The following is a 57,671-nucleotide window of genomic DNA, read 5'->3' on the forward strand; positions in this document are numbered from 1 at the left end:
CATGGCAAAGCGGTTTTCGGTGTAATCTGATAACTGGTCTAGAATTAAATCAAGATGTCCCGAGCGTTCACCGGCGGCAATGGTGGCGATATATAAATCAGGTAAACGCCCTGCTTGCTGCAAGGCATTGGCCAGTGAATGCCCTTCCATGACTTTTGAGCGCACTGACATCAACAAATTTTGCACATGGGCTTTTTCACTTTGCTTGCCCACAGCACGTAGCACTTCTTCTAAAGGAATCCCTGCTGCAACCAGAACAGAAAGTTGACGGGTAAACAATGCCAAATCATAAGCGGTGATTTTTTTCTGAAACCAACGTTCTGAGTTATGCTTATCTTTTTGCTCAACAGGATCAACGGTCACAGGAATGAGCTCTTTGTCTCTGAGCTGTTGACGAATTTGACGTGCTGAATCCCCTTCTAACACGCCTTTTTGCTGCTTCCCTGAAGCATCAATGGCAGTAAATTGATATGCAGGCATTGTGATGCTCTAATTTTCTAAAATTTGCTTCAGCGCTGTTGCGTCTGACCACCAAAATCATTCATATTCTTAGATATAAATGATTTGCTCACTCTACCATAACTCGATCTTGAGCACGACGAAATTTGATCAGGACGCTTTGACCCTTATTTATGCCAAATACATCCTCGATACCCGCCAACCTTTATCGCATTCGTGTTGCTGTACCGGTCTATATTTACGACTGTTTTGATTACACCTTAACGGCTGAACAATATCAGCTGGCCGAAGTAGGTGCGCGGGTTGCCGTGTCATTTGGACGGCAGAATCTGGTCGGCATTATTGTTGAAAAACTGACAGCCGATACCCCGATTGATCCACGTTTTAAGCTCAAAGCCATTACCGACCTGCTGGATGATCAGCCGATTTTAGACAGTAAAACTTTAAGTTTATTAACCTGGTCAGCGCAATATTATCAATTTCCGATTGGCGAAGTTTTCCAAAGTGCCTTACCCACCTTCCTACGTCAGGGCAAACCCTATAATTTATTGGCGCGGATGTGGAAAGTTCTGGATTTAGCTGCTGAAGCAAAAGTAAAACGGTCTGAAAAACAGCAAGAAGCTTATAAAGTCCTGAAATTGCATCCTCAAGGAACTACAGAAAATATTTTAAATTTAGCCGGCATTGAAACAGCAACACTGAAGGCTTTAGAAAAAAAAGACATTATTGAATGTGTTTTAGAAAATCAGGATTTTAGTCCGCAGCCGGTCACGTTGGCGCAAATGCCATTAACGGCCAATGAAGATCAAAAGAAAGCCATTCAACAGGTACTTAAAGCACAAAAAAAATATCAGGCTTTTTTACTGGATGGTTTAACCGGAAGCGGTAAAACCGAAGTCTATTTGCAAATCATGCAAGAGGTACTGAAACAAGGCAAACAGGTCTTGGTTTTAGTGCCTGAAATTGGTTTAACACCACAAACGATTAGCCGTTTTCAGTCGCGCTTTCATGGCAATATTGTGCTGCTGCATTCAGGACTAAATGATTCCAAACGTCTCCAGGCTTGGCAAGCGGCGCAAACCGGTAAAGCCTCCATCATTTTAGGCACCCGTTCAGCCATTTATACCCCGCTGCCCAATCTGGGCTTAATCATTCTCGATGAAGAACACGACCTTTCATTTAAACAGCAGGAAGGTTTTCGCTACCATGCACGTGATGTCGCGATGTATCGGGCTCATTTACAAAGCTGTCCAATTATTTTGGGTTCGGCTACACCGAGCATTGAAAGTTATGCACTGGCTGACTCAGGAAAAATGACCCGTTTAGAGCTGAATCAGCGTGCGGGTATTGCGCTGATGCCAAAGATTCATCTGATTGATCTGAAAATTGCGCAAAAGCAAAATGGCATTAGCCAAAGCCTGATTGAGGAAATTCAAAAACGGCTGGATAAAAAAGAACAGGTGTTAGTGTTCTTGAACCGCCGTGGTTATGCACCGGTACTGATTTGCGAAAGCTGTGCCTGGCAGGCAAAGTGTCCGCATTGTGATGCCAACTTTACCGTGCATCGACAGCCTTATCAGCATTTACATTGTCACCATTGTGGCAGCATTCACCGCATGCCCGAGCATTGTCCGCAGTGCAAACATACGGAATTAAAATCGATTGGCATGGGTACAGCCAAAGTGGAAGAACACCTGCAACAGCTTTTCCCCAATTTCAATGTGATTCGTGTCGATCGCGATTCCACCAGTCGGGTCGGCAGCTGGCAAAAAATTTATGACAAGATTCAAAAAAGTGAACCGATTATTTTACTCGGCACGCAAATGCTGGCCAAAGGACACCATTTCCCCTATGTCACTTTAGTGGCTATTTTGGATATTGATTCTGGCTTGCTCAGTGTCGATTTCCGTGCCACCGAACGTACGGCGCAATTGATTATCCAAGTCGCGGGTCGTGCCGGACGGGGTGAACGCAAAGGTGAAGTCTATTTACAAACCCTGAGACCGGATCATCCCCTGCTCAACACCTTAATCGAAAAGGATTACCGGCATTTTGCCAAGCAAACCTTAACAGAACGTCAAGCAGCACTGTTACCGCCTTTCCGGTATGCCGCACTGATTCGTTGCGAGTCAAAAAGTCAGGAACAGAACCAGGAATTTCTACAACAGCATGCCCAGGCGCTCAGACAAGTTTCTGAAAACCTGATTGATATCTGGGGACCGATTCCAGCGCCAATGGAACGCAAAGCCGGACGCTATCAGGCACATATGGTACTGCTGTCGCAAGATCGTGCCCGATTACACTTTTATATTCGTGCCTGGTGGCAAAACATGTTGCATCAAAAGCCCTCCAGCATGAAACTGACACTCGATATAGATCCTCAAGAATTAAGCTAAGTCAAAGTTAATGTTTTGCTTAATTTTTTTGCAATTAAAATAAAGGCCAGGACGAACTGATGTCGCTACTGTTACAAATTACGATTTTCCTTGGTGCTTCCCTACTCTTGGTGCCACTGGCCAAGCGCTTTGGAATTGCCACCGTGCTCGGCTATTTGTTTACAGGAATTTTACTCGGTCCCAGCGCATTAAATCTGGCCAGTGACCCTGAATCAATTCAAGAACTGGCTGAATTTGGTGTTATTTTGTTGATGTTCATTATTGGTCTGGAGCTACGTCCACAACGCTTGTGGGAGATGCGCAAATCGATCTTTTTAATGGGCAGCTTACAGGTCGGCATTACCGGCGTTATTCTGGCCATCCTTGTCTTTTTTACCTTAAACCAAAGCCTCTCTGCAAGTTTTGTGATTGGAACTGCCTTGGCTTTATCCTCTACAGCCTTTGTCCTGCAACTGCTTTCTGAAAAACAACAACTCAACACTACCTTTGGGCAGCAATCTTTTTCGATCTTATTGTTTCAGGATATTGCCGCTATTCCGCTATTAGCGATTATTCCGCTACTCGCTGGTACTGAATCGACCCATCATGGCGTTGCCTATTTTGCAGCGATTATTGCAACCTTTAGCGGTTTGTTCCTGTTTAGCCGCTATATGATGCGTCCATTTTTCCGCTTTGTGGCAAAAAGTGGTGCACATGAACTGATTACTGCAGTCGGTTTGTTTATTGTTTTGGGCGTGGTTGCGCTCATGGATGTGCTCGGGATCAGTACGACTTTAGGGGCATTCTTAACTGGCGTTCTACTCGCCGACTCTGAATTCCGTCATGAACTTGAAGCCAGTATTGCACCCTTTAAAGGGTTGTTACTGGGTCTGTTCTTTATGACGGTTGGCATGACCACACAATTGTCTCTCTTGGTCGATATGCCTTGGCTGATTATTGGCGGTGCACTCATTTTAATGCTGGTCAAAAGCCTGACTCTCACTGCAATCGCCCGTTATTTAAAATATTCATGGCGCAACAGCTTGCTGCTTGCCACCTGCTTGGCTCAAGGCGGTGAATTCGCCTTTGTGGTGCTCAAAGTCGCTAGTAGTGAAAAAGTATTAACCCAGGCCATTCTTGAGCCTTTAACATTGATTGTTACACTTTCCATGGTGCTGACCCCGATGCTGTACTGGCTGATTAGCAGCTGGATTATTCCATTGATTGATAAAGAAAAGGCTCCTGTTTATGATGAAATCCCCAATATCCATAACCCGATGATTATTGCTGGATTTGGGCGTTTTGGACAGATCATCGCCCGTATCGCCCATTTACAGCATCAATCCTTTACCGCAATTGACAGCAATCTGGAAAAAGTCGATTTCGTACGAAAGTATGGCGGTACGGTATACTATGGTGATGCTACACAACCGGATATCTTGCGTTCTGCAGGTGTTGAACACGCCAAAGTTTTTGTTCTGGCGATTGATGACATCGAAGACTCGATGAATGTCGCACGTCATATTCGCTTAAACTATCCGAATCTGAAACTTTTGGTTCGTGCACGAGATCGCCATCATGTGCATTTACTGCGTGATTTAGGGGTAGAACATATCTGGCGTGAAACCTATTTATCATCACTGGGTATGGCCTATCGTGCCTTACGTGAATTGGATATCAGTGAAGAAGATGCTTATAAAAGCATTGAATTGTTTCGTGATTACGATGAAAAATTATTGATTCAGCAACAACGGGTCTATACCGATGAACAAAAGATTTATGAAACTCATCGTAATGCATTGGCAGAGCTGGAACACTTATTTGAAAGTGATGCTCAAATTCGTCAAGAACCGACTGGCGTCAATTTACAACGCGGCTTAGAACATCAGCGTATTGATGTCACAAGAGATGATAGTAACTAGCTTGTGTTTTACAATGTAGACACCATTAACACGGGCTATTGGAGAAATTTATGTCTGAATTACGTCAACGCTTTTATATTGAAAATTGCCCGATTCGTGGTGAAGTGGTGCATCTTGAAAGTGTTTTACAAACTATTCTTGCCCAACGTGACTATCCGCAAGCCATTCAAGTACTCTTAGGTGAAATGCTCAGTGCTACAGCCCTACTTGCAAGCACCCTTAAAATTAAAGGACGTATTAGCCTGCAAATTCAGGCAGCAGGTACCTTCAAATGGGCCATGGCGGAATGCAACCATTTAGGTGAATTACGTGCTTCAGCAGATTACGAAGAAGACCCGCGCTTCTTTCAAGCAGAAGACAGCAGCACGGTTTTCAGAGCGCTGGTCAGTCCCGTACTGTTTATTAATATTGAACCTGAATTTGGTGAACGCTATCAGGGCATCGTTCCAATTGAACATGACACCTTAGCTGGTTGTTTGATGCAGTATTATGATTTATCTGCACAAATTCCAACTAAAATCCGCTTGGCCAGTACTGCAGAACGTTCTGGCGGTTTACTGATTCAATTGTTACCGCGTATTAATGAAGAAGAGCAGCAACTTGTCGATGACGATCTCTGGCCACGCCTGACCATGTTGACTGACACCTTAAAGCCAGAAGAGTTAACTGAGCTTGAAGCCACAGAAATTCTCTATCGTTTGTACAATGAAGAAGATGTTCGCTTGCCAGAAGTCGAGCAATTAAGCTTTGGTTGTACCTGTTCTAAAGACCGTTGTGCCAATGCATTGATTCAAATTGGTGTTGAAGCGGTACGTGAAACCTTGGAGTTTCAAAATCCGATTACCATGGATTGCCAGTTCTGCAGCACCCGATACAGCTTTACAGCCGAAGAAGCCTTTGGATTATTTGGTAAACATCTGAGTTAATTCAACTCAAGTCGGTAAAAAGAGTAGCCATATGGCTGCTCTTTTTTAATGCTAAATTTAACTTTCCTCCTGTCTGTTTCCTGATTTAGATGCAAGTTTGTGACTTGTAATCTGGTTGTTTTTCAGTAAAATTCCATACCGAAATAAAGCAAATAATGTCAATAAAGCTTTTATTTCTAATACATAAAAATAAATTAATGAGTGGAATATTTACATGAACACAAAAATAATTTTGAGTGGATTAGTACTTATTGCCAGTAGCATGATTCACGCAGAAACACCTGACTTAGCCGGCACATGGAAAACCATTGACGACAAAACAGGATATGCTCGTGCAGACGTTTTAATCACCAAACAAAAAAATGGAATTTACCTTGGAAAAATTATCAAAGTTCATGCCATTCCAAACCGCACTGCTATTGATCATTGTGAAAAATGTAAAGGCGCATTAAAAAATGCACCGCTAATCGGTCTTCCTATCTTTTCAGGCTTTAAGCAGAACCCTAAAAATAAAGATGAATTTATTGACGGTCATGTTCTAGATCCGCTTTCAGGTCATGTCTACCAGGGCAAAGGACGCCTTAATGTACGCGGAAATGTGCTTACACTACGCGGATTTATTGGGACAAGCCTGTTAGGTCGAACAGTGTCATGGATTAGGACTGAATAAAAATTATCTTCAGTCATCACAGGTTTTTATATCAAAACTTGTGATTTTATCTAGCCCATTTCTTAATTCATTTTTACGAGCTTATTCACATAATAACGTTATTAATTTTTACTTATTTAACTGGTAATAACCGCTTAAATTCGTTATAAATAAAACCATAATTTTTTTATGCCTTTATTGTGTTAGGTATTTTTCTCTCATTTTACTTGGGGTTAAACGGTTTATGAACTCAAAATTACGTACTTCTCTTTTTCTGTTGTTGACTGGAACAATCAGCTTTTCTAGCTTTGCTTCTACCGATCCTTTAATTGGCAAATGGAAAACCATTGATGACAGAACGGGCTACTCATTATCGGATGTGATTATTCAAAAAGATAAGAATAATCATTATTCCGCTACAATTATCGATGTTCGCGCTGTACCCGGTGCTTATCAAAATACAGTTTGCGAAAAATGTATCGGTGCCAATAAAAATAAACCCCTGATTGGTATGACCATGCTTTCAGGTTTAACCCTGCATCCTGATAAGAATAATGAATTTATTGACGGTACTTTTTTAGATCCTGTTACAGGACAGCAATACCCTGCTCGTGCACGACTGGGCAATCATGGAAAACATTTGATTATTCGCGGATCTAAAGATGGTTCCGCTATCGGTCGAAATATTACCTGGGTCAAAAATTAATCCTCTAAAAGCCCGGTTCGGGGCTTTTTTTAATATCAATTAATCTAAAAAAATAAAGCAACAAACATAATTCATTGTTTCTGTGAGACATTTGGCTTTTATTTGTTTGATTTTTCAAGTAATTATCGCTATAAATTAGGTGTTTTACTCTAAAACTATAAACATTTCATTTTAAGGGGGAGATTAATGAAGAAGTTATATAAAGGTATTTTCGCAGGGATAATTTTGGCAACACTTTCTTCATTAAGTTTTGCTGAAAGCGGAAATGATCCTTTAGTCGGCAAATGGAAAACCATTGATGACCGTACTGGTTATTCACGTGCCGATGTTGAAATTAGCAAAAAACCCGATGGTACTTATGAAGGTATTATTGTCGCGACCCGCAACGTTCCGGGATCGGAAAAAATGGGGATCTGTTCCAGTTGCCCAGGCAACTTAAAAAACAAACCCTTCCTCGGTTTACCTTTTATCTGGGGTTTTAAACAAAATCCGGATAACCCGCGTGAATTTAATCATGGTCGAGTACTGGATCCTATTGGCGGTAAAGTCTACAAAGGTAAGGCACGTCTAAGTGCAAGTGGCAGGCATTTAAATCTTCGTGGTTATGTGGGAGTTTCAGTAATTGGACGCAGTGTAACCTGGATTAAATATTGATCTTATTCAAGATTTCTAAAGGCTCCTAAACAGGAGTCTTTTTTTTGTCATAACTTGAAACAATAAGGTACATATCTACACTATTTCAGTTTTATGAAAGGCATAATAATGATTAAAACATAACCAACTCCAGCTTAAGATTTTATGTCTAAAAGTCATTATGAAGTTCTTGGCATTAATCGTAATGCCACACCCGATCAAATAAAGAAAGCCTATCGAAAATTGGCTCGAAAATATCATCCGGACGTAAGCAAGGAAGCGGATGCAGAAGAAAAAATGCAAGCAATCAACGTTGCTTATGACACTTTAAGCAATGAAGAGAAAAAAGCCGAATATGATTTTCAGCTTGATCATCCTGAAGCTTTTTATCAATCTGGGGCACAGACAGGTACAGGCGGTTTTGATAATAGCCGCTTCTACCGCCAAGGATTTGAGCAACAGGGTCATTCAGACTTTAGTGGCTTTGAAGATCTTTTCGGACGTTTCGGTTCTGGCTTTGGTGGAGGGAATTATCAATATCAAAAGCAACAAAGACAGCAGCAGCGCAGTTATCAAGGTGAAGACCAACACGCCAGTATCGAAGTCGATGTGGCGATTGCATACCACGGATCAACCCAACAGATCACCTTGCAAATTCCGACTTTAAATGCATTTGGTGAAGCTGAAGTTCAGCGCAAAACATTACAGGTAAAAATCCCGAAAGGGATGAAAGAAGGTCAGCACATCCGCCTTGCAGGACAAGGTCAAACGGGAGTCAATGGCGGAAAAAATGGCGATCTTTATATTGAAATTCACTATAAAGACACCGACAAAATTCGAGTTGAAGGCGCAGATATTTACTACACCATCAATGTCGCACCATGGGAAGCAGCATTAGGACAAAGTATTGAAACTTCAACGCCTGAAGGGACGAAAGTTCAGGTGAATCTGCCTAAAAATGCCAAGACAGGTCAGCAACTTCGGCTAAAAGGCAAAGGGATACCCAGCAAAACACCAGGTCATTTATTCCTGGTTTTAAATATCGTGTATCCAGCTGCGCAAACTGAACATGAACAGCAGGCTTATCAAGCTTTTGCGAAAGCTTTTTCAGCATTTAAGCCTCGCAATGCCTAAGGAGAGAATCATGACCACTATTCATTATCGTGAAATTATATGTGATGGGTTTAATCATGCGGAAGTCATTGATGAGCATCATAGTTTTGATTTAAAGCATTTTGCTGATGCCTGTGGACAAAGTCCTGAATGGGTTTTACAACTTCTTGAATACGATATTTTAGACACCCGCCCAGAAGAACGTATTCACCAGTTCTTTGGTGATGATGTTTCTCGTGCACGTCGTGCTTACCGTTTACAACGCGACTTTGATGCCAGTCTTTCTGCGGTGGCGATGATGTTGGATTTAATCGACGAAGTACAACAATTACGCAAGCAAGTTAAACACATGAATGTAAAAGACTCTTGATTGAGCCTTTAAAACTGAATCGTACTGTTCTATAGGGACAAGTATGTAGGTGTTATTTTTATCTTAAAAACCCATTTTGTGAGAATAATCTAGGCCTATGAAAACCAAAGAATGTAATAAAAAAGTGAAAAAGATGTTTCCTGAACATCAGGAACTGATCCATAAACTACGTCATGATGACCCTCATTTTGCCAAGATATTTGAGAGTCATCAGGAGCTGGATAAAGAAATCGCTCAACTTGAACTCAATCCGGTCAATCTGATCAATGATGATATTGAGTCAATGAAGCGCAAAAAACTAAAAATAAAAGATGAGATTTATAAAATACTGACGCGAACTGCTCAAGTGGTTAATCTTTCTTAACTTTTAACCTTAATAAGAAAAGACAGATTATTCCACTTATCTGAGTTTAAGTTAAGCGCAACCTATATCTGGTTGCGCTTAAAAACAAGATTGCTTTTTATAAAAGCGATTTATAGAAAGCAAACCCCTATTTTAACTTGGTCAGTTTTTCGACTTCTTTCATGGTTTCTTTAACCGATTGCTTAATCGGCTCATAATCCAGGAACCAGAATAGATTCACACGCTGGTCTTTATGTTGTTGGGCGAGTAAATCAATCACGCTCTTTTCCCCTCGCCCAACCAAATGTCTGCGATAAAAATAATAGACCAGCAACACAGTGGTGATGAGCATGACAATCAACATACTCCAAAATCCGGTGGGTGATTTCAAACCTGGAATAAACTCAAAGTTCATCCCATACACGCCAGTCAATAAAGTGAGCGGTGCAAAAATGGCGGTAATAATCGCCAAGATACGCATATTTTCATTGGTTTGATTGGCGATGGCTGAAAAATGCAAGTCGATTGCAGCTTGAATTGAAGCACGAAGACGAATGGTATGTTTTTGAATTCTTTCCACATGACTGACTAAATCATTCATACGGACCAGCATGATATCCTGTCGTTCAAACTTCTTCTTGCCTTTTAAATGCGGGTAATTATCGACAATTTCGTCACGCAGTTCTTGTAAAGCATCAATTTGTTCTTCGCAAAGATTTTCCACTTGTTGAAAAGACATGCTTTCTTGCAACAACTGATTCCACTTGGTAAACCGGCGATGCCCTTGCAACAGTTCCTGCTGCCAAAACTCAACTCGTCGGGTCAGCGGCATACGCAAATCTAGATAGCCATCCACCATACTGTTTAGCAAGCGCAAAGATAAATCGAGTGGTGTAAGAGGAAGTTTTCGTGACTTATTTTGTTCTTGTGTAGAACGGATAAAATTGGTTTCAATACGGGAAATATAATTTTCTATCGCTTTATTACCTTGCTCACGCACCGTAATCAGCACTTGATGCGTCATGATAAAACTAATCGGTGTGGTGGCTAAACCAAACATGTTTTCATGTAGTTCAAGCGCCTGCTCACCCGTTTCTATTTCATCATCTGGGGTAATGAGTTTACGAAAAATAAGTAAATCATAGTCATCCATGGTATCAAATGCGCAAGGATGCTCTAAATTCAGAATATCTCTGACATGAAATTCGTTTAAGCACACAGGTGTATGCTGATATATTTCTTTTTGCCATGCCTCCGCACGAGTGACCACATCCCCCCGAGTACAATCGATCCAGATAAATTCAGGTTCGGCTTCAGCATTGAGCTCTTTTTGTATAAAAATATGATGTTCTGTCGGATGTTGGTAGAAATAATAAACCTGCATTAAAACAATTCTCTATTCACAATTTTGCTTTTTTGTTGTTACTCGACAGAAACCTGAGCAACCCAATCTATCGGTCTTAAAATTATGAGCTGCGCTAAAAACTTAAGCAATCAAATAACACCTTATTTCCAAATCTCAATCCAAGTTAAATCCCAAAAAAAAGCCCTGAGCAAGCCAAAGTGATGACTTTGACGAAGCTCAAGGCTTTTCATAGATTTTCATTCACATGAGTTAGCCCATGTGAATATTCAAGACATTAAACTTGTTCGATGTCTTTCATCGTCAATTTAATACGACCACGGTTATCAACGTCAGCAACTTGTACTTTAATTTCCTGACCTTCTGTCAATACGTCTGCAACATTGGCAATACGTTCGTTAGAAATTTGAGAAATATGAAGTAGGCCGTCAGTACCTGGCATGATGTTTACAAACGCACCGAATTCAACGATACGGATGACTTTACCCGTATAAATTGTACCTGGTTCGATTTCAGCAGTAAGCGCCTGGATTTTAGCAACCGCAGCAGCCGCAGCTGCTTTAGTTTCACCAAATACGCGAACTGTACCGTTATCTTCGATATCAATTGCCGCTTTAGTTTCTTCAGTAATTGCACGAATAGTCGCGCCGCCTTTACCGATTACATCACGGATTTTGTCCGGGTTGATGTTGATCACCTGGAATGTAGGCGCATGCATAGAAATTTCAGGACGAGCGCGTGAAATCACTTGATTCATTGCGTTCAGGATGTGCATACGACCCGCATAAGCCTGGTTCAATGCAGCTTCCATGATTTCTTCAGTGATACCTTCGATCTTGATATCCATTTGAAGCGCAGTAATACCGTTTGCAGAACCGGCTACTTTAAAGTCCATGTCACCTAAGTGATCTTCATCACCCAAGATGTCAGAAAGAACTGCAAAACGCTCGCCTTCTTTCACTAGACCCATTGCAATACCCGCAACTGGTGCTTTCAATGGAACACCTGCATCCATAAGTGATAATGAAGCACCACATACAGAAGCCATTGAAGATGAACCGTTAGATTCAGTGATGTCAGATACGATACGGATTACATACGGGAAGCGGTCAGCTGGTGGAAGCACGGCTTGAACACCACGACGCGCCAAACGGCCATGACCGATTTCACGACGTTTAGGACCAGATTCACGACCCGTTTCACCTACAGAGTATGCAGGGAAGTTGTAGTGCAACATGAAGTTGTCAGTTTTAGTACCAGACAAAGTATCAACCATCAATGCATCACGTGTGTTACCCAAAGTTGTAGTAACCAATGCTTGAGTTTCACCACGTGTGAATAATGCTGAACCGTGTGCACGGTCAAGAACGCCAACTTGTACGTCTAAGCCACGAACAGTTTTCGTGTCACGGCCATCAATACGTGGTTTACCAGACAAGATGTTGTCACGAACAGTACGGTATTTAAGATCTTCGAATAATTCGTTCACTTCGTCAGCAATACCCGTTTCGTCATTTTCTGGAACGAATTGAGCAATGGCTTCAGCATAAAGTGCATCAAGCGCCGCATAACGGTCTTGTTTAACTGCAATGGTGTATGCTTCAGAGATTTTCGCTTCGAATGCTTCTTTTAATTGAGCAAGAAGCGCTTCATTTTTAACTGGAGCAGTCCAAGTAGATTCAACCGCGCCTGCAGCAGCAGCAAATTCTTTAATCGCCTGGATCGCGATTTGCATTTCGTCATGACCGAAAAGTACAGCACCCAGCATTTGGTCTTCTGAAAGTTCTTTCGCTTCAGATTCAACCATAAGCACTGCAGATTCAGTACCCGCAACAACAAGATCAAGATCAGATTCTTTCAATTGTTCGTAGTTCGGGTTAAGAATATATTCGCCGTTGATTAAACCAACACGCGCACCCGCGATTGGACCACGGAACGGAGTACCTGCAATTGACATTGCAGCTGAAGTACCGAGCATTGCAGCAATGTCAGCATCCATGGTTTTATCAGAAGAAATAACAGTTGCTGTTACCTGGATTTCGTTGAAGTAACCTTCTGGGAACAACGGACGAATTGGACGGTCGATTAAGCGTGAAATTAAAGTTTCAGCTTCAGACGCACGGCCTTCACGTTTACCATAGCCACCTGGGATACGACCGGCAGCATATTGTTTTTCTTGATAGTTAACAGTAAGTGGGAAGAAGTCCTGACCTGCTTTTGCTTTTGGTTGAGCAACAACAGCAACAAGTACAGTTACACCGCCCATAGTGATTACAACTGTGTTTGCTTGACGTGCAACACGACCAGTTTCTAGTACAACCTGGTGTTGACCGAACTGGAATTCTTTACGAATAATATTAAACATCGACATGTATTTTTGTTTCCTGATTTTATTCTAGTGGAGACCCCTAAGGTTTGGCATTCACATTACTCAGCTGTAAGTATAAATGACAAAGCTTAGAAGCCGACCTCACCAGATTGTCAAAACACTAATTTAAGACACAAAGAAGGAGCGAAACAATCGCCCCTTCCCAATACCTGGCCGAAGCCAGGTAGACTTTCTTTTTCAGTCTGACAGCATTCAAAATGCAATAGTCCGAAAAATAAGTTTAATCGAATTAACGACGTAAACCTAAAGCAGTGATCAAAGCGCCGTAACGAGTAGTGTCTTTACCTTTAAGGTAGTCAAGAAGCTTACGACGTTGGTTAACCATACGGATAAGACCGCGACGGCTATGGTGGTCGTGTTTGTGTTCTTTAAAGTGACCTTGCAAATCATTGATTTGTGCAGTCAACAAAGCTACTTGTACTTCAGGTGAACCAGTGTCGTTTTCAGCGCGAGCATATTTAGCAACGATCTCTGCGCGATCTGCATTTGTTAAAGCCATTCGATTTCTCCGAGATGCTTAAAAAATTACATATGATAGGAATCAATTGATCACTCAATTGACTGCCGTGCATCACTACAGCAAGTGCGCTATTTTAAGGGAAAAGTCAGGTGATTGCAAAAATAGAAACATGTTTTCATCTTTTTATTTCAATTCGCTGATCAGCTACAGTTTTTATCTTTCTATCTTTAAATTTAGCTTAGCAATCCAGCAATGAAATCATGCCCTTCACATCCGTTTTTAATTCTTTCTTATATGTTGAGAAGCGCCCTCCTAAGCATTCGCATCCATTGCATACCTCATCATGCCCATACAGGATAAAAAAAAGCCCAAGCTAGGCTTGGGCTTTTTTTGCGCTGTAGTTTCTTATGTTTTAATAATTATTATTTTATTTATAGTAATAATGTTCGCTGTTTCGCGGTTATTATTATAAACAATCCCTGTGTAACTAGTACTTCCCTGTGTGATCGATTTTGCCATAAAGCTTTATGTAAAGAAGTCGCCTTTTGCGTATCTATTTGTAAGCTTTTACGTACATTAATTATTTTTTTATTACCCGATTAATGTGACCCATCTAACAATATTATTAAAATACAACAAGTAATCGTTAATTCAATATCTATCGAATACAAACCCTGACATTCGAACCCACTTTAAAAATAAACCCACTGATATTTTTAGTGTCCATGACAGATTAAGCAAATCATTTTGTGAAAAGTGATATTTTTTACATATAAAAAAGCCCTGTAGTCTCTCCCAAAACTACAAGGCTTAGCGGCTGTAAGTTTCCTCTTTTACTTACTTCACTGTAAGTTCGCTGTCTCTCGACATTATTATTATATTTTATGGCGATTTTACCCAACTTTCCGTATTGAGCTTTTTATGTGCAGCCATCATCTCAAAAACATTCATAAAGCTCTATGCGGCAATTTCTCGAATCGCTGTAAGCAATTTCGTACAAAAGCAAAGTTTATTTATTTATAGTTAATAATTTAGTCAATAGCTTAGAAATTATTAACCTTCTCTAATAACCCGCTTTTTCTCATAGTTTTGACGGTTAAAGATTGTACTAGAGCATCTTGATCTGCCAAAAGACTCACCACCTTTTTGGCACGGGTAATAGCGGTATACAGTAATTCTTTACTTAATAAATCCTTTGCTGTTTCATCTAAAACCACTGCGGTATGGGTAAATTCTGAACCTTGCGATTTATGAATCGTCAGCACAAATGCCGTTTCAATACTTTTCGGCAAGCGGGTAGCGGGTACCCATTTTTCCAAACTTGGGAAATAGACCTCAAACTGCGATTGTCCATCTCGACTGCGTTTAAAACAGATCCCGATATCACCATTCGACAAGCCCAGTTGATAATCGTTATAGGTCATCATCACTGGACGACCTACATACCAATCCCCTTGCTTGCTCATCTGTAGTGATAAAGCATCAAGTAAGCGTTGTTCGATGTGTAGATTCAGCTGGGTCAAACCCAAAGCACCATGTCGAATGGCGGCCAAAATTCGGTAATCATCAAAAACTTTGACCACTTGTGGTACCCAAAGTTCCGGCTCATCGGCAGTTAAATAGCTTTTCAAGACTTCAATATAAGGTTGATACCCCAACATCAGTTTGTCGTAATAGGGGGTTCGATCAAATTGCTTGGACATATGCTGTGGCAGATATTCCAGTTGAATTTGATCCTCCATGTCAGATTGAAGGGATACAGATTTTATTTCACTCGGATGAACCACTTGCTCGGCAAACTTTTCTAACAATGCTGTGCCATTTTGAGTGGGTTGTTGCGCTTGAATAAATTCCGCCATTTGACCAATCAATGCACCCTCTTTAAAACGGCGACTGGTGACCAAATTCACTCGATTCTCGGCTAAAGCGGGGACTAGCTGTAAATCTGCCAGCACTGAACCGACATCGACTGCTGCCAACTGATCCGCATCGCCCAACAAAATTAACCGTGCCTGATCAGGCACCGCAGACAACAACATATTGGCCAAACTGAGATCCAACATCGAGGCTTCATCGACCACAATCACGTCATAAGGCAAAGGTTGTTTGGCATGAAAACGCGGTTGATAGTTAGTTCCCAAACCCAATAATCGGTGAATGGTAATCGGATTGAGCTGTTTTAAATCATCCGTGACCAAATCCTGCAACTTTTCGTCATTCAGCGAGTTTTGCAGTGCCTCTTTCATACGCTGTGCAGCTTTACCCGTCGGTGCTGCCATGGCAATACGGATATTCGGCAGCGCTTGATTCAGCACGGCAATAATACGTGCCAGCGTGTAGGTTTTACCTGTCCCTGGTCCACCGGTAATAATATTCAGCGCTTGCTTTGCCACCATACTTAAGGCTTGAATTTGGTGTTCATCTGTTAATAAATTGGGATAAGCCGAAATATCAACAGCTTCGATATTTTGCTGCTTTAAACGTGCAACTTGCTGAGCCAAAGACTGTTCCAATGCCCAATAGCGATATAAATACAAACGATTGTCTTCATAAACAAAAGGGGCAATCTGCTGCTGAATATTGGATACCGAAACCACTAAATCATTCAGGGTATCGGCTTGCGCTTGAGTTGCAGAAATACAACTATCACCTTGTTGAATCGCTTCCAGAACTTGCTCGATAATGTCGCTGCTATTTTCCTGCTGTGATGCATGACTAAAAGGTTTCTGGCGAATAAACTGACTCCAAGTGCTGATCCATTCAGCGCTTTGACCCTCTTTATATTGTTTATTTTCCACACATTTACCCTCAAGGTTATCCACAGCTTAATTTGTTGTTTAAAATCTACTAATTTCGATAAATCAGGCAATTTTGCTGCTTTTATCTTCAGCAAAGTAGCCCAAAATAGCATCAAGACGCAGGACAAATTCAGCATCCGGTTTCCAGTGATAGAAACCGTGGTCAGCTTGTCCATTCATGCCGCGCAAATACAGATAACTTGCACCACCCAAATGCATTTCAATGTCATAGTTCTGCATTTGAACCGTTAAATAACGATGCAACGCCACCAGATACAGGCCTGCCTGCAACCAGTAACTGGCTTGCGACATACTTTGCCTGATTTCCGTTCCGGCATAATGTGATTGATCGGTGCCTAAAAAGTTACTTTTATAATCGGCAATGTGATATTGCTGACCATCAAAATAAACCAGATCGATTGAACCTGTTAAATAACGTGCAGAATTGGCTTGGTTAAAATCAAGCATGTCTATGCCATATTCTGCGTACAGTTGATGAATACGTTGAATCGCCAGGACATGATCGGACAGAGACAAATAAAAGGGAAATTCAGCCAGATGCTCATGTTCAGTCAGTTGATTCAGCTGAAAATCCTGATGCAAAGGTGTGACTAAAACCTGTTGCAACCATTCACCCATCCAGGTAATCAGCTGTTCTTCATCCTGCTGCTGAAATTCCTGTTCATATTTATTTGATAATTCTAACCATAAACCTGGATAGTCATTTTTAAAACGGCGGCGAATCTCCAAAGGCCAATCCTGTTGATCTTTGAAATCGATATGTTCAAAAATTTCATGCAGGAAAGTCCCTGCCACGGTGCCCATCGGAAAGTTACGCTTGATCCATGACAAGGGTTGGTTCGAAACGGTTTCAACCGGTTCAATCACGTGGATTTCATCTGCCGCACTGAGCATTTGTTCGGTATTGACCGCTAAGGCATCCATCGCTTGTTTACGGCTTAAATGCTGTACCAGTGCACTGAAACTGGTTTTGGAACGTGGGTAAAAACGCTGCGTGGGAAATTCCAAAGCCTGTAATGGTAAGGGTTCCTGCTGTTGTCTGAGCTGTAATTTGATCGGCTTCTCATTCAGCAAAGCTTCATCTGCACTCCCTGGATGAGCAAAAATTTCAGGTGCTTGCCCGCGCCAGAACGCCAAACCATGATTTGATTTACCATCCTGATCCTGCAACATGGCATAGACACGATGACTGGCTCGGGTCAGTGCTACATACCAGAGCCGATGTTGCTCTGCGACTGCACGTGCATTGTGCTGATCAATTGCAGCTTGTTCCAGCAAGTTCTTGTCATTTACCGCAACCACACGCAGCACTTCAACTTTACCTGTCACCGGATGTACATGATCTACGGTGGAAAAGTTCAGGGTTTTGTTCATTTCCTTGGGTGGCTTGTCTGCCCCCAATAAAAAAACAATTTTAAATTCCAGCCCTTTGGACTGGTGAATGGTCATCAGTTGCACCCCTGCCTCATTCGACAGTTTGCGTTCCAGTTCCCACTCCCTTTCCGCCGGAGATTGCAGTTGTTTCAAATACCAGTAATAAAGTTTTTGTGCACCTTGATATTGCTCACTGTGCTGACTGAGTAATTCGGTCAGATGACGTAAATTCACTACCGTGCGTTCATTATCCCGGCTTTGGCTTGCCACCAAGTTTTTCCAAACTTGAAATAAATTCAGACAATATTGCCACGCGGTTAAAAAGCCCTTTTCCAGCCACATTTCACGAATGCAGTCGAAGTCGTAAATAAACTGGCTTAAACCATCTGCCTGAGCTTCAAGTTGAATCAGCTGCTGTAAATTGAAACCCAATAATCGGCTGAGTAAGGCACGCTTGATTTTACCTTCATCATAGGGATGCATGATGGCAGCCAGCACCGCTCCGACATCTTTGGCAACCTGATGATCAAACACGCTACGTTTCGACGGGCGATTGACCCGAATACCCAAGCGCTCTAATTCATATTGGACTTTATCCAGACCATCATGGTTTTTCGATAAAATTGCGATGTCATTTTCAATCAAATATTTCGGGCCAGTTTTTTCTGCCAGATAGAGTTTTTCTTCAATGCCCTGATTGAGTAAATCCCGAATTTTCCACGCGACCTGAATCGGTTCTGCTTTTTTATCACTCAATTGTACCCAGCGTAAGGGTTGGTGATTTTCACCTTGTCTATCAATCAGCGGTGGATGGGGACGAACACCGACTTCAACTGGACTGTAAAACACCTCTTCACCAAAATCCATCTGGCGCTGGAATAAAGCATCGACAGCTTCCACCAGTGCTTTAACTGAACGATGGTTGTGTCGCAAACTGTATTCCTGACCTTGTTTGGACAGTACATCGGCACGAGCCTTGTTATAGGTCAACATGTCGCCACCACGAAAGCCGTAAATCGCCTGTTTCGGGTCACCAACCATGATCATGCAGCCTTGCATATAGCGCTTCTGATCACGCCAGATCCGCGCCAGCATATCGTCCTGATCCTGATTGGTATCCTGAAATTCATCCACCAAAATCAAAGGATAATGTGCCTGTACAAACTTGGCAAAACGCAATCCTTGCTCGCCTTGCAGTGCTTCCGACAAAGTCCGAATTTGCTGGGCAAAGGTGGTCTCACTTTTTTGTTGTAGCACTTGCGGTAAACGCTTTTTCACTTCGCGGCTTAAATAAAATTTCAAATAGGCATCTAGTAAATCCAGATCCATATTCAGTTTAGACAAAGCCTCACAGAAACTTTTCAGCGATTGAATCACCACATGCTGCTCGAACTGATTCAGCACATCTTCGGCACATTTATTCAGGACTTTTTTGGTGGCGAGATCAGTCAGGTTTTTCAGTGTTTTTTCAAAATGCGGTGCAAATAAAGCATAGCTGCGCTGTTCAGCCAAAGCCTGAATAAAAGCCGGCAAATCATCACATAGCGTACGTTGCATCAAGCCATCGCTACGCCATTTTTTACCAATCACCGAGTGATATTGTCCATCAGCCGAATAATATTCGCTCAGGGTGGGAATCAGGCTTAAATCCAGCTGAATAAAGCCATCCACCAGCTGTTCAAACTGGTTTAAATCCAGTTCTGGCGCAGTGACTTCCTGAAACTGTGCTGAAGCGAAATTCAGGGTATTTTCCACCACAGCGACATAAGCGTCCTGCGACTTCAACTTTTGATTGAGCAGTAGATAATTGACCACATTTTGCGGTTGCAACTGAATCCATTCACGTAATACATCATGAATCAGCTGATGGGTATAACTCTTGGCATCATCGGTGATATCGGCACGTTCAATTTTGCCACTTTCAAATGAAAACTCACGCAATAACTTTTGACTGAAACTGTCCAGTGTTCCCACAAACAGTTCATCCAGCTGATCAAGCACCAGTTTTAAACGTTCACGGGCAAAATCCACACGCGTTGCATAATCGGTCAGGACTTTTTGAAATAAGGGATCGGTTTCAGCGGCAATTTTGGCCTGAATTTCAGCATCGGTTAATTTTTGGCAGCTTTCAAAATAACGTAAGGTTTCAACCAGACGCAGTCGAATCCGGTTTTTCAGTTCTGCTGCAGCTTTACGGGTAAAAGTAGTGGCAATCACCTGATTCGGCAGATACTGATTCAGTAAAATCCGCACCATCAAACTGGACAGGGTAAAGGTTTTCCCTGTACCAGCCGAAGCCTCAATCCAGTGCAAACCTTTGAATTGCATATCTACAATCGGATTAAAGGAAATCTTTCTTAAACTTTGAGGATGATTCATTTATTCTTATTCCTCAATCACTTGTTGATGCCAAAACACGGGCTGATAAAGCTGATAGGAAAATTGTGCGCAGGCATCTTCTAATAAAGCGGTGGCATCCTGTTCCTGCAAAATAAACTGCCAGTCACGGTGCATTTTGGTGGCTTCATTATCCGCGACCGAAAAACCGCTGAACTTGCCATCTTCATGCCAGTCTTTATAAATCACCTCCATATCATCTATGCACATCTGGTTCTGTTCATTCGGTTGCCAGTCATGCTGTTTGTCTTTTTCAGCAATTTTAAGCAGCAAGGCCGCAGGCAAAACCAGCGGTTGGCTTTGCCCGTATTTCCAGGCCGCCAGCCAATGATCCAGCCACTCGCGCGCTTTATTCGAAGTGACGCCATGACATAAAATGGTTCGGTCGCTAAACACCACAATCCGCGCCAGTTTTTCTCCACCTTCACCCATGTTCAGATAAGCCAGCCAGAGCAGATATTCCAGCCAGACTTTAGCGCGACGTTTGGCACGTGCACTTGATGCTTCCAGACTGACCCATTTTTCAGCACTATTTTTCGGCAGATTGATGTTCATATAAACATGATCATTCACCTTCCACACTTGCTGCGTGGTCGGCGTGACTTCAGGGGCATATTTCAACAATCGTGCCTTTAAACGTTCTTGCTCCACCACACTCATCTGCCAGCTACTCTGTTGCAGTTTTCCTATCGGTAGCTGATCCATCAATAATTCAGGTTGCGCGGCACCCTCCTGCTTTTGCAAGAACTGGCGCACGGCATAACGTCCCAAACCATCCAGTAACAAAGGTTCTTGTACCACGGGCAAATCTTCAGGATGCAAATTTTCCACGCCTAAGGTTTTTAAATAAAGCCGTGCTGGGAAAGTAACATCCTGAATCCATTGATGACTGTCCAGCACCTGAACATCTTGCTGCAGATTTTGATACGGCGTATTCACCCAGGATGAGCGCTGTCCCGTGGCATGCCGTAGCTGCCCCGCCACACAGAACCATTGATCCTGATAACGCACCGGTCGAGCCGATTCAAATCCCACCGGATCAAAAGGCAATAAAGGATGTACATGATAAAGCGACTGCAGTTGTTCAGGCACCTCCACCCCATTGATCTCCACGGTTGCATCCGCTTCTGTATCGGGCTGCTTGATCTGAACAATAAAGGCCAGATGCTGAATCAGTTCCTGCAACACGGTGGATGGATCACGCACTTCACCATCATTAATATCGAAGCCATTATAAAACAGCCACAGGTTATCCTGCGCCAACAGCAGATTATCTAAAAATGCCCCCTGATCATCTTCCAGGCGGGAACGATCACCCAATTGGGGTTTCAGTAAATCCATCAAATCAAAGGGTAAATGTTGGATTCGATTCGGAAACTTGCCGCTGTCGAGTCCAAGCATCACAATCAATTTATACGGCACAGGACGGATCTGTCCGATTTGGCTAAAAGTAATCTGCCCAGTCGGTTCAGCATGTTCCAGCTGCGCTTCCAAAGTGGTGTTAATTTCCGCCAGCAAATAAGGCAACGGCAAACTTAGACTGCGCAAGGCATGATGATCATGTTCATCATAGAAACTGGCCAGTGTCAGCATTCGTTCCTGTTTTTTAATAATTTTATAAACAGCCGTTAAGGATTCAACACCTGCATCTTCAAACTCGGCAATGTCCTGCATCAGGTATTTTAGCCACTGCTCGACAGGTACTGTTTTACCCTGTTCATGTGCAATCATCCAGTCACGGCGGGCATCAAAATCCTGATAAATCTGAATCAACTTGGCAATCAGTTCAAAGTCGCTTGGCAAGACTTTGGCAAAACTCAGCGTGCCTTGAAACAAGGTATGTTCGGGAATCGCGACGCCTAAAGCCAGACGGTCTAAAGCAAATTTAAAACTAAAACGATAGTCTTCATCACCTGCAGACAAACTGCGTTGTAAATGCTCTGCATCCAGTCCACGTTTAAAGCCGGCATCAATCAGCAATTCAATGATACGTTCAATCGAATTGACTTCTAAAGCGTAGAGCTGCTGGGTGGCACCCAGACTGAGCCAATCAGCAAAATCCTCAATAGTAAAACGCCCTTGAATCAGCTCAATGCGCCCCAGCACCGCTTTCCAGGCATTCAGGGCATCCAGCTGGGTCACGCCGGCAATTTTAATCGGCAAATACACACTGTCTTTGGAGAGTTGATGACTGCTGCCCGTTTTTTGCTGAATCAGATCACGTTCACTGGGTGGTGGCGCAAATACACTACGAATTAGCGGTTCAAGCTCACTCAAACTTGGGCTTAAAACCAAGATGTCACTTGGTCGACGTGGTGCATCTTTAGTGCCTTGCGCTAACCAGTGAATCAGCTGTTCCTTTAAAACTTCAAGCTGACGCAAACTGGAATGACAGACATGAATCTGAATCGAATCATCCTGCTCATCTAAAGCATATTGATGCTGCTCCGGTTCAACCAAATATAAAATATCCGACTGGATTTTACCGAGTAAATTCTGTTTATATTCATCGACAAAGGCATCTGCCCAAACCCCATCTTCACCTGAAGACAAGTTGGACAATAAAGAGAAATGATCACGTGCCTGTTTACCAAAACGGGTCAGTAATGGATGGCGTGACTCACGCTGTTCTGCATTAAAATTTAAGGTAAATTCCTGAAAAAATTTTTCAATATCGGCATCACTGGCTTTCGGGTTTTTGGCAATAAAGCGTTCTTTGACCCGTACGTCATAACGTGCTTTCCAGTTCGGATCGACACTGTCTGCCCAATATTCTTGCGAAGGGTTGTAATGCAGAATATAGATATCGATGTACTGCCCCAAACGGCGTAAAAACTCCAGTTGCATTGGCGGTAAATCGAGTAAAGTGAAAATCACCAATTGTCGCGGCAGTTTTTTTAAGGCCACTTTACGTGTCTCTGGATCATCCAGAATTTCCCAGAACATCGCATCAATACTTTGCATTTGCTCAAAGTCCTGATGAAACACTTCCTGCCATAACCAGCGCTGCCATGCTTCCAGTTCACGTGCCTGATTTAGGGTAAATTCAGAAATTTCAGTATTGGTTTTAAAGAACATATCTTCAATGGAGAGTTCTTTGTTTTGCCCCCAAGCCTGTAACCAGTTGCTTGGACAACTGCACATATTCGGTGGACAATTTTTCTGGCAATACCCGCGATATTCCATGTAATGGCTAAACAGACGTGATACCTGTTCCGCCACCCAATACAGCATACCCTGCTTTTTCAGCTGTTTTTCTACGCCTTGCTCTAAACGGTCAGCACTGTCATAAATCCGTTGCACAATGGAATGTAAAGGATGATCTAAGGCTAAAGGATTTTGTTCGGCCTGAATAAAGGCTTTCAGTGCCTGAAACACGCGCCACTTAATAATAATTCGGGGAATATTGGCTTTACGGACTTGTTCTTTTTGATCGACCAGCACCCATTGATAGGCTGACCACTGAAAACCACGAATACGGTGATGAAACTGGGTATTAGCACTGATGCCTTTTTGTTCTGCCAATTTTTGCGTGAGCCACGTTTCCATAGCATGTGATGGCACAATAAAATGCTGGGTTTGCAGAACCTGAAAAGGCGTATTGGCAGGCTTATTCACGGTCGTCAGCATGGCATGTACCAGTACATCAATACGCTGACTTTGAATCACATGAATTGCCATTAATTACCTACTCCTGTTTTTTCAAAATGAAATATCTACAAAACCACAAAGATTATTTACTATACATCTGCATCTGTCTATGTCACTTTTAGATTTCGGTTCGATTCAAAAATGCTTTGAAATTCGTACTTTAATAATGATTGAATAGAAAAACCAACACCAAGTTCAAGGTATTTACATGATGAAAATAGATAAAATTCCAGACTCAATAGACCCAGCATTAGATTTGGAAGCCATTCGTGCGGAATGCTTAGAACTTGTCAAAAAACGTGCTTACTGTTCTGCAGGTGCTGCAGTCGTACCTGTTCCGTTTCTGGATGTTGTCATCGATGTCGGAATTTTGTCACAACTCATTCCAGAAGTGAATGCACGTTTTGGTTTGGCCCCTGAACAAATCAGCGTCTATGATCCAGAAACAAAACAAGTGCAGTGGAATGAACTGCGTAAACGTGGGGTCGAGTTTTCTGGTTTGGTGGTTGCCCGTACCGCTGTCAAAAAATCCCTCAACAATGTGGCAGCCAAGGTCATCACCAAACAAGTGACTAAATTTATCCCCTTAGGCGGACAAATTGTTGCAGCAAGTTTAGGCTATTTTGTGATGAAAAAAGTCGCTGGAGCCCATGTAGAAGAATGTTACAAAATTGCCAACGACATTCAACAAAAACAAAAAGCACAGGTGGTGAATTAAACCATCTGTGCTAAGTGCTGGATGATCAAGGCAGATTAATCTCTCCGCTGAGAGCTTAATTCGCTCTCAGCTGTTTTAGGATTGCTCTTAATACTTCTAAACGTGCCGTATTTTTATCATTGGTGGCAATAATATACCAAGGGGCATGGGCTGTACTTGTTCTTTCAAACATATCTGCTGCGGCACTTAAATATTCATCCCATTTTTCACGATTACGCCAATCATCCGCGGTAATTTTGAAGCGTTTATGCGGGGTTGCTTCACGTACTTTAAAGCGCGCCTCTTGTTCATCCTTACTAATCGCCAGCCACAATTTAATCACCACCGTTCGACTATTGACTAAATCTTTTTCAAAACGGTTAATTTCATCATAGGCACGTTGCCATTCGGCCTCGTTGACAAAACCCTCAACACGCTCAACCAATACCCGGCCATACCAGGAACGGTCAAAAATAGTAATATCTTCCTCCGTTTGTAACTTGGTCCAAAAACGCCATAAATAGGGATGACGTATTTCATATGTCTCAGGTGCGGAGATGGGGTGAATATCATATTCACGTGGATCAAGATTCTTGACAATGCGTTTAATCGCTCCACCTTTACCTGCCGCATCCATTCCTTCCAAAACAACAATGGCCTTAAGATCATCAAAACGTAGGGCTTCTGCTACTTTAAGAGACAGGTTTTTCAGCTCTTTTTTATAATCTTCTTTGGTAATCGGCTGATTTTCAGGATGCAATAACAGTTCTGGAACAGCAGCTTGTTTCCATGTGGCTGTGCTTTGACTTAAATGTTTAGGACAATGCTTCATGGCTGCCAAAATGGTCTGCGCAAATTGTTGATCTCGCGTTTTTTCATCTTCACAATCGATAATCGTCCAGTCTTGGGTAAAGCGCTGACGTAGCTTTTGCACGTTGTCATATTGTTTTTTATTGCGCCAGTCCAGACCATGCAATTTGTGCCAATGCACTTCACTCGGATCAATATTGTCGAGTCGTTTCTGCAAAGATTTCCACGACAAGTCAAACCAGACTTTAATCACGTCAACATGATTGTTTTTTAAATCCTGCTCAAAAGCACGCATATCTTCAATGTATGCATCAAACAGCGTTTCATCCAAGGGCTTGGACACATGCAAGGCGGTGACCAGCAAATCAGTGTACCAATTACCAAACATCACCATAATTTCACCTTCAGCAGGAATGGAAGGTGCATAAGGTTGCCAAAAAGTTTGCTTCTGATCCAACATGATTGGTGGATCTGCTTTGACTCGCAAATAACGGGGATCGACCCATTCACGCAGTTGCTTGACTGACTCCCCCTTGCCCGCCAATTCAATTCCATTGACTAAAACCAGAACACTTTTAGCATTCTTTTGATCGCGGGTATTTTTTAAAAGATATTGTGCTTCAATCAGATTCAAGGAGAGCTCATCTTCATCCAGCAGCTGACTTTCTATTTTTTCTGAAGGCATATAATTCTCAAATCTATCGTTCTTCATGGCAGTATAGCGAAGCTGAATACGACACAACATAGCAAGATGTGCAGTTTATGTTGCTTAGAATTGCTTATTTCCAGATCAAACTGACCTGTTTAAAATCATTTTTTCATCATTTTGTCATAGCAGCTTTGTCAATCTAGCTCTAAGATTTACCCAACTGAAAAATAATAGGGACGCATAATGTCGAAACTGGCTGCATTCGATGACTTGTTAGAGTTGTACTATCAATTGAATTATCATCAAAACCCTGACATTTTCCAACGTCTTCAAGATGTGCAAGCCTGGCAAAAAAACCGCACGCAAAACACGCATGTCAAACAGTTTGCAGAAAAACACAATATTTTAATGTCTGAATATTTTCTGAATCGCCTGTATGGCGGTCCAGATTTCGATGCTTTGGCAGAGCAAATTGCACGTTTAGCGAAATATGCACATAAAGCCGAAAAAATCATTCCTGAAAATGCCATTAAAACCGGTACCTCTGGAGTTGAACTGGCAATTTTAGCGGTACAACTGGATGAACAAGTGGCGATGCAACTACTCGAAGATTATCATCCCTATGAAACTTTAACCGATGAAATGATGCGTCTGACTTATCTTAAACTGGATCAAGGACAACAACGCCTGAAACAGCTGGATTTACTCGATCAATTGGGCTTCAGTTTGGATAAATACATGCGCTCATTTATGGTTCAGACCGCATTTAAAATGTGTAAAGGCACTGCTCATAAATATAACTTTCAAGTGATGTATGAATTTATGCAGGATGGCTTTTTAGCGATGAAACCGTTAAAGTCGGCAGAGAAGTTTGTCAAAGATTTTACTGCGGTTGAACGTCAAATCATTCATAAAGTTCATGCAGGTGATCCGAATCCATTTCAATAACGTCATGCTGTGATGAAAATAACACAATGAGCTGCGAATAAAAACACAGAGCAAATTTCTGTATATTATTCATAACAATTGCATGCGGATTGCTGCACAACGTCTTAGAATCTGTCATCATGCAAGCACTGCAATATTAACCCTATTTTTATGTTAGGAGTGACTCTATGTCTAACGAAAATCAAACGCCTACCTCTACATCTGAGTCGGCACAAAATACAGACAAAGTGAGTCCATTCTTAACTGAACCATTACCGCAAGGGACAGCACAAGGTCAGCAACAAACCTTACAACAACAGTTGACCGATACGCCTGTCACCGGTTCAGTTCCTAAATACAATCTGCCGCGTGGCGCAAACACCGGCAATGTGGGCGAAACCACACACTTTGGCTTTCAAACTGTAAACAGCCAGGACAAAGCACAAAAAGTGGCGGAAGTGTTCCACTCTGTAGCGAGTAAATACGACATCATGAATGACTTGATGTCATTTGGTATTCACCGTTTATGGAAACGCTTTGCCATTAACATGTCTGGCGTACGTCGTGGTCAGCATGTACTGGATATTGCAGGCGGTACAGGTGACTTGGCTAAAGTCTTCAGTCGTGAAGTCGGTCCTACCGGTCATGTGGTTCTTTCAGACATTAACGAATCGATGTTGAATGTCGGTCGTGACCGTTTAATCGATGCCGGCTGTACCAATGTGGACTTTGTTTTAGCCAATGCTGAAACTTTAGAGCCATTTGCAGACAACAGTTTTGACTTGCTCACCATCAGCTTCGGTTTACGTAACGTGACCGACAAAGATGCGGCACTCGCGGCAATGTACCGCGTGCTTAAGCCAGGCGGTCGTTTATTGGTGCTTGAATTCTCTAAACCGGTGTTTGAGCCATTCTCTAAACTTTATGATTTATATTCGTTCACAGCTTTACCGATCATGGGCAAAATTATTGCCAATGACTCGGAAAGTTATAAATATTTGGCCGAATCAATTCGTATGCACCCTGACCAACGTACCCTAAAAGGTATGATGGAAAATGCCGGATTCCAAAACTGTGATTACCACAACTTAACCGGTGGCATTGTCGCGGTTCACCGTGGCTTTAAACTTTAAGGTTTCGCACTATGTGGTCGATTCTGGCACTCGGTGCAGTTGAACGATTAATTCATCATATGATTGATCTGGATGCGATTACCCGCATCCAGCTGAATGAACTGCAAGGCAAAATGTTGCGGGTGGTCATTGACTCACCGCAACTGTCTGTCGATGTATTCTTTGACCAAGACAAAGTTCGCTTAGAACCGACAATCACGGGTCAAAGTGAGACACCATCCATCTTCGAACAACGTCCATTCGATAAAAATGAACAGATTTCTGAAGCGACTGCGACCTTACAGTTTAAAAATGTAGTCGAGCTTTTGAAACTGTTATTGGCGGACGATGTCGGCAATATTCCGCTGCAAGGTGACTATCACCTGTTGCAGGATATTCAACGCATTATGCAACAGGCCGAACCGGATTTAGCCTCGCATTTAAGTCCGTGGATTGGCCCCGCCCTTGCACATGAACTGGGTAAAATCCAACTTGCACCGAAACAGTTAAAACGCACGCTTGAAAGCTATGCGTTCTTTGCCGAAGATGCATTAAAAGAAGATACCGGTCTGTTTGCCTCACGCTGGCAGATGGATGATTTAAACCAAGACACCCGAATTTTCAATCAAAATTTAGATCGTGCTGAAGCTAAAATTCAACAACTTCAGGCACAGATTGATTCAACTCAAAACCAGGTATAAGCATTTATGATTCCGCACGTTTCACGTTTACTCGAACTTTGGCGCATCGCCGCGCACTATAGACTCGACACGTTGTTTCCTGCGGAAGAATTACCTGAAAAAGCCCGTCATGCTTTAAGCCTGATTCGTATGCACCCTGCGGTATGGTCAAGCCGTGAACGTAAAAATCCACTTAAGCTGAAAGAAGCTCTAGAGGAAATGGGACCGCTTGCGATCAAACTGGGGCAATTGTTATCCACCCGTCGTGATTTGATTCCACCCGAAGTTTTACAACAATTGGTGCTTTTACAAGATCGGGTCAAACCCTTTGACAACAACGTTGCCAAAATGCGCATTCAGGAATCCCTGAAAGCCGATGTAAATACCTTGTTTGCCCGTTTCGATGAACAACCGCTTGCTGCGGCTTCCATCGCTCAGGTGCATACTGCGGCTTTGCATGATGGTCGTGAAGTGGTGGTGAAAGTCACCCGCCCCAATATTCGTCAGCAAATCTTACAAGATTTTGAAATTCTCGATTGGCTCGGTGCTGCCTTAGAAAAACGTCTAGAAGCGGCACGCGCATTACACCTTTCTGAAATTATTCAGGACTATCGTCAAATCATTCTGAATGAACTGGATTTGACCTTAGAAGCCGACAACACTCGTCGTATGCGCCATTATTTTACCGGCTCAAGCATGATGTATGTGCCTGAAGTATATATGGACAGCAAAGATGTGATGGTCGCTGAGCGCATCACTGGTGTTCCCATTTCCGACATCGCCACTTTCGATCGCATGGGGATGAATCGGGCGGACTTGGCAGAGAAAGGTTTAACCATCTTCTTTACCCAAGTGTTCCGGGACAATTTTTTCCATGCCGACATGCATCCGGGGAACGTGTTTGTCGAAACCATTAACCCGAGTAATCCACGCTTTATTGCACTGGATTGCGCGATTATGGGTGAGCTGTCCAAACACGATCAAATGACCGTGGCACGCATGTTACTGGCAGTAATGAACAGTGACTTTATGCAGCTGATTCTGGTGGTGCATCAAGCCGGCTGGATTCCACCGGGTACAGACCAGGATGCTTTAGCGCGTGAAATGCGTCGTACCGTGGGGCCAATGGTTTCCAAACCGATGCATGAATTGGACTTTGCCGGCATCCTGATTCAAGTGATGGATATTGCCCGTCGTTTCCATCTGGAAATTCCGCCACAATTGATGTTATTGCTGAAAACACTGGTTCATGTCGAAGGTTTGGGCACCGACCTTTATCCTGAACTGGATATCTGGAAACTGGCGAAACCGATCTTGACCGACTGGATTAAAGCACAAATGAATCCGCAGAAGAATCTGAAAGAATTGGGACAAAAAATTCCTGATCTTCTGCTCGGTGCACAGGATTTACCTAGCTTGATGATCGACAGTTTAAACGGCTTAAAGAACCAGTCGGCTTGGCATTCCAAACAGCTCAATGAACTGCAAAGCATGCGTTTGCAAATGGAAAATCAACAAAAACGTAGCTGGATTTTCGGCAGCATGATGGCAATCTTCTTGTCCATTGCGATTATTGCGCCATGGTATGTTTCGATTCTTTTGATTGCATTTTCCAGCTTACTTGCTGTTTGGCGTGTGGTGAAATAATAAAGTCCCCTTATTGCCTAGATCTACCTTTAAACAGCCTGATTATTTAAATCATCAGGCTGTTTTTCCATACAATGACTGATCAGTCACCCACTGATGACTCTCGCCATTGTTGCTTATATCTAACAGCTTAAAATAACAACACACTTGTATATTTAATCATAGATCATGACGCAAATCCTGCATAAACGCCCTCCTTCATTAAATATCCGTGCTGGCCGATTGGCACGCCAACTGATTGAAAAAGAAGGTTTGCAGGCAAGCTTTGTCGATACTGTTCCCGGTGCAGCAGGTGGCCCGAAAGGTATTGGTATCCAAGGCTTGGATCAAGCCATTTTTGGCAATTTCCTTGCACAAGCACCACAACGTAGAACCCTGATTGGTTCATCCATTGGCAGTTGGCGTTTTGCCAGTATTCTTGCTTGGGGTGCTAAAGAAGGGACTGAACGTCTTTCAGAACTTTATACCAACCTGTATTTTCACAAAAAAATGTCACGTCAAGACGTCGGTAATATTTGTCAAGGCATGCTAATTGACCTGATTCAAGGCAAAGAACAACAACTGGTTGATCATCCTGATTATCATCTCACTGTGATTTCAATTAAAGCACAGCATATTTTCCAAAGTGATAAGTCCTTTCCTCTCCTTACGTCTATCGCGGGCATTGTTGGTAGTAATGCACTCGGTCGTAAACATAACCGTCTGTTTATGCAACGCGTGATTAGCCAACCAAAAATGGGGACACAATTTAAAGTGGATGATGACTTTGTTACCCATTATCAAACTTTAAATAGCGACAATGTCACGCCTTGGTTGATGGCTTCTGCATCTATTCCGGGAGTTATGGCGGCTATTCGCGATATTCCGGATGCGCCTAAAGGCAGTTATCGTGATGGGGGGTTAATTGACTATCACATTGACCTACCTTTTGAGAGCCAAGGCATTGTGCTGTATCCGCACTTTAGCGACCGCATTACACCAGGCTGGTTCGATAAAATGTTGAAAAAGCGTAAGGCGAATCCTGAAAATCAGGCACGAACTTTACTACTTTCCCCTTCCGCAGAATATTTGCAATCGCTACCACTCGGACGCCTGCCCGATCGTAAAGACTTCACTTTAAAAGGCTTAGATCAGAAACAGCGCATTCAAATGTGGAACCAATGTGTAGCCGAAAGTCAGCGCTTGGGTGATGAATTTTTAGAAATGGTGGAAAAGCAAAACTTGCCGCAATTTATGCAAGATTTATAAAACTACTCTGAGTCGAGCTTATCCATGGATAGGCTTAATTTTAAGTGGCATATTTCAATCAGTGGATTTTTGATCCGTTTTACCCATAAAAATAATGAAATACATTTGCACGAAAAAAACATACAACTGCGTAATGAGCAAACCAAATGATCATGCGTATATTTTTTTCTCAAACACTCGCTAATCACGTACACTATGTAGTTGCGATTTTAATTCGCTCTTTTCCATTTTGAACATATTTTTGGTGAAATTCTCATGAACAACTTGCAATGGCTCGATGAAGTAAAATTTAACGAACAAGGTCTAATCCCTGCCATTGCACAGCATCATCAAAGCGGTCGTGTGCTCATGGTTGCATGGATGAACCGTGAAGCTTTAGCCTTAACTGCAGAAAAAAACCAGGCCGTTTACTTCTCACGTTCACGTCAAAAATTGTGGCATAAAGGCGAAGAATCTGGTCATTTCCAAACCGTGCATGAAATCCGTTTAGACTGCGATGCAGACGTGATTGTGTTGCAAATTGAACAACATGGCGGCATTGCCTGTCATACCGGTCGTGAATCATGTTTCTATCGTAAACTCACACCAAATGGTTGGGAAATTGTCGATGCGCAATTGAAAGATCCAAGCCAGATTTATGCTGAAAAATCTGCCCATTCACACAATCCACATACGCTTGCCATGAATGCCTCAACGGCTCAATCTGAACAAGTGGAAGTGCTGGACTATTTAGGTCAGATGATGACCGAGCGCAAAGCGGCAGATCCTGACTCCTCTTATGTGGCGAAGTTGTATCACAAAGGCTTAAACAAAATTTTAGAAAAAGTCGGTGAAGAAAGCATTGAAACCATCATCGCAGCGAAAGACTTTAAAGCTGAAGCGCATGAAGATAATAAAAATGACCTGATTTATGAAGTGGCAGATTTATGGTTCCATACCATTGTCATGTTGGGCTATTTCGATCTTGAACCACAAGTGGTTTTAAACGAACTGGCACGTCGCCAAGGCTTATCTGGATTGGTTGAAAAAGCCAATCGTCAACACTAAGCCAATGACTGTGTCTAATTCGCAAAAACCGAGTGCAACCTATGAGCAAGCCATTGCCATAGACAATGCACGTTTGGGCAAATCCTTTAAAGTGATTGCTTATGCCGGCACAGGTAAAACCACCACTTTAGAAATGATCAGTGATGCCATGCCCGAGCGGCGTGGCATGTATCTGGCGTTTAACAAAGCCATTGCATCAGAAGCACAAAGTAAATTTCATCGTGGTGTCGACTGTCGTACTTTTCACTCACTGGCTTTTCGTAGTGTGCCGCGTGGCGTGACCGATAAACTGCGTTTACCGCGTTTAAGTCCAAGTTTTATTGCCAAGGAATATCGACTGCAACCGATTACCCTGCGTCGTATGATGGGTGGACGTTATGAAAAATATGTGATGATGCCGAGTCGTTTGGCGAGCTTGGTGGCGAATGCGGTCAGTTATTTCTGTTCGACCAGTTCACAATATCCTGCGCCACGCCATCTACAAGCACCGAGCTGGTTGCATCCGGATGATATTGATGAGTTGCAAAAGCATCTTTATCCCGCGATTGAACGGCGCTGGTTAGAATCGATTGACCCCAATCATCAAGCCGGGATTGGTCATGATATTTACCTGAAACTTTGGGCTTTGTCTGAACCGAATATCCCAACAGATTATGTGTTGTTTGATGAAGCACAAGATGCCGACCCCCTGATGCTGGGAATTTTGCTTAGACAGCGTAATACCCAGGTGATTTATGTCGGTGATGCCCATCAACAGATTTATGCCTGGCGCGGTGCGGTCAATGCCATGCAGCAATTGCCCTTGCCTGAATCCAGATTAACGACATCATTTCGTTTCGGTGAAGAAATTGCCTTAAATGCCAATGCGATTTTGGGCGCCTTAAACGAAACCGTGCCACTATTGGGCAATCCGTATCTCAATTCAAAAGTAGTCAATAAACCGCATACCAAACAACGCGATGCGATTTTATGCCGTACCAATGCGCGGGCGATGGAGTTATTGCTTGCAGGTTTAGTGCATGGAGATAAAGTTAGTTTACAAGCCGATCATGTCAAGCTGAACCGTTTTGTTGATGCCGCCAGCATGCTGAAACAAGGCAAACGAGTGACTGATGTGCCTGAACTGGCCTGGTTTAATTCATGGCATGACGTACATGAATATTGTGAAACCAATGACGGCAGTGACATTAAACCCTTGGTGAAACTGGTCGATGATCACGGTACCGATCCACTCAAAAGAGCCTTGGCGAAAATCACTCCGATTGAACATGCCGACTACATTATCTCAACTGCACACAAAGCCAAAGGCTTGGAATGGGATCGTGTGCATATCGAAGATGACTATCAGTTTAAGGTCAATGAAAAAGACCATAAAATTAGTGACGAAGAGTTAAGATTGCTTTACGTTGCCTGCACACGTGCTAAAGTGAGTTTAAATATTCACCACATTTACGATTTGGTACAGCAACTCAAAAAGCAAATGCCATTATCGTTGCGTAAAGCCGTGGGAGAATAATTCAGCTCATTTCGCAATGCAGGTGTTTTATGAAAATCGAATCTGTTCAACTCAAACACGCCCTTCATTTTGCTGATCTCAAGCTGAAATTTAGTGATAAACCGATCACCCTGATTCTGGGTGATCAAAGCTCGGGTAAAACCGGCATTTTAAAATTCACTTATCAAGCACTGACCTGGTTTGCAGCACGTTATAAAGACTTTCGTGCTGCCGGTGTAGTGATGCTTGATCAAGACATTATGTTCACGCGCTTGCAATCCAAAATTGATATTCGGGTTCGAATTCCCAATGATATTGGCACTTTAACCGAAGCCAGTGAACCGCAAGACAAAGCACTTTCTTACTGTGATTGGCAGCTGTATAAAACCTTAAATAGTCATGGTATAGGCACCAGCAAAGCCGAGACCCAACAATTGGAAAACTTGGTCGAACTTTATCAAAATGCGATCAAACATGATCAGCTGCAAGGCTTACCCTTAATTGCCTATTATCCTGCGGAACGCTTCGTCAATGAAATGAATATTCTGAGCAAGAATAATCCTATCATTTTCCAGACCTCACACGCCTATGAAATTTCAACTATTCCTTACACTACCTTTAGCCGTTTTTTTGAGTGGTTTCGTGAAATCAGTGATATTGAAAATGCCCAGATTACCCAACTGTTTCAACAATTGCTGTCCAATCCATCCATCCAGAAAAACAAAGATAATGGCTTTCTGCAACAATTGGTCAATGCTCAAAAACAAATGAACGCACCGAGCCTGGATGCGTTAAAACAAGCCTTAAGCACGGTCATTCCTGCTTTAGAAGAAATTTATATCCAATACCAGCCTAAATTACAGTTGATGGTGAGCTATCAGAATAAAACCATGCTCTATCAACAATTGTCTAATAGCATTAAAAACTGGATCGCATTAGTGGGGGATATCGTGCGCCGCTTATGCTTGCTCAATCCAAACAGTTTATATCCATGCCTTGAAGGGGATGGAATTTTATTGATTGATGCAATTGACCACCAGCTCGATCAAAATACCTCGCAAGTGATTTTGCAACGCTTACATCAGGCATTTCCACAGCTACAGATTATTGCTACCGGCAATCGTAGTGAATTACTGGAACATGCAGCAGACTATCAATGTTTGAAACTGGAAAATAAACAGATCTTTGATATGCAGCTGCAACCTTTGCAAGACAAGTTTGACACGATTTATGAGAACCTGGTTTTTAACGAAGAAGTGATTGAAACCGATCCATTGCTTGAACCCGAATTAGAAAGCATCACCCCACAAAGCATCATGCAACAAATTCAACAGCATTTAAGTGCAGAACAACAAACTGAATTGCTTCATTTATTGAATCAGCAGGATGATAGGTCTTCGCACCATCCCCTGCCATAACCCAAAAGATTGAATTTAATTACCAAACAGATTCGATATTTCAAAGCGCCATTTTCAAGAATCATTTTTAAGTTTTCATCTGTCTAAACACTCGGCGCCTAGAAAGAATGGATGAGCGTATAATAGGTTAGCTGTGCGCAAAAATAATTGATGTTGTTTTCTTCATGTAATAAGATCAAGTATATTTAAAGTTTTATAGTAAAATCCGATTTTACTATCGCTTTTTACAAGTTGCGCAACACAGCTTGTTTTTCCATATTTTTAATTTAATTTGGCTTTCAAGATTGAGAAGTTTGGATGGTTCTTTGCTGTCCTGTAGTCCTTGAAAGATAAGATTCACCCTTGGTTTTTTACCAACCTGATTCACGACAATGGATATGAGTGTGCTACCGATTATTATATTGTTACCGTTAGTACTGGGCACAACCCTTGTCTCGTGGCTGAAGAAATTTTCACGCGGGGTAACGGCTCTAGCGGCCATTGCAGTCAGTTTAAGCAGCCTGATCTTGTTACTGACTCAAGCAAAAGATGTCTTTAATGGCGGAACAATCACCCAGACTTGGGCTTGGTTACCTCAATTAGGGATCGATTTAAGCTTCCGTATGGATGCCTTAGGCCTGCTGTTTTGTTTACTGATTAGCGGTATCGGTACCCTCATTTATATTTATGCCTATTATTATTTAAGCCCTAAAAGTTCCCTAAGTAAATTGTATCTATTGCTGATGCTGTTCATGGCAGCCATGCTGGGGATATCACTTTCCAATAATTTAATTTTATTGCTTATTTTTTGGGAACTCACCAGTATTTCCTCGTTCCTTTTGGTCGGTTACTGGAGTAATTACCAAGCTGCACAACGCGGTTCACGGATGGCACTTACCATCACCGGGATGGGCGGTCTGTCGATGCTCGGTGGCTTTATTCTGCTCGGTCAAATTACAGGCACCTATCAGATAGACCAAATTTTAACAATGAAGGATCAGATTCAAAGCCATTCGCTGTTTGTTCCCACCTTGCTGCTCATTCTAATGGGTGCCTTTACCAAAAGTGCCCAGTTCCCGTTCCATTTTTGGCTACCCAATGCCATGGCAGCCCCGACACCGGTATCCGCCTATCTGCATTCAGCGACTATGGTTAAAGCGGGGATTTTCCTGCTGGCACGTTTTACCCCCATTTTTGTCGGTGCAGCGCTTTATCATAATATTGTGACGTTTGTGGGGTTATTTACCCTGTGTATGGCAGCCTTTTTTGCCATTTTTAAAGAAGATTTAAAAGGCTTACTCGCCTATTCCACCATCAGTCATTTAGGCTTGATTGTCTGCCTGTTGGGGATTGGATCACCGCTAGCGATTGCCGCAGCCATTTTCCATATCATTAATCATGCGACCTTTAAAGCAGCATTGTTCATGATTGCCGGAATCATTGACCATGAAACGGGAACCCGTGATTTACGCAAGTTAAACGGGATTTGGCAATTGCTGCCGTTTACTGCAACCCTGACCATGATCACTGCTGCCTCGATGGCGGGTGTACCCCTGACCAATGGATTCTTGTCCAAAGAGATGTTCTTTACTGAACTACTGGCCAATCTCTCTGGGCCAGTCATGATTTTCTCGGCGGTTATGGCAACACTGGCGGGAATCTTTGCGGTCGCCTATTCGGTGCGTTTGGTTCACGGGGTATTTTTCGATGGTCCGCTGGGACGACAAGTTCCCAATCAACATGCACATGAGCCGCCTTTTGGTATGCGTGCACCCGCAGTTCTGCTTGCTGTTTTATGTATTTTAGTCGGTCTGGCACCTGCCCTTTTGGTTGAAAAAATTGTCAATTCAACTGCGCGTGCCAGCACTCAACTCCCTGACTTTACCGGTGCACATTTAGCCATTTGGCATGGCTTCAATCTGCCTTTAGTGATGAGTATTATCGCGCTATGCGGTGGGGTGATTTTATATTTCGCTTTTGCCAAAAACGGTAAAATTCGCGAGATTGATTTAGATCTGAGCTTGGGACAATTCCAAGGCAGAATCTTATTTGACTTATTCCTCAAGCATCTGTTACTGAATTCACGCAAGTTCAAACGTAAAACTGAAAATGGTTCACTGCAAAGCTATTTAATGTGGATTGTGTTATTTAGTGCCGCTTTGCTAGCCATGCCACTGATCAATCAGGGACTCACCACAGGTACGCGTGAATTAACCCATGCGCCTGCGCTTGGCATTGTACTGTGGCTGTTATTATTCTCAGCCTGCTGGATGATGTTGTGGTTCCACCATGAACGGATTAAAGCAGTGCTGATTAGTGGTGCTGTTGGTTTAGTGGTGACCATGGTTTTTGTGACCCTGTCTGCACCGGATCTGGCTTTAACCCAGATTACCGTTGATGTGGTCACCACTGTACTCTTACTCATGAGCTTATCATTACTGCCACAGCTTACACCTTATGAGTCCAGTGTTTCACGTCGTTGGCGTGATGCGCTGATTGCCATTGGCGGTGGTCTCGGTATTGGCTGGATTAGCTGGTTAATCTTGACCCGTGACCACAACTCGATTTCATGGTTCTTCATGCAGCAATCCATTCCACTGGGTGGCGGCACCAATGTGGTCAATGTGATTCTAGTCGACTTCCGTGGTTTCGATACCTTTGGTGAAATTACTGTACTGGGTATTGCTGCCATTGGTGCCTTATGTTTAATGGATGGCATGCGTACCCACGGTACCACCATCACTCAAGGCTTGACCTACCGTTTTAATCCCTCTCCCTTGATGTTCAGGATTACCGCGTCTTGGGTTTTACCTTTGGCACTGGTGGTGAGCCTGTATATCTTCCTGCGCGGTCATAACTTGCCGGGTGGCGGATTTATCGCCGGCTTGATCACCGCTTTAGCTTTAATCATCCAATATATTGCCCTGGGTCAAGATCAAGCAGAACAAATGCTGAAAGCCAAATCCGGACGTTTATATGAAATCTGGATTGGTTCAGGTCTGGTCATTGCCGGACTGACTGGACTCGGTGCGTGGTTCTGGGGACGTCCATTCCTGACTAGCGCACACATTTACATCTCACCACCCATTTTAGGTGAAATCCACCTGGCGTCTGCTGCCTTATTTGATGTCGGGGTCTATGTCACCGTTGTTGGTGCAACCATGCTGATGATCTCGGTCTTAGGCGACTCACGTCACTCCAGTATGGCTGGTCCGGTGCTCAAGGGAGAAGAAAATGATTAGTATCGAATTTTTACTCGCCTCGGCTATTGGCCTACTGACTGCAACGGGAATTTATCTCATTTTACGTGCCCGTACTTTTCCGGTGGTTTTAGGTCTCGCCATGATTGGTTATGCAGTCAATTTATTTTTGTTCGCGATGGGAAGGATTCAGGTCAATGCCCCGGCGGTGCTGACTGAAACCAGCAAAGCAACCGATCCCCTACCCCAAGCCTTGGTGTTAACCGCCATTGTGATTGGTTTTGCGACCACGGCTTTTATTGTGCAACTGGCTTTGCGCAGTCGTTATGAAACAGGTACAGATCACGTTGACTCCAAAGAAGATATTGTGCCGATTGACCCGCGTGAGGATGAGCCTTAATGAATGCTTTCATCCAGTTTTGGACTGAACACACCCCTATTTTTATCATTTTAATTCCAGCTTTTACTGCTTTTTTACTGGTTCTTTTGGGGAATCCAGGCGCAGGCGCATTATCACGGGATTGGCGTCAACCTTGGCGTCGCGGGATTAGTTACATTTCTTCAATTTTAGGTTTAGTCACTGCCATTCTTTATTTGAACTTGGCCAGCAGTGGACAAATCAGCATCTATAATTTAGGTGAATGGTCTGCACCCTTCGGGATTGTCTTGGTGCTAGACCAACTTTCCGCCCTGATGCTGGTACTGACCTATGCCTTGGCAACCCCAATTTTATGGTATGCCAGTCACGAGTGGGATGCACGTGGACGTTATTTTCATGCCATGTTCCATTTCTTGCTCATGGGCTTGTGTGGTGCATTTCTGACAGGCGACTTATTTAACTTATTCGTATTCTTTGAAATCTTGTTGATGGCATCCTATGTCCTGCTGGTACACGGACAAGGCAAAGCACGCTTTCAACTCGGCATTCATTACGTCACCATTAACTTACTGGCCTCTGCCCTGTTTTTAATTGGACTCGGCATCATTTACGGCAGTGTCGGTAGTTTAAACATGGCAGATGTCGCACGTCTAATCCCCCTGTTGGAACACGATCAGCATAAACTCGCAGTCGCGGGTGGCTTACTGTTATTTGTGGTGTTTGGGATTAAAGCCGCCATGCTACCGGTTGGTTTTTGGTTACCGAAAACCTATGCCGTCGCAACCACGCCTGTCGCAGCAATTTTCACCATTATGACCAAAGTGGGCATCTACGCCATCTTACGTATTAATGGCACCATTTTTGAAGATGACTTGAGCCACAGTATTTTGGCAAACTGGTTGCTTCCGATTGGTTTAATCACCTCTATCTATGGTGTCATTGGGGCGATTGGTGCAGAACGCTTGCGTCGTTTCGTCGGTTTTATGATTTTGTCCTCGATCGGAACCCTCTTAATCGCGATTTCCCTGTTTAATACCTTGGCATGGGCTGCGGCACTTTATTATTTAGTGCATAGCACCCTGATTGCAGCGGCGTTTTATTTGCTCTCGGGCTGGATTACGTCACAACGTGGAGCATTCAAGGACCATTTCAATATTGCACCGCAAATGAAACAACAAAAAGTGGTGTCATTAGTCTTCTTTTTAATTGCCTTGATGATGGCAGGTTTACCTCCATTCAGCGGTTTTTTAGGTAAAGTCTTTATCTTGCAGGCGACGTCACATTCACCTTATCAACTGGTGATTATTGCGGTTGTGCTGATAGTCAGTTTACTCAGTATTATTGCATTTACCCGAATTGGCTTTGTGTTATTTTGGCGTGCCACGATGCCTGAAGATAATCCAGATACGGATGAATTTAAGGCATATCAAGCTTTACCTGAGCAATCGCCTGCACGAAATGACAAAACCATCTATTTACTGCTTTCAGGTTTAATCGTATATATGGTCTGTGCGAGTCCTATTCAGCAATACATGTTTAAAACGGCTGAACAAATCCAGAATAATGCCTTATATGAAGGGATTATTTTACATAAAGATAATCTTAATCAGGTGATTAGCGTTCAACCCTATGATCCTGAAAACCTGCCTGAAACCAAATATGGCGGTGAAACGGTCGATCCGAATGCACACCTGATTCCTTACATTATTTCGGAAGATACCTTGGAAGGTGAGCATATTTCGGAATATAAGCAGCGCCAAATTGAACAGCAGCACATGCAGGAACCGGTTAATGTGGATGATGCCAAACTCAAACCTCAGGAGCCTTAACCATGCAAAAAACATCGTTTTGGGAAAATTGGCTACCGCATCCCTTTGTATCTGTGATTGTGGCTTTAAGCTGGATTATGCTGACGCATAGCCTCGATTCAGCAACAGTACTTATGGCTTTGCTCCTCGGAATTCTGATTCCGCGTTTGGTACAACCCTTTATTACCCGTACTCCCGATATCAACTGGGTATTGGCTTTAAAACTCTTCTTTGTGGTGTTGTGGGATATTATTATTTGTAATATTAAAGTGGCTAAACTGGTTCTTGGACCAACACGCAACTTACATCCCAAATGGTTTCGCGTGCCTTTAGAAACGCAACATGAACAAGTCAATGTGTTGCTGGCACTGATTATTACCACCACACCGGGTACAGTCACTGCAGGGATTGACCATGATCGTGGCGATATTTTGGTGCATGCCTTAAGTACGGATAATGCTGAAATAGACATTCTAGAAATTAAAAATCGTTATGAAAAAGCGCTGATGGCTATTTTTGCTGTGGAATTAGGAGAAGATTCATGACCATTTTGCCTTATGCACTCGGCATATGTATGGTAGCCATCACCATTTCAATGTTTCTCTGTCTGGTCCGCCTAGTCATGGGTCCCTCCATTGTCGATCGTCTTTTAGCCTTGGATACATTGTTTCTGAATGCCACCTGCCTTGTGGTGATTCTTGGCATCTACTGGGCAAGTACCGCCTTATTTGAAGGGGCTTTATTGGTTGCCATGCTTGGATTTGTTTCCACCGCAGCGCTTGCTCGCTACTTTACCACTGGCCATGTCGTAGATTAGGAGAAACAGTAATGCAACTCGTGATGGAAATCCTGGTTTCAATTTTTTTATTGATTGGCTCATTCTTTATGTTGGTCGGGGGTATTGGCATGGTACGCTTACCTGACTTATTTATGCGTCTGCATGCTCCGACAAAATCCAGTACTTTGGGACTGGGTAGCTTCTTAATTGCTGCAATGATTTTTTCAGCATTTCAAGGCCGTTTTGGTTTTGCCGAACTGTTATTGACTTTATTGGCGTTCATTACCGCGCCCGTATCTGCAAATTTAATGGCACAAGCCGCTCTACACTTACGGTTACGCTCAACCGGTGGTGAAGTGCCTGAAACACTTGAGCGCCCCTTACCTTGGCAACGAAGCCGCCGTCGCCCTCCTACGAAAGACAAAAACAACTCACATGATGACCTAAGCTAAATGCAGACTAGAGTCTTTAGTATTTTTAGTCCTTTGGCCATTTCCAGTTTGAATTCAGTCTACTGCATGCGCTGATATATTAATTTTGTCTTAAACAATATTTTAACGCACAAAAAAGCCACCCGAAGGTGGCTTTTTTATTACATCAATTATTCATCATCTTGCTTTGCTTCAGCAGGCGGTAAATCCTTCACTGCTTCTGCAATCAGACCAAACATATAATTGCCGTAAGCATTGGTTTTGTCATAATGGAAACGCAAACGTGGCGTAATACGTGTCTTGATACGACGACTCAATTCGTGGCGCAAGAAACCAGATGCTTTGTTTAATACATCTAAAGTTTCTTTATTCGCGGCTTCGCTTTGATCATCACCCAGTTCACGCCCCATTACAGTCACATAAACTTCGGCATATCCTAAGTCTGCGCTAACTTTCACCGCAGAGATGGTCACCAGACCACCTAAGCGTGGATCTTTAAGCTCTTGACGAATCAGTTCAGAGAGTTCTCTCTGAACTGTATCAGCCATACGCTTAAGACGCTGACTACCCGCCATTAAAGACTCCGTTTAATCAATTGAACATCGTACACTTCGATCTTATCGAGTGCTTTGATGTCTTTATAGCCTTTCACCGCAAGACCACATTCCATACCGGCACGAACTTCTTCAACCACTTCTTTGTAGCGACGAAGAGATTCAAGCTCACCCTGGAACACAACCACGTCATCACGTAATACGCGAATCGGTTTGTTACGATGCAATACGCCTTCAAGTACCATACAGCCCGCAGCCGCACCGAATTTACTTGAGTGGAACACTTCACGTACTTGCGCAACACCAAGAATCGTTTCACGATGCTCAGGAGCAAGTTTACCGCTCATTGCTGCTTTCACGTCATCAATCAATTCATAGATGATGCTGTAATAACGAATGTCGATGCCGTCTGCATCCGCTTTTTGACGCGCAGTATTATCAGCACGTACGTTAAAGCCTAGAAGTACTGCTTCTGAAGATTCAGCAAGTGTAACGTCAGACTCAGTAATTGCACCTACGCCAGAACCAATTACACGAACACGAACTTCATCTGTTGCCAATGCTTGCAAGGCTACAGTCAATGCTTCCAATGTACCGCGTACATCAGTTTTAAGCACAACGTTCACATAAGGAACATCTTTTTTGCCCATAGACGCCATGATGTTTTCAAGACGCATCGCACTTTGACGCTCAAGACGTTTTTCACGCTCACGCGCCATACGTGCATCAGCGACTTCGCGTGCTTTTTTCTCATCATTTACAACAAGAACTTCGTCACCCGCCATTGGCGCTTCAGGAAGACCCAAGATTTCTACTGGAATCGAAGGACCTGCTGATTTAATACGTTTACCGTTTTCATCTACCATCGCACGAACACGACCGTAAGATGCACCGGCAAGCACTAAATCACCGACATTCAAGGTACCGTTTTGTACAAGAATAGAAGCAACTGCACCGCGGTCTTTGTCTACACGCGCTTCAATCACAACACCTTGCGCAGCACCTTCTTCAGATGCTTTCAATTCAAGCATTTCTGATTGAATTAAAATAAGGTCAAGCAGTTCATCGATACCTTGACCTGAATGTGCAGAAACCATTGCCACAGGTACGTCACCGCCCCATTGTTCAGGCACGATTTCTTTAGTGGTCAATTCGTTCAATACGCGATCTGGATCAGCAGATTCTTTATCCATCTTGTTGATTGCAACAATGATTGGCGTACCTGCAGCACGTGCATGATCAATTGCTTCAGCAGTTTGTGGCATTACACCATCATCAGCCGCAACAACAAGAACCACGATATCAGTCGCTTTCGCACCACGTGAACGCATTGAAGTAAACGCTGCGTGTCCCGGTGTGTCTAAGAAAGTGATAATGCCTTTATCCGTTTTAACGTGATATGCACCGATATGCTGTGTAATACCGCCCGCTTCGCCCGCAGCCACTTTGGTACGACGAATACGGTCAAGAAGCGATGTTTTACCATGGTCAACGTGACCCATGATCGTAACAACAGGAGCACGGGTCGTTTGAACACCACGCGCTTCTTCAGCTGCTTCCAGCAAGTTATCTTCAGCTTGAGTATCAGAAACTAGAACTGGGTTATGACCCATTTCTTCAACGACAAGTGCTGCAATTTCCTGCTCAATGGCTTGGTTTTGAGTCACAAGCTCACCCATTTTCATGAGTGATTTGATTACTTCGCGAACCTTGATTGCCATTTTTGCAGCTAAGTCAGCAACAACAATGGTTTCACCAATTTCAACATCATAAACTTGTTTCTTAACAGGTTTTTCAAAGCCATGCTTGTTGCCCTGGCTAGTTTTCAAACCACGTTTAGGCTGTTTACTGAAGCTTTGCTCTTCCTGACCACGACGTCCACCTTTTTTCGGTGCACGTGCAGTTGTAGTGTTACCACCACGTTTAATTTCACGGTCTTCTTTGGCAAATGAATCTTCATAAGCCTGACCAACAAGACCAGCTGCCAATGGAGAATCATCGACAACACGAATCGTTGCAGTCGTATCTTCAGAGGTGTACTTAGAAGCCATCTGACGCATTTGTTCAAGCGTACGTTGTTGCGCTTCTTCAGCCGACTTACGACGTGCTGCTTCTTCAACTGCTTTTAATTGCGCAGCTTGAGCTTCACGTGCTTTTTTCTGTTCAGCTGTTTCAACTTGTTTAACCGTTTGTTTTACAATCGGTTTGTTGTTTGACTTACGCTTCACAACAACAGCAGCTTTTGGTACTTCTTGCTTAGCTGTTTCTTGCTTAGCAGCAGCACGCATTGCTTCAAAAGCTTGTTTCGCTTTAGATACACCAGTCTGAGGTGCGTCATCCGCTTTTTGTTCAGCATTCGCAGGAGATGCAGTTGCATTCTTGTCTGCTTGTGCTTTCGCTAAAGCTTCAGCTTTAATTTGTTCAGGATCAGGCTTAACAAACGTGTGCTTTTTACGCACTTCAACGTTAATTGTCTTCGCCTTACCTGATGTACTGGCCACTTTAGCAGTACTGGTTGTTTTACGTTTCAACGTGATTTTTCCTGCATGCCCATCGTCTTGACCATGAAGTTTCTTCAAATGGTTAACGAGGGTATTTTGTTGTTCAGTGGAAATAATATCTTCAGCTTTACGTTGCGGTAAGCCTGCGTCACGAACCTGCTCTAGGAGCTTCTCAACTGGACGTTCTACGCTGAGAGCTAACTCTTTAATCGACTTGTCCGTCATATATTTCCTCCTAGTTAAACCATGATTCGCGCGCTTTCATAATAAGTTGACCTGCTTTTTCAGCACCTAAACCTTCAATATCTTCAATATCGTCAGTTGCCTGGTCAGCCAAATCATCTACTGTTACCACACCGCGAGCTGCAAGTGCATACGCGATTTCCTGTGTCATCCCAGCCATTGCAACGAGTTCTGCACTTGGTTCCTGGATGTTTTCTTGTTGTTTTAATGCATCTGCCAATGTAATTTCTTTCGCACGGCTTTGCAATAATTCAACAGTTTCAGCATCAAGTTCAATCTCATCGAATGTTTCAGCTGGAACATAAGCAATCTCTTCAAGAGAAGTAAAGCCCATTTCAACCAAAGCCATTGCCAAATCTTCTTCAATATCAAGACGTGTTACAAACATGTCGAGGTATTGTTGAGCTTCATTTTGTTGACGCGCGTAGAATTCTTCTTCGAGCATCATATCCAATTTGTAGCCAGTCAATTCAGATGCTAAACGAACATTCTGACCTTGTGAACCAATGGCACGTGCCAACTGATCCGTTGCGGCAAAAATGATATCGGCGCTATGGGCATCTTCATCAATCACAATACTTGATACATCAGCAGGCTCTAAAGCGCTTGCAATGTACTGTGCCGGATCATCAGACCATACAACAACATCAATACGCTCACCGTTCAATTCTGATTGTACTGCCTGGATACGTGTACCACGCATACCAATACAAGCACCAACAGGATCAATACGATGATCGTTCGTTTTCACAGCGATTTTAGCACGAACACCCGGTTGGCGTGCAGCTGCTTTAATTTCGATGATTTCTTCAGAAATTTCAGGAATTTCTTTCTTCATCAAAGCAATCAGCATTTCAGGACGTGCGCGTGACAACAATAATTGTGCACCACGACCTTCACGGTTCACGCTATATAAAATGGCGTTTACACGTTGTTTCGGGCGAAGAATTTCTTTAGGAATAATTTCTTCACGTGAAAGATATGCTTCAGCATTGTCACCTAAGTCAATAATAAAGCCATCTTTGGTTTGTTTTTTAACTTCACCGTAGATGAGTTCACCAACTTTAGATTCGTACGCATCAGCAACCAAAGCACGTTCAGCTTCACGAATTTTTTGCACAATCACCTGTTTGGCAATTTGTGCAGCAATTCGACCGAAATCAATCGATTCAACTTCGAGTTCACGAATGTCACCGATTGACCATTTTTCAGGATCCAAATCCGAGATCGCATCCTGACATGCAGGCATTTCATGATCTTCGTCAGCAACCACCTCCCATTGACGGAAAGTACGGTAATCACCGGTCTTACGATCGATTTCTACACGTAAACGTGCTTCTTCCGAGTTTGTGCCTTCGTAAAATTTCTTTTTAGTCGCAGCAACTAAAGCTTGTTCAAGCGCTTCAAAAATTGCATCACGACTTACACCTTTTTCGTTACTAACCGTTTCTACTACGGTAAGAATTTCACGAGCCATAAGTCACCTATTCGTTCAGATTCTTATTTATTGAATGAATTAATCTTGAAAGATCAAATTTGATTTGTCGATATTATGACTGTCGATTTCAAGTACCTGTTGATTTTCAACTTCGACTTGAATGACTTCATTTTCAAGATCAACAGCAATGAGTTTTGCTTGAAATTTACGACGGTTATCTACAGCACTAATCAGACGTAAAGCAATTTTATGTCCAATATAGGCTGGCATTTGGTCAAGCTGAAAGAATGGTCGATCCCATCCTGGAGAAGACACTTCAAGTGAGTATTCGCCAGAAATTGGATCATGCACGTCAAGCATTGCGCCAACTTGCTGTGTTACGCGGACACAATCTTGCACGCCAATACCACGACCTTCTTCAAGTTCGCCATCTTCATTCATGACAGGTTGCGTGTTGTTTTCGTTGGTTTTATCAATATAGATACGTAATAAAGAACGTTTACCCTGAGGAAGGAATTCGATTCCCCAAAGTTCTACATTACAAGCTTGCACTGCAGGAGCTATAAGGTCTTGGAGTGCTTGAGTTTTATTTGATAGCTTCATTTACTCTCGTCATTGTTGTGCGATTCAATAGTCGCTGTGACCGGTTCAGACTAACTCAACTATATTAGTAGTGAAACATGACGATTTGACCAATGGATGTCGACACTACACGATAGCCAATAAAAAAGGGCGTAATCGCCCCTGTGTACACAGAAAAACCAAAGTCCACTGTGCAAAAAGGCCCACCATTTTTGTGAGCCTTTTAGAAACTTGGTAGCGGGAGCTGGATTTGAACCAACGACCTTCGGGTTATGAGCCCGACGAGCTACCAGACTGCTCCATCCCGCAACAACGTGCAAAAATTATATACAATTCACTGAGCATTTTCAATCAAAAACTGTTCAATGGTTGCTTGATTAAGTTGCACCCTAATCAAAAAGTGGTAGCGGGAGCTGGATTTGAACCAACGACCTTCGGGTTATGAGCCCGACGAGCTACCAGACTGCTCCATCCCGCAACAAAATGCAAAAATTAATCACCATTTAAATATTATTTAAATCGCCTATTTAGTTTGCCTCTAAATAGTATTGGTAGCGGGAGCTGGATTTGAACCAACGACCTTCGGGTTATGAGCCCGACGAGCTACCAGACTGCTCCATCCCGCATCAACAGATTTGCTGCTTACACCAACTTATGTTCTGGATTACAAGTTGGTGCGGAAGGGGGGACTTGAACCCCCACGCCCGAAGGCACTACCACCTCAAGGTAGCGTGTCTACCAATTCCACCACCACCGCAGCTGTGTCGCATTCTAGTCGGATCAGGTCCAAAAAGAAAGAACTAAATCAGGTTATTCACCTGTTTTTGGTGTGACTGGCGAAGTTTCATTCGAATTCGCCGGAGCAGTCGTGGTTGTTTGCACTGATTTTAAGCTATACGCATCAGTCGTTTGTTTTTTGGCAAACACCGCTAAAGTTAAACTGGTGACAAAGAATAAAGCCGTCAAAATGCCCGTTAAGCGAGTCATGAAATTCGCTGAACCTGAAGCACCAAATACAGTTGCAGCACCGCCACCACCAAATGATGCGCCTGCATCTGCACCTTTACCATGTTGTACCAGAATCAATACAATCATTAATATGGCTAAGATAATATGTACCACCAGCACAAAAGTTTGCATGCTGAACTCCTAATTATTTTGTATTTGCAAAAGCCTGAGCAATTTTATAGAAAGACTCTGCATTTAAAGACGCACCACCAACCAGTGCACCATTAATATCTGGACAGGCAGCCAACTCTACTGCATTTTCAGCCTTAACACTACCGCCATACAGAATGGCGATATTTGGACCGAACGACGTAATTTGAGTTAAGCCTTCACGAATCTTGGCATGCATGGTTTGTGCATCTTCGGGTGAAGCTGTCTTACCGGTGCCAATTGCCCAAATCGGCTCATAGGCAATGACAATCTTTTGCCACTGTTCAGCTTGAACAACTGCGGCAATGTCACAGATTTGTTGCAATACCACCTGCTCTGCTTGACCATTTTCACGTTGTTCCAGGCTTTCACCTACACAATAAATAATGGTTAATCCTGCATTTAAAGCATTTTTAACTTTTTCATTCAGTATTTTCGCAGTTTCAGCAAAGATTTCACGACGTTCTGAATGACCAATCAGTACAAAATCAATTTGATGATCTTTCAGAAGTTCAGCACTCACCTCTCCGGTATATGCACCTGTACCTGCAATACGCGAAACATTCTGTGCAACGGTATAAACCGATCGGACTGAACTTGCCAATTCCGCCTGAACACCGGCCAAGGCAAGCATGGTAGGCGCAACACCTAAATGACAATTTTCTTCTTTAATTTCATTATTTTGCAATAATTCTTTAAAACTATTTACCAGCTCTTTGGCATCTGCCTGCATTGGGTTCATTTTCCAATTGCCAACAACCCAAGGAGTAATAGCCGAACCCGACATACAGTAACCTATTAAAAACAATTCATTTAACCGCGCACATTCTACACGGAATTCAGTATTTTTTAGAAAATTTTCACATGGCTTTTTTTAAGCCATTCTTAATTTTTGCAAGTCATCACAGCATTCTCAAGAAAAACTTCAGCATGTAATTACGACCAGTTCAAAGTTTTATCTAATATTAAGTAGATGACAACGTTTTCAGATATGGTATTTTTATATAACAAAAGTATAATTTAAAGATACCAATTATAAACAAATTGATTGAGCAGGCATATTAAAGCATGACAGCATTACAAGGTTCACCAAGATTCACTGGTTTTATTCGCCGTTTGGTTGAAGACGGCTTAGTTTCTGCTGAGAACATGCAGAATGCAGTATTAAATGCAAAAAAAGCCAATCAAGATATTGTTCCTTTCCTCATTGATCAATTGAAAGTTTCCTCATTAGATATTGCAGAGAAAATTTCTCAAGAGTTTGGGGAACCGCTTTTCGACCTTAGTGTTTATGATTCTGCACAAATTATCCGTGAAGGAATCGATGATAAACTGATTACCAAACATCGTGTGCTGCCTATTTTTAAACGTGGTAATTTACTTTATGTAGCCACCAGCAATCCTACCAATATGGATGCCATGGATGCCATCCGCTTCAGTAGCAAAATGAATATTGAAGCCGTGATTGTTGAACATCCAAAATTAATAAAACTGATTGAACAAAACTTTGCCGAAGCAGATACCTTTGAATTCTCTGATGATGATATCGACTTAAATCTTGAGCAAGAAGATCTCAGTCAAAAAGATGATGAAGATGATAATCCGCAGGCTGATGAAGCACCAATTGTTAAATACATTAATAAATTACTGATTGATGCCATTCGCATGGGCGCTTCAGACTTACATTTTGAACCTTATGAAAAAAGTTATCGTGTTCGCTATCGAATCGATGGTGTGCTACGTCAAATTGCCACACCCCCCTTACAACTTGCTACACGCTTAGCCTCGCGTTTAAAAGTGATGTCCCAAATGGATATTTCTGAAAAGCGCTTGCCTCAAGATGGACGGATTAAACTTAAACTTTCCAAAAGCAAAGCCATCGACTTCCGTGTCAACTCATTACCCACCTTATTTGGTGAAAAACTGGTACTGCGTATTTTGGATCCATCGAGTGCGATGCTAGGTATTGATGCATTGGGTTATGAACCCGAGCAAAAAGAGTTATTTATGCAAGCCCTGGATAAACCTCAAGGCATGCTCCTCATCACAGGTCCAACAGGTTCAGGTAAAACGGTTTCTTTATATACCGGTTTGAATATTCTCAATCGTGAAGACACCAATATTTCAACCGCCGAAGATCCTGTGGAAATTAACTTGGAAGGAATTAATCAGGTCAATGTTAATGCTAAAGTGGGCTTAACCTTCTCTGCGGCACTCAAGTCATTCCTGCGTCAAGACCCTGATATTGTCATGGTCGGTGAAATTCGAGATTTAGAAACGGCCGAAATTGCGATTAAAGCGGCTCAGACGGGTCATATGGTGATGTCAACGCTACACACCAACAGTGCACCTGAAACATTGACGCGCTTAAGAAATATGGGTGTACCTTCCTTTAATATTGCCACCTCTGTAAACTTGGTGATTGCGCAACGTTTAGCTCGACGTTTATGTCCACAATGTAAAATTCCTGCTGACGTTCCAGAACCAAGTCTATTGGAAATGGGATTTCAAGAAGAAGATCTAAAACATCCAGATTTTAAAGTTTACCAACCTGTCGGCTGTTCAGAATGTCGTGAAGGTTATAAGGGTCGTGTCGGTATTTATGAAGTAATGAAAGTGACACCTGAAATTTCGAAAATTATTATGGAGGATGGCAATGCACTTGAAATTGCTGCAGCATCTTCAAGGTCGGGGTTTAATAATTTACGTCGTTCAGGATTAATCAAGGTCATGCAGGGGGTGACTTCTCTTCAAGAAGTCAATCGTGTGACTAGCGAATAGATCAAGCATTTAAAAATAAGGATAAATTCATGGCTGTCAAAAAAGCACAGATGATGCCAACCTTCAGTTATGAAGGGGTTGATCGTAAAGGGGAAAAACTTAAAGGAGAATTACCTGCACGTAACATGGCACTGGCTAAAGTGACCTTACGTAAGCAAGGGATTACCATTAAGACGATTCGGGAAAAGAGAAAAAATATTCTCGAAGGCTTAATGAAAAAAAAGGTATCTACACTCGATATCACCATTTTCACGCGCCAACTCGCTACCATGATGAAAGCAGGTGTACCGCTGGTACAGAGCTTTGAAATTGTTGCTGAAGGTCTTGAAAACCCGGCGATGCGTGAAGTGGTCTTAGGCATTAAAGGTGAAGTCGAAGGGGGGAATACCTTTGCAGGTGCACTTAAAAAATACCCTCAGTATTTTGACAATCTTTTTTGCTCACTCGTTGAGTCTGGTGAACAGTCCGGTGCTTTGGAAACCATGCTAGACAGGGTCGCGATCTATAAAGAAAAAAGTGAACTTTTAAAGCAAAAAATTAAAAAGGCCATGAAATACCCTATGGCTGTTATTGTCGTTGCACTTATCGTAACCATTATTTTGATGGTAAAAGTAGTTCCCGTATTCCAGGATTTGTTTACTTCATTTGGGGCCGATTTGCCGGCATTTACAAAAATGGTCGTGAATATGTCTGAGTGGATGCAAAAATACTGGTTTATTCTGATTATTGCGATTGGTGCCATTATTGCAGGCTTCATGGAAGCCAAAAAACGTAGTAAAAAATTTCGTGATTTTCTCGATAAAGCAGCGCTCAAAGCCCCTATTTTTGGTGACTTGGTTTATAAAGCCATTATCGCACGTTACAGTCGGACTTTAGCGACTACATTTGCTGCCGGTGTCCCCCTGATTGATGCCCTAGAATCTACTGCTGGTGCAACCAACAATTGTGTCTATGAAGAAGCGGTCATGAAAATTCGCGATGATGTCGCCACAGGTCAACAGCTGCAATTTGCTATGCGTGTCACCAATAAATTCCCCTCTATGGCGGTTCAAATGGTGGCGATTGGTGAAGAGTCAGGTGCGCTCGACAGCATGCTGGATAAAGTAGCGACTCATTTTGAAAATGAAGTCGACAATGCGGTCGATGGCCTAACTTCAATGATGGAGCCGTTAATTATGGCTGTACTTGGTGTTCTCGTCGGTGGTCTGGTCATCGCCATGTACCTCCCAATTTTCCAAATGGGTTCTGTCGTTTAATGCAAGAATTTATCTCTTATTTTATCAATAACCCAACTGCACTTTATCTTGCAGTTGGGCTTTTTAGTCTATGCATTGGTAGTTTTCTCAATGTGGTGATCTACCGCACTCCCAAGATGATGGAGCAGGAATGGCGTACCGATTGCCAATTGTTTTTGCATCCCGAACAACCGATCATTGACGAATCAAAACTAACACTCAGCCAACCTGCATCGACCTGCCCTAAATGCCAGACTAAAATTCGCTGGTATCAAAACATTCCTGTCATCAGTTGGTTAATTTTAGGCGGCAAATGCGGCTCTTGCAAAAATCCAATTAGTATTCGCTATCCATTGATTGAGCTACTCACTGCAGCATGTTCATTGGTCATTGTTGCAGTCTTTGGGTCGACCTTACAAATGCTCTTTGGTTTGCTTTTGACCTGGATGCTCATCGCACTGACCTTTATTGATTTTGATACTCAGCTTCTACCGGATCGTTATACCCTGACTTTAGCCGCACTAGGTTTAGGCATTAATAGTTATGCTATTTATACCTCTCCTACCTCTGCAATCTGGGGCTATATTATTGGTTTCTTGTGTCTTTGGATTGTGTATTACCTGTTTAAAATCATTACAGGCAAGGAAGGTATGGGCTATGGAGACTTCAAACTCCTCGCCGCTTTAGGTGCCTGGATGGGTCCTTTAATGCTGCCGTTGATTGTGCTACTTTCATCCATGGTCGGAGCAATCATTGGCATTATTTTGCTTAAAATCCGCAAAGAAAATCAGCCTTTTGCTTTTGGTCCTTATATTGCCATTGCGGGTTGGATTGCCTTCATTTGGGGCGAGCAAATTATGAAAGTTTATTTAGGTCAATAATTTTTAGGTGAGTACATGACTTTTATCTTGGGTTTAACAGGTGGTATTGGCAGCGGAAAATCTGCAGCAAGTACATGGTTCGAAACCCAAGGAATCACCGTTGTTGATGCCGATATTGTGGCACGTGAGATTGTAGAAAAAGGACAACCTGCGTTGCAACAAATTCACGCTGCATTTCGGGATTGGGTTCTTTTAGACAATGGAGAACTGAATCGCCGTGCTTTACGTGAACATATTTTCAAAGATCCAGATGCGCGTAAAATGCTAGAAAGCATCACCCACCCTGCTATTCGTCAATCGATTATTCAGCAACTGCAGGCTGCAACCAGTCCTTATGTGATTCTGGTCTCTCCCCTGCTGTTTGAAACTAACCAGCATGAACTGACCGATCATACCTTGCTGATTGATGCATCGATTGACTTGCAAATCCAGCGGGCTGCCATGCGTGATCACCAATCGATTGCTCAGATTCAGAAAATTATTCAATCACAAATGCCACGTGAAAAAAAGCGTAGTCTCGCTGATGACATTGTGCTCAATGATGGACATCTCGATCATTTATACAGCCATTTAAAACCCCTGCATGAAGCTTATTTGCAACGCAGCAAGCAAAAAAAAGCAGTCAATTAAGACTGCTTTTTTTGTTGATCGAGTTGCTGCTGCAAACTATCTTTATGCATGATCCAGCGCCATGGTTGCAAAGCACCAATCGCCATTCCAATCAAGCCACAAATAATCGCCAGACTTAATGGTTCACCTAAAAGCGGCACAGCTAAAATTGCTGCCATAAACGGTGCCAAAGTCACGATACTGCCAGTCTTAAATGCACCTAAGCGCTTGATCGCTTCCACATAAGTCAATGTCGCCACAATCACCACAAAAATGCCGTGAAAAATCACCTGCATCAGTAGATGCACAGGCTCAGGTTCCGTTAAATCTTTCGGTAAAAATAACAGATAAATCGGCACATAAACAATTGCTGACCAGATCGCGACACCTGCCATGGAATGCCATGCAGAGAGTTTCCAGTGACGCAATAAAACGGTAAATACCCCCCACCAGATTGCGCTCAAGAAGAACAGCAGGTCGCCAAAACCAAAGGCGATACCTGTTTCCTGATACATTAAAAAACTCATTGCGCTAATCGCGGTCAGCATAATGCCCAGACTGATCCAGGTATGCTTATCAAAAGGCTGTTTAAACAGCAAAAATGCAGCGACTGCTGTACACAAAGGAATACAACCATTCAGAAAGATGGCTGCATGGGCTGCGGGCACATAGTGAAATGCGCTATATGATGTCAAACAGTACCCAACCCCGCCAATCATAGCCAAAAGAAAGGGTTCTTTTTTCCATAAAAAGGCGAGGTCTTTTTTATAGATCAGGATCGGCATTAAAATACAAAATGCCAAAGCAAAACGTAAAGCCGTAATATCCCACGCGCTGATTCCCCACTGTGCATTCAGGCGGGAAGTAATGGTAAATCCCCCCCAAATGCACATAGTAATGGCGATATAGAGATAACCTTGAGACCGGGGAGACATAACAAACAACTTTTAAATTGAGATAATAAAATTACACATTACGCTGACGGCAAGCTTCATATAAAGCCATACCTGTTGCCACACTCACATTCAAACTTTGCAAGTTTCCTGCCATCGGGATGTAAACCGTCTGATCGCACTGTGACTGGGTAATTGGACGCAGGCCGGTATCTTCAGCCCCCATCACTATGCACACACCGGTTCCGGTGAAATCAAACTGTTGCACGGGTAATGCTTTTTCATCCAGCATGGTACCCACAACACGCACATTAAATTCATCTTTAATGTTACCCAAGGTACGTGCAAGATTGGTCACTTGAATAAACTTCACTTTCTCTGCACCGCCTGCAGCAATTTTACGTGCTGTCGGGGTTAAGCTTGCAGAACGATCACGCGATACAATCACAGCTTCAACACCCATAGCCGCTGCTGTACGGATACAAGCACCTAAGTTATGGGGATCAGTGACTTGGTCTAAAGCCAACAACAGTGCTTGAGGATTCTGTTTCAGCAAATCATCCAGATCTTGTTCATTCAGGGTTGGATGCGGACGAACTGCGGCAACCACCCCCTGATGAAAAGGCTGACCCGCCAATTTTTCCAGTTTGTCACGACTGGCCTGTTGTACACTGATCCCAAAAGGATCAGCCAAAGCCAAAACGTTTTTCAAACGTTGATCGTCACGACCTTTTAGCGTAAATAAAGTAAGTACACGCTCTGGCTCAAGCTCAAGTAATGACTCCACTGAGTGAACGCCATAAAAATATTCGGTTTTTGCCATGAACGGCCTCTAAAAAATGTATATACAATGCAAAAAAGAAAAATCCTGCAAAGCTGACTTTACAGGATTGATGCTTAAATCTAGTTTAACTGATTCAGGCTAAAATTTCTTTGCCTTAATCCGACTTATGCTTAGCCTTCTAAATGGCAAACATAATCGAGTACTTCATCGGTCTCGATTTTAAAACGGCTATTGCCCGGGACATAAAAAGACTGTCCTGCGCGGAACAATTCACTCTCGATTTTATCCGCGATTTGTACACGGCATTCCCCTGAAATAATTTCCATACGTTCAGGGACATGCGTTTCGAAAGTGAGTGCCTGTTCAGTCGGTAAAATCACCCCTAATGTCTTTTTTGTACCATCTTCGAATTGCACGGTATGACTAATACATGAACCGCCGAAATAAACATTCGATTTTTTGATAACAGAAACATGATCAAACTGATTTGACATGCGTATTCTCCAGATAATGCGCATTTATAATTTTTGATTGATGTAGTTTAAAGGCCTGCATTCAACTAATCAATCGGTGTTTCATACGGCTAAATCAATATTTTACAAATTGTTGCAGATATTTTTCTGCATCAATCAGAAGAAGATTTACCCCGAGTTTGCGAGAGTCTAAATCAACATTAACATAAGCACAAATAAGTTTTTGTATTGTATCGACTAAAAGTTAATCTGCTTTTCCAAGTAGCAAATCTTGTACCAAAACAATGACGATTAATCTGGCAATCCTCTACAGATCCAAAGCCTAACTGTATGCCTAAATTCAGTATGTAAATCTCAACCCAAAACACTCTCTAAGAAATGCTGATCCATGATTTGCATCAACCGATATTTAGCCATTTTTGTATCATCATGATGCATGTTTTCAATCTTATGAAAAAAATCGCAACTCTAAAATATTCCTAAAATTAACGGGGCATGTAGATAAAAATCACGCAGACTATTCAAGCAGATGTTGTTTTTATAGCGTATCTTCAGTAAAAGATATTTTCATCTTGAATATCAGGTAAAATAGTGATGTTTTACGTCATCTTAAAATTAAAAGCTGGCTTGTGACCAAAACAGAATTTCACTATCTTAGATTAAAACTTTTCGCAGCTCGGATGCGTTTATGCTGACACATTTAACTCTGATCAATTTTGCTTTAGCCGATCATTTAGCCATTGATATTGAACCCGGTTTCAATGTCCTGACCGGTGAGACAGGTGCAGGTAAATCTTTATTACTGGACGCTCTTTCTGCCTGTTTGGGTGAGCGCACCGATACTAATTACGTCCGTTTTGGTTCTGATAAAGCCGATGTCACCGCTGTTTTTAGTTACAAAGACCAAAGTCCCGAAGCTGAATGGCTTAAAGCACACGAGTTGGATGATGAATCTGGCGAGATTCATTTAAGACGGGTAATTTTTGCGACTGGCCGCAGTAAAGCGTGGATTAATGGTCGCCCAAGCAGCCTGGCTGAACTGAAAGAAATTGGTCGTTTACTGGTGCAACTGTATAGTCAGCACAGTCAGCAACAATTATTGGAACATCCTTATCCCAAGCATTGGTTAGATCGTTACAACAACTTTTATCAACCTGCACAAGATGTCCGTGATGCCTATAGCACCTGGCAAAAAGATATTCGTCAGCATCAAGCGGCATTGGATGCGCAAGCGACCCGCAAACAACGGATCGAAACTTTAGAGTTACAGCTTGAAGAACTCGAA

At 42.7% G+C, this 57,671-nt stretch carries 46 protein-coding genes and 4 tRNA genes (2 of these 50 cut by a window edge); 29 read left to right on the forward strand and 21 right to left on the reverse strand.

Annotation, left to right across the window (positions count from 1 at the left end; translation table 11 throughout):
• On the reverse strand, positions 1-480 hold the start of the coding sequence (gene gspF / locus E0409_RS03695; RefSeq protein WP_131287757.1) for a type II secretion system inner membrane protein GspF. Its footprint begins 726 nt before the window's first position; only the first 480 of its 1,206 coding nucleotides appear in the window; it begins with the start codon at positions 478-480; the stop codon falls past the left edge of the window.
• A 152-nt stretch (positions 481-632) separates the two neighbouring features.
• Between gspF and E0409_RS03700 the strand changes: the two genes are divergently transcribed.
• The 9 genes from E0409_RS03700 (at position 633) to E0409_RS03740 (ending at position 9,517) form a co-directional block, all read left to right on the forward strand.
• Complete coding sequence (locus tag E0409_RS03700; RefSeq protein ID WP_131287759.1) at positions 633-2,855, forward strand: primosomal protein N'; 2,223 nt, start codon at positions 633-635, stop codon at positions 2,853-2,855.
• Positions 2,856-2,914: 59 nt separating this feature from the next.
• The gene (locus tag E0409_RS03705; protein ID WP_131287762.1) at positions 2,915-4,756 is read left to right on the forward strand and encodes a monovalent cation:proton antiporter-2 (CPA2) family protein; all 1,842 of its coding nucleotides are present in this window, start codon (positions 2,915-2,917) and stop codon (positions 4,754-4,756) included.
• Positions 4,757-4,806: 50 nt separating this feature from the next.
• Positions 4,807-5,682, forward strand: coding sequence for an Hsp33 family molecular chaperone HslO (gene hslO / locus E0409_RS03710; RefSeq protein ID WP_131287765.1), 876 nt, complete (start codon positions 4,807-4,809; stop codon positions 5,680-5,682).
• Between the two features lie 214 nt (positions 5,683-5,896).
• A complete protein-coding gene (locus E0409_RS03715; protein WP_252151767.1) occupies positions 5,897-6,352 on the forward strand; it encodes a DUF2147 domain-containing protein in 456 nt (151 codons plus the stop codon).
• Between the two features lie 223 nt (positions 6,353-6,575).
• Complete coding sequence (locus E0409_RS03720; RefSeq protein ID WP_131287768.1) at positions 6,576-7,037, forward strand: DUF2147 domain-containing protein; 462 nt, start codon at positions 6,576-6,578, stop codon at positions 7,035-7,037.
• 186 nt (positions 7,038-7,223) lie between these two features.
• Positions 7,224-7,691 carry a DUF2147 domain-containing protein gene (locus tag E0409_RS03725; RefSeq protein WP_131287771.1) on the forward strand — a complete coding sequence of 156 codons (468 nt, stop codon included), beginning with the start codon at positions 7,224-7,226 and terminating at the stop codon, positions 7,689-7,691.
• 144 nt (positions 7,692-7,835) lie between these two features.
• Positions 7,836-8,804 carry a DnaJ C-terminal domain-containing protein gene (locus E0409_RS03730; protein ID WP_131287774.1) on the forward strand — a complete coding sequence of 323 codons (969 nt, stop codon included), beginning with the start codon at positions 7,836-7,838 and terminating at the stop codon, positions 8,802-8,804.
• Positions 8,805-8,814: 10 nt separating this feature from the next.
• Positions 8,815-9,153, forward strand: a complete 339-nt coding sequence (locus tag E0409_RS03735; RefSeq protein WP_131287777.1) for a chaperone modulator CbpM — start codon at positions 8,815-8,817, stop codon at positions 9,151-9,153.
• 97 nt (positions 9,154-9,250) lie between these two features.
• Positions 9,251-9,517, forward strand: a complete 267-nt coding sequence (locus tag E0409_RS03740; protein ID WP_131287780.1) for an HP1242/YdcH family protein — start codon at positions 9,251-9,253, stop codon at positions 9,515-9,517.
• Between the two features lie 127 nt (positions 9,518-9,644).
• Here E0409_RS03740 and E0409_RS03745 read toward each other — a convergent pair whose 3' ends face one another.
• The 6 genes from E0409_RS03745 to E0409_RS03770 form a co-directional block, all read right to left on the reverse strand.
• On the reverse strand, positions 9,645-10,880 hold the full coding sequence (locus tag E0409_RS03745; protein ID WP_131287783.1) for a magnesium transporter CorA family protein: 1,236 nt from the start codon (positions 10,878-10,880) through the stop codon (positions 9,645-9,647).
• A gap of 256 nt (positions 10,881-11,136) precedes the next feature.
• Positions 11,137-13,224, reverse strand: coding sequence for a polyribonucleotide nucleotidyltransferase (pnp, locus tag E0409_RS03750; RefSeq protein ID WP_171458782.1), 2,088 nt, complete (start codon positions 13,222-13,224; stop codon positions 11,137-11,139).
• A 253-nt stretch (positions 13,225-13,477) separates the two neighbouring features.
• Positions 13,478-13,747, reverse strand: a complete 270-nt coding sequence (gene rpsO / locus E0409_RS03755; protein WP_131287789.1) for a 30S ribosomal protein S15 — start codon at positions 13,745-13,747, stop codon at positions 13,478-13,480.
• Between the two features lie 1,004 nt (positions 13,748-14,751).
• Positions 14,752-16,506, reverse strand: a complete 1,755-nt coding sequence (gene recD / locus E0409_RS03760; protein WP_131287792.1) for an exodeoxyribonuclease V subunit alpha — start codon at positions 16,504-16,506, stop codon at positions 14,752-14,754.
• A gap of 63 nt (positions 16,507-16,569) precedes the next feature.
• Positions 16,570-20,280: a UvrD-helicase domain-containing protein gene (locus tag E0409_RS03765; RefSeq protein WP_131287795.1), complete on the reverse strand. Its 3,711-nt coding sequence runs from the start codon at positions 20,278-20,280 to the stop codon at positions 16,570-16,572.
• A gap of 6 nt (positions 20,281-20,286) precedes the next feature.
• Positions 20,287-23,979, reverse strand: a complete 3,693-nt coding sequence (locus E0409_RS03770; protein WP_131287798.1) for an exodeoxyribonuclease V subunit gamma — start codon at positions 23,977-23,979, stop codon at positions 20,287-20,289.
• Between the two features lie 181 nt (positions 23,980-24,160).
• Here E0409_RS03770 and E0409_RS03775 point away from each other — a divergent pair, with 181 nt between their 5' ends.
• The gene (locus E0409_RS03775) at positions 24,161-24,667 is read left to right on the forward strand and encodes a hypothetical protein (protein WP_131287917.1); all 507 of its coding nucleotides are present in this window, start codon (positions 24,161-24,163) and stop codon (positions 24,665-24,667) included.
• 55 nt (positions 24,668-24,722) lie between these two features.
• On the opposite strand, the gene pap is transcribed toward E0409_RS03775, so the two are convergent.
• Complete coding sequence (gene pap / locus E0409_RS03780; RefSeq protein ID WP_131287801.1) at positions 24,723-26,141, reverse strand: polyphosphate:AMP phosphotransferase; 1,419 nt, start codon at positions 26,139-26,141, stop codon at positions 24,723-24,725.
• Between the two features lie 207 nt (positions 26,142-26,348).
• On the opposite strand from pap, the gene E0409_RS03785 reads away from it, so the two are divergent.
• The 14 genes from E0409_RS03785 (at position 26,349) to E0409_RS03850 (ending at position 42,275) form a co-directional block, all read left to right on the forward strand.
• Entirely contained in the window at positions 26,349-27,053 is a 705-nt protein-coding gene (locus tag E0409_RS03785) for a DUF8198 family protein (RefSeq protein ID WP_131287804.1), read from the forward strand.
• A gap of 167 nt (positions 27,054-27,220) precedes the next feature.
• Positions 27,221-28,165: a bifunctional demethylmenaquinone methyltransferase/2-methoxy-6-polyprenyl-1,4-benzoquinol methylase UbiE gene (ubiE, locus tag E0409_RS03790; protein WP_131287807.1), complete on the forward strand. Its 945-nt coding sequence runs from the start codon at positions 27,221-27,223 to the stop codon at positions 28,163-28,165.
• 11 nt (positions 28,166-28,176) lie between these two features.
• Complete coding sequence (locus tag E0409_RS03795; protein WP_131287810.1) at positions 28,177-28,845, forward strand: ubiquinone biosynthesis accessory factor UbiJ; 669 nt, start codon at positions 28,177-28,179, stop codon at positions 28,843-28,845.
• A gap of 6 nt (positions 28,846-28,851) precedes the next feature.
• Positions 28,852-30,471 (forward strand): ABC1 kinase family protein, encoded by a 1,620-nt coding sequence (locus E0409_RS03800; protein WP_131287813.1) that lies wholly within the window; start codon positions 28,852-28,854, stop codon positions 30,469-30,471.
• A 168-nt stretch (positions 30,472-30,639) separates the two neighbouring features.
• Positions 30,640-31,719, forward strand: coding sequence for a patatin-like phospholipase family protein (locus E0409_RS03805; protein WP_131287816.1), 1,080 nt, complete (start codon positions 30,640-30,642; stop codon positions 31,717-31,719).
• A gap of 255 nt (positions 31,720-31,974) precedes the next feature.
• Positions 31,975-32,766 (forward strand): bifunctional phosphoribosyl-AMP cyclohydrolase/phosphoribosyl-ATP diphosphatase HisIE, encoded by a 792-nt coding sequence (gene hisIE, locus E0409_RS03810; RefSeq protein WP_131287819.1) that lies wholly within the window; start codon positions 31,975-31,977, stop codon positions 32,764-32,766.
• A gap of 10 nt (positions 32,767-32,776) precedes the next feature.
• Positions 32,777-34,282 carry a UvrD-helicase domain-containing protein gene (locus tag E0409_RS03815; protein WP_131287822.1) on the forward strand — a complete coding sequence of 502 codons (1,506 nt, stop codon included), beginning with the start codon at positions 32,777-32,779 and terminating at the stop codon, positions 34,280-34,282.
• A 29-nt stretch (positions 34,283-34,311) separates the two neighbouring features.
• Positions 34,312-35,679, forward strand: a complete 1,368-nt coding sequence (locus tag E0409_RS03820) for an AAA family ATPase (RefSeq protein WP_131287825.1) — start codon at positions 34,312-34,314, stop codon at positions 35,677-35,679.
• A 371-nt stretch (positions 35,680-36,050) separates the two neighbouring features.
• The gene (locus E0409_RS03825) at positions 36,051-38,900 is read left to right on the forward strand and encodes a monovalent cation/H+ antiporter subunit A (protein ID WP_131287829.1); all 2,850 of its coding nucleotides are present in this window, start codon (positions 36,051-36,053) and stop codon (positions 38,898-38,900) included.
• Complete coding sequence (locus E0409_RS03830) at positions 38,893-39,258, forward strand: Na+/H+ antiporter subunit C (protein ID WP_131287831.1); 366 nt, start codon at positions 38,893-38,895, stop codon at positions 39,256-39,258. The genes E0409_RS03825 and E0409_RS03830 overlap by 8 nt, the downstream gene beginning before the upstream one ends.
• Positions 39,258-41,066: a monovalent cation/H+ antiporter subunit D gene (locus tag E0409_RS03835; protein WP_131287834.1), complete on the forward strand. Its 1,809-nt coding sequence runs from the start codon at positions 39,258-39,260 to the stop codon at positions 41,064-41,066. Before E0409_RS03830 ends, E0409_RS03835 begins: the two co-directional genes overlap by 1 nt.
• A gap of 2 nt (positions 41,067-41,068) precedes the next feature.
• Positions 41,069-41,590, forward strand: a complete 522-nt coding sequence (locus E0409_RS03840) for a Na+/H+ antiporter subunit E (protein WP_131287837.1) — start codon at positions 41,069-41,071, stop codon at positions 41,588-41,590.
• The gene (locus E0409_RS03845; RefSeq protein ID WP_067722356.1) at positions 41,587-41,862 is read left to right on the forward strand and encodes a monovalent cation/H+ antiporter subunit F; all 276 of its coding nucleotides are present in this window, start codon (positions 41,587-41,589) and stop codon (positions 41,860-41,862) included. Before E0409_RS03840 ends, E0409_RS03845 begins: the two co-directional genes overlap by 4 nt.
• A gap of 11 nt (positions 41,863-41,873) precedes the next feature.
• On the forward strand, positions 41,874-42,275 hold the full coding sequence (locus E0409_RS03850; RefSeq protein WP_131287840.1) for a Na+/H+ antiporter subunit G: 402 nt from the start codon (positions 41,874-41,876) through the stop codon (positions 42,273-42,275).
• 149 nt (positions 42,276-42,424) lie between these two features.
• Here E0409_RS03850 and E0409_RS03855 read toward each other — a convergent pair whose 3' ends face one another.
• The 10 genes from E0409_RS03855 to tpiA all read right to left on the reverse strand — a co-directional run bounded on the left by E0409_RS03855 (position 42,425) and on the right by tpiA (position 49,517).
• Positions 42,425-42,829, reverse strand: coding sequence for a ribosome-binding factor A (locus E0409_RS03855; RefSeq protein ID WP_067722362.1), 405 nt, complete (start codon positions 42,827-42,829; stop codon positions 42,425-42,427).
• Positions 42,829-45,534, reverse strand: coding sequence for a translation initiation factor IF-2 (infB, locus tag E0409_RS03860; protein ID WP_131287843.1), 2,706 nt, complete (start codon positions 45,532-45,534; stop codon positions 42,829-42,831). The genes E0409_RS03855 and infB overlap by 1 nt, the downstream gene beginning before the upstream one ends.
• 10 nt (positions 45,535-45,544) lie before the next feature.
• Entirely contained in the window at positions 45,545-47,029 is a 1,485-nt protein-coding gene (nusA, locus tag E0409_RS03865) for a transcription termination factor NusA (RefSeq protein WP_131287845.1), read from the reverse strand.
• Positions 47,030-47,068: 39 nt separating this feature from the next.
• Positions 47,069-47,593: a ribosome maturation factor RimP gene (gene rimP / locus E0409_RS03870; protein WP_131287848.1), complete on the reverse strand. Its 525-nt coding sequence runs from the start codon at positions 47,591-47,593 to the stop codon at positions 47,069-47,071.
• Between the two features lie 211 nt (positions 47,594-47,804).
• A tRNA-Met gene (locus E0409_RS03875) sits at positions 47,805-47,881 on the reverse strand.
• A 92-nt stretch (positions 47,882-47,973) separates the two neighbouring features.
• Positions 47,974-48,050 (reverse strand) — tRNA-Met (locus E0409_RS03880).
• A gap of 71 nt (positions 48,051-48,121) precedes the next feature.
• A tRNA-Met gene (locus E0409_RS03885) sits at positions 48,122-48,198 on the reverse strand.
• Positions 48,199-48,244: 46 nt separating this feature from the next.
• Positions 48,245-48,329, reverse strand: a tRNA-Leu gene (locus E0409_RS03890).
• 53 nt (positions 48,330-48,382) lie between these two features.
• Positions 48,383-48,712, reverse strand: a complete 330-nt coding sequence (gene secG, locus E0409_RS03895; protein WP_131287851.1) for a preprotein translocase subunit SecG — start codon at positions 48,710-48,712, stop codon at positions 48,383-48,385.
• Positions 48,713-48,725: 13 nt separating this feature from the next.
• The gene (gene tpiA, locus E0409_RS03900) at positions 48,726-49,517 is read right to left on the reverse strand and encodes a triose-phosphate isomerase (RefSeq protein ID WP_131287854.1); all 792 of its coding nucleotides are present in this window, start codon (positions 49,515-49,517) and stop codon (positions 48,726-48,728) included.
• Between the two features lie 281 nt (positions 49,518-49,798).
• Between tpiA and pilB the strand changes: the two genes are divergently transcribed.
• From pilB to coaE, 4 genes are read left to right on the forward strand one after another with little or no spacing between them, the layout of a single operon-like run.
• Positions 49,799-51,511 (forward strand): type IV-A pilus assembly ATPase PilB, encoded by a 1,713-nt coding sequence (gene pilB, locus E0409_RS03905; protein WP_131287856.1) that lies wholly within the window; start codon positions 49,799-49,801, stop codon positions 51,509-51,511.
• A 29-nt stretch (positions 51,512-51,540) separates the two neighbouring features.
• Positions 51,541-52,767 carry a type II secretion system F family protein gene (locus tag E0409_RS03910; protein WP_131287859.1) on the forward strand — a complete coding sequence of 409 codons (1,227 nt, stop codon included), beginning with the start codon at positions 51,541-51,543 and terminating at the stop codon, positions 52,765-52,767.
• Positions 52,767-53,627 (forward strand): prepilin peptidase, encoded by an 861-nt coding sequence (locus E0409_RS16900; protein ID WP_131287862.1) that lies wholly within the window; start codon positions 52,767-52,769, stop codon positions 53,625-53,627. The genes E0409_RS03910 and E0409_RS16900 overlap by 1 nt, the downstream gene beginning before the upstream one ends.
• 15 nt (positions 53,628-53,642) lie before the next feature.
• Complete coding sequence (coaE, locus tag E0409_RS03920; RefSeq protein ID WP_131287865.1) at positions 53,643-54,257, forward strand: dephospho-CoA kinase; 615 nt, start codon at positions 53,643-53,645, stop codon at positions 54,255-54,257.
• On the opposite strand, the gene E0409_RS03925 is transcribed toward coaE, so the two are convergent.
• From E0409_RS03925 to ppnP, 3 genes are all read right to left on the reverse strand, one after another.
• Complete coding sequence (locus E0409_RS03925; protein WP_131287868.1) at positions 54,254-55,171, reverse strand: DMT family transporter; 918 nt, start codon at positions 55,169-55,171, stop codon at positions 54,254-54,256. The genes coaE and E0409_RS03925 overlap by 4 nt on opposite strands.
• Before the next feature lie 31 nt (positions 55,172-55,202).
• Positions 55,203-55,952, reverse strand: coding sequence for a 23S rRNA (guanosine(2251)-2'-O)-methyltransferase RlmB (gene rlmB / locus E0409_RS03930; RefSeq protein WP_131287870.1), 750 nt, complete (start codon positions 55,950-55,952; stop codon positions 55,203-55,205).
• Positions 55,953-56,083: 131 nt separating this feature from the next.
• Positions 56,084-56,407: a pyrimidine/purine nucleoside phosphorylase gene (ppnP, locus tag E0409_RS03935; protein WP_067866108.1), complete on the reverse strand. Its 324-nt coding sequence runs from the start codon at positions 56,405-56,407 to the stop codon at positions 56,084-56,086.
• A 667-nt stretch (positions 56,408-57,074) separates the two neighbouring features.
• On the opposite strand from ppnP, the gene recN reads away from it, so the two are divergent.
• Positions 57,075-57,671: the start of a DNA repair protein RecN gene (gene recN / locus E0409_RS03940; protein ID WP_131287873.1), read on the forward strand. The gene runs 1,065 nt beyond the window's last position; only the first 597 of its 1,662 coding nucleotides appear in the window; it begins with the start codon at positions 57,075-57,077; its stop codon lies beyond the right edge, outside the window.

Origin of the sequence: Acinetobacter sp. ANC 4862, from assembly GCF_004336635.1 — a bacterium.
Taxonomy (GTDB): domain Bacteria; phylum Pseudomonadota; class Gammaproteobacteria; order Pseudomonadales; family Moraxellaceae; genus Acinetobacter.

Bases quoted from the DNA above. Each gene is read 5' to 3' on its own strand.
- E0409_RS03700 (WP_131287759.1), top strand. From the start codon at position 633: ATGCCAAATACATCCTCGATACCCGCCAACCTTTATCGCATTCGTGTT.
- E0409_RS03705 (WP_131287762.1), top strand. From the start codon at position 2,915: ATGTCGCTACTGTTACAAATTACGATTTTCCTTGGTGCTTCCCTACTC.
- hslO (WP_131287765.1), top strand. From the start codon at position 4,807: ATGTCTGAATTACGTCAACGCTTTTATATTGAAAATTGCCCGATTCGT.
- E0409_RS03715 (WP_252151767.1), top strand. From the start codon at position 5,897: ATGAACACAAAAATAATTTTGAGTGGATTAGTACTTATTGCCAGTAGC.
- E0409_RS03720 (WP_131287768.1), top strand. From the start codon at position 6,576: ATGAACTCAAAATTACGTACTTCTCTTTTTCTGTTGTTGACTGGAACA.
- E0409_RS03725 (WP_131287771.1), top strand. From the start codon at position 7,224: ATGAAGAAGTTATATAAAGGTATTTTCGCAGGGATAATTTTGGCAACA.
- E0409_RS03730 (WP_131287774.1), top strand. From the start codon at position 7,836: ATGTCTAAAAGTCATTATGAAGTTCTTGGCATTAATCGTAATGCCACA.
- E0409_RS03735 (WP_131287777.1), top strand. From the start codon at position 8,815: ATGACCACTATTCATTATCGTGAAATTATATGTGATGGGTTTAATCAT.
- E0409_RS03740 (WP_131287780.1), top strand. From the start codon at position 9,251: ATGAAAACCAAAGAATGTAATAAAAAAGTGAAAAAGATGTTTCCTGAA.
- E0409_RS03745 (WP_131287783.1), bottom strand. From the start codon at position 10,880: ATGCAGGTTTATTATTTCTACCAACATCCGACAGAACATCATATTTTT.
- pnp (WP_171458782.1), bottom strand. From the start codon at position 13,224: ATGTTTAATATTATTCGTAAAGAATTCCAGTTCGGTCAACACCAGGTT.
- rpsO (WP_131287789.1), bottom strand. From the start codon at position 13,747: ATGGCTTTAACAAATGCAGATCGCGCAGAGATCGTTGCTAAATATGCT.
- E0409_RS03765 (WP_131287795.1), bottom strand. From the start codon at position 20,280: ATGAATCATCCTCAAAGTTTAAGAAAGATTTCCTTTAATCCGATTGTA.
- E0409_RS03770 (WP_131287798.1), bottom strand. From the start codon at position 23,979: ATGGCAATTCATGTGATTCAAAGTCAGCGTATTGATGTACTGGTACAT.
- E0409_RS03775 (WP_131287917.1), top strand. From the start codon at position 24,161: ATGAAAATAGATAAAATTCCAGACTCAATAGACCCAGCATTAGATTTG.
- pap (WP_131287801.1), bottom strand. From the start codon at position 26,141: ATGCCTTCAGAAAAAATAGAAAGTCAGCTGCTGGATGAAGATGAGCTC.
- E0409_RS03785 (WP_131287804.1), top strand. From the start codon at position 26,349: ATGTCGAAACTGGCTGCATTCGATGACTTGTTAGAGTTGTACTATCAA.
- ubiE (WP_131287807.1), top strand. From the start codon at position 27,221: ATGTCTAACGAAAATCAAACGCCTACCTCTACATCTGAGTCGGCACAA.
- E0409_RS03795 (WP_131287810.1), top strand. From the start codon at position 28,177: ATGTGGTCGATTCTGGCACTCGGTGCAGTTGAACGATTAATTCATCAT.
- E0409_RS03800 (WP_131287813.1), top strand. From the start codon at position 28,852: ATGATTCCGCACGTTTCACGTTTACTCGAACTTTGGCGCATCGCCGCG.
- E0409_RS03805 (WP_131287816.1), top strand. From the start codon at position 30,640: ATGACGCAAATCCTGCATAAACGCCCTCCTTCATTAAATATCCGTGCT.
- hisIE (WP_131287819.1), top strand. From the start codon at position 31,975: ATGAACAACTTGCAATGGCTCGATGAAGTAAAATTTAACGAACAAGGT.
- E0409_RS03820 (WP_131287825.1), top strand. From the start codon at position 34,312: ATGAAAATCGAATCTGTTCAACTCAAACACGCCCTTCATTTTGCTGAT.
- E0409_RS03825 (WP_131287829.1), top strand. From the start codon at position 36,051: ATGGATATGAGTGTGCTACCGATTATTATATTGTTACCGTTAGTACTG.
- E0409_RS03830 (WP_131287831.1), top strand. From the start codon at position 38,893: ATGATTAGTATCGAATTTTTACTCGCCTCGGCTATTGGCCTACTGACT.
- E0409_RS03835 (WP_131287834.1), top strand. From the start codon at position 39,258: ATGAATGCTTTCATCCAGTTTTGGACTGAACACACCCCTATTTTTATC.
- E0409_RS03840 (WP_131287837.1), top strand. From the start codon at position 41,069: ATGCAAAAAACATCGTTTTGGGAAAATTGGCTACCGCATCCCTTTGTA.
- E0409_RS03845 (WP_067722356.1), top strand. From the start codon at position 41,587: ATGACCATTTTGCCTTATGCACTCGGCATATGTATGGTAGCCATCACC.
- E0409_RS03850 (WP_131287840.1), top strand. From the start codon at position 41,874: ATGCAACTCGTGATGGAAATCCTGGTTTCAATTTTTTTATTGATTGGC.
- E0409_RS03855 (WP_067722362.1), bottom strand. From the start codon at position 42,829: ATGGCGGGTAGTCAGCGTCTTAAGCGTATGGCTGATACAGTTCAGAGA.
- infB (WP_131287843.1), bottom strand. From the start codon at position 45,534: ATGACGGACAAGTCGATTAAAGAGTTAGCTCTCAGCGTAGAACGTCCA.
- nusA (WP_131287845.1), bottom strand. From the start codon at position 47,029: ATGGCTCGTGAAATTCTTACCGTAGTAGAAACGGTTAGTAACGAAAAA.
- rimP (WP_131287848.1), bottom strand. From the start codon at position 47,593: ATGAAGCTATCAAATAAAACTCAAGCACTCCAAGACCTTATAGCTCCT.
- secG (WP_131287851.1), bottom strand. From the start codon at position 48,712: ATGCAAACTTTTGTGCTGGTGGTACATATTATCTTAGCCATATTAATG.
- tpiA (WP_131287854.1), bottom strand. From the start codon at position 49,517: ATGTCGGGTTCGGCTATTACTCCTTGGGTTGTTGGCAATTGGAAAATG.
- pilB (WP_131287856.1), top strand. From the start codon at position 49,799: ATGACAGCATTACAAGGTTCACCAAGATTCACTGGTTTTATTCGCCGT.
- E0409_RS03910 (WP_131287859.1), top strand. From the start codon at position 51,541: ATGGCTGTCAAAAAAGCACAGATGATGCCAACCTTCAGTTATGAAGGG.
- E0409_RS16900 (WP_131287862.1), top strand. From the start codon at position 52,767: ATGCAAGAATTTATCTCTTATTTTATCAATAACCCAACTGCACTTTAT.
- coaE (WP_131287865.1), top strand. From the start codon at position 53,643: ATGACTTTTATCTTGGGTTTAACAGGTGGTATTGGCAGCGGAAAATCT.
- E0409_RS03925 (WP_131287868.1), bottom strand. From the start codon at position 55,171: ATGTCTCCCCGGTCTCAAGGTTATCTCTATATCGCCATTACTATGTGC.
- rlmB (WP_131287870.1), bottom strand. From the start codon at position 55,952: ATGGCAAAAACCGAATATTTTTATGGCGTTCACTCAGTGGAGTCATTA.
- ppnP (WP_067866108.1), bottom strand. From the start codon at position 56,407: ATGTCAAATCAGTTTGATCATGTTTCTGTTATCAAAAAATCGAATGTT.